At 66.1% G+C, this 55,591-nt stretch carries 50 protein-coding genes, 3 tRNA genes and 2 pseudogenes (2 of these 55 only partly in view); 33 read left to right on the top strand and 22 right to left on the bottom strand.

All coding sequences use genetic code 11. The features are described 5' to 3' along the window. From ACA097_RS24610 to ACA097_RS24625, 4 genes are all read left to right on the top strand, one after another. Nucleotides 1-561, top strand: the 3' portion of a protein-coding gene (locus ACA097_RS24610; RefSeq protein ID WP_371366569.1) for a LysR substrate-binding domain-containing protein. Its footprint begins 348 nt before the window's first position; 561 of the gene's 909 nt are visible here — the last part of the coding sequence; its start codon lies off the left edge, out of view; it ends in the stop codon at nt 559-561. A gap of 98 nt (nt 562-659) precedes the next feature. After that, the gene (locus tag ACA097_RS24615; RefSeq protein ID WP_371366572.1) at nt 660-1,847 is read left to right on the top strand and encodes a M20 aminoacylase family protein; all 1,188 of its coding nucleotides are present in this window, start codon (nt 660-662) and stop codon (nt 1,845-1,847) included. Between the two features lie 21 nt (nt 1,848-1,868). Beyond that, the gene (locus ACA097_RS24620; RefSeq protein ID WP_371366574.1) at nt 1,869-3,140 is read left to right on the top strand and encodes an MFS transporter; all 1,272 of its coding nucleotides are present in this window, start codon (nt 1,869-1,871) and stop codon (nt 3,138-3,140) included. Between the two features lie 77 nt (nt 3,141-3,217). Further along, entirely contained in the window at nt 3,218-4,306 is a 1,089-nt protein-coding gene (locus ACA097_RS24625; RefSeq protein WP_371366576.1) for a M14 family metallopeptidase, read from the top strand. Between the two features lie 16 nt (nt 4,307-4,322). On the opposite strand, the gene ACA097_RS24630 is transcribed toward ACA097_RS24625, so the two are convergent. After that, nucleotides 4,323-4,697 (bottom strand): NUDIX hydrolase, encoded by a 375-nt coding sequence (locus tag ACA097_RS24630; RefSeq protein WP_160287500.1) that lies wholly within the window; start codon nt 4,695-4,697, stop codon nt 4,323-4,325. A gap of 321 nt (nt 4,698-5,018) precedes the next feature. Here ACA097_RS24630 and ACA097_RS24635 point away from each other — a divergent pair, with 321 nt between their 5' ends. From ACA097_RS24635 to ACA097_RS24700, 14 genes are all read left to right on the top strand, one after another. Further along, a complete protein-coding gene (locus tag ACA097_RS24635; protein WP_160287499.1) occupies nt 5,019-6,368 on the top strand; it encodes an outer membrane beta-barrel protein in 1,350 nt (449 codons plus the stop codon). Between the two features lie 17 nt (nt 6,369-6,385). After that, nucleotides 6,386-7,690, top strand: a complete 1,305-nt coding sequence (locus ACA097_RS24640) for an ABC transporter substrate-binding protein (RefSeq protein ID WP_371366579.1) — start codon at nt 6,386-6,388, stop codon at nt 7,688-7,690. A gap of 4 nt (nt 7,691-7,694) precedes the next feature. Beyond that, nucleotides 7,695-8,426, top strand: coding sequence for an ABC transporter ATP-binding protein (locus ACA097_RS24645; protein ID WP_043253156.1), 732 nt, complete (start codon nt 7,695-7,697; stop codon nt 8,424-8,426). Next, the gene (locus ACA097_RS24650; RefSeq protein ID WP_043253154.1) at nt 8,420-9,112 is read left to right on the top strand and encodes an ABC transporter ATP-binding protein; all 693 of its coding nucleotides are present in this window, start codon (nt 8,420-8,422) and stop codon (nt 9,110-9,112) included. Before ACA097_RS24645 ends, ACA097_RS24650 begins: the two co-directional genes overlap by 7 nt. Nucleotides 9,113-9,114: 2 nt before the next feature. Continuing rightward, complete coding sequence (locus tag ACA097_RS24655; protein ID WP_371366581.1) at nt 9,115-9,978, top strand: branched-chain amino acid ABC transporter permease; 864 nt, start codon at nt 9,115-9,117, stop codon at nt 9,976-9,978. Further along, nucleotides 9,978-11,003, top strand: a complete 1,026-nt coding sequence (locus ACA097_RS24660; protein WP_371366583.1) for a branched-chain amino acid ABC transporter permease — start codon at nt 9,978-9,980, stop codon at nt 11,001-11,003. Before ACA097_RS24655 ends, ACA097_RS24660 begins: the two co-directional genes overlap by 1 nt. 521 nt (nt 11,004-11,524) lie before the next feature. After that, nucleotides 11,525-12,454: a LysR family transcriptional regulator gene (locus tag ACA097_RS24665; RefSeq protein WP_043253151.1), complete on the top strand. Its 930-nt coding sequence runs from the start codon at nt 11,525-11,527 to the stop codon at nt 12,452-12,454. 150 nt (nt 12,455-12,604) lie between these two features. Next, on the top strand, nt 12,605-13,096 hold the full coding sequence (locus ACA097_RS24670) for a hydroxyquinol 1,2-dioxygenase (protein ID WP_371366585.1): 492 nt from the start codon (nt 12,605-12,607) through the stop codon (nt 13,094-13,096). 31 nt (nt 13,097-13,127) lie between these two features. Further along, complete coding sequence (locus ACA097_RS24675) at nt 13,128-14,147, top strand: hydroxyquinol 1,2-dioxygenase (protein ID WP_043253148.1); 1,020 nt, start codon at nt 13,128-13,130, stop codon at nt 14,145-14,147. 82 nt (nt 14,148-14,229) lie between these two features. Continuing rightward, nucleotides 14,230-15,693, top strand: coding sequence for an aldehyde dehydrogenase family protein (locus ACA097_RS24680; protein WP_371366587.1), 1,464 nt, complete (start codon nt 14,230-14,232; stop codon nt 15,691-15,693). Between the two features lie 8 nt (nt 15,694-15,701). Continuing rightward, nucleotides 15,702-16,769, top strand: a complete 1,068-nt coding sequence (locus tag ACA097_RS24685; RefSeq protein WP_371366589.1) for a maleylacetate reductase — start codon at nt 15,702-15,704, stop codon at nt 16,767-16,769. Between the two features lie 74 nt (nt 16,770-16,843). After that, nucleotides 16,844-17,710 carry an intradiol ring-cleavage dioxygenase gene (locus ACA097_RS24690; RefSeq protein WP_043253145.1) on the top strand — a complete coding sequence of 289 codons (867 nt, stop codon included), beginning with the start codon at nt 16,844-16,846 and terminating at the stop codon, nt 17,708-17,710. Nucleotides 17,711-17,712: 2 nt separating this feature from the next. Beyond that, nucleotides 17,713-18,024: a YciI family protein gene (locus tag ACA097_RS24695; RefSeq protein ID WP_043253144.1), complete on the top strand. Its 312-nt coding sequence runs from the start codon at nt 17,713-17,715 to the stop codon at nt 18,022-18,024. Then, a complete protein-coding gene (locus ACA097_RS24700) occupies nt 18,024-18,383 on the top strand; it encodes a Rieske (2Fe-2S) protein (protein ID WP_371366591.1) in 360 nt (119 codons plus the stop codon). The genes ACA097_RS24695 and ACA097_RS24700 overlap by 1 nt, the downstream gene beginning before the upstream one ends. On the opposite strand, the gene ACA097_RS24705 is transcribed toward ACA097_RS24700, so the two are convergent. After that, a complete protein-coding gene (locus ACA097_RS24705) occupies nt 18,380-19,300 on the bottom strand; it encodes a pyridoxal-phosphate dependent enzyme (RefSeq protein ID WP_371366593.1) in 921 nt (306 codons plus the stop codon). The genes ACA097_RS24700 and ACA097_RS24705 overlap by 4 nt on opposite strands. Nucleotides 19,301-19,642: 342 nt before the next feature. Here ACA097_RS24705 and uvrY point away from each other — a divergent pair, with 342 nt between their 5' ends. From uvrY to ACA097_RS24740, 7 genes are all read left to right on the top strand, one after another. Next, nucleotides 19,643-20,287, top strand: a complete 645-nt coding sequence (uvrY, locus tag ACA097_RS24710; protein WP_043253142.1) for a UvrY/SirA/GacA family response regulator transcription factor — start codon at nt 19,643-19,645, stop codon at nt 20,285-20,287. Beyond that, nucleotides 20,288-22,114 (top strand): excinuclease ABC subunit UvrC, encoded by a 1,827-nt coding sequence (gene uvrC / locus ACA097_RS24715; protein WP_160287492.1) that lies wholly within the window; start codon nt 20,288-20,290, stop codon nt 22,112-22,114. A gap of 34 nt (nt 22,115-22,148) precedes the next feature. Continuing rightward, a complete protein-coding gene (pgsA, locus tag ACA097_RS24720; protein WP_371366597.1) occupies nt 22,149-22,709 on the top strand; it encodes a CDP-diacylglycerol--glycerol-3-phosphate 3-phosphatidyltransferase in 561 nt (186 codons plus the stop codon). Nucleotides 22,710-22,775: 66 nt separating this feature from the next. Next, nucleotides 22,776-22,851 (top strand) — tRNA-Gly (locus tag ACA097_RS24725). A 70-nt stretch (nt 22,852-22,921) separates the two neighbouring features. Beyond that, a tRNA-Cys gene (locus ACA097_RS24730) sits at nt 22,922-22,995 on the top strand. A 202-nt stretch (nt 22,996-23,197) separates the two neighbouring features. Beyond that, nucleotides 23,198-23,332, top strand: coding sequence for a hypothetical protein (locus ACA097_RS24735; protein ID WP_269090585.1), 135 nt, complete (start codon nt 23,198-23,200; stop codon nt 23,330-23,332). Nucleotides 23,333-23,453: 121 nt separating this feature from the next. Further along, nucleotides 23,454-23,696, top strand: a complete 243-nt coding sequence (locus ACA097_RS24740; protein ID WP_371366599.1) for a hypothetical protein — start codon at nt 23,454-23,456, stop codon at nt 23,694-23,696. Nucleotides 23,697-24,277: 581 nt separating this feature from the next. Here ACA097_RS24740 and ACA097_RS24745 read toward each other — a convergent pair. Further along, nucleotides 24,278-26,470, bottom strand: a complete 2,193-nt coding sequence (locus ACA097_RS24745) for a putative bifunctional diguanylate cyclase/phosphodiesterase (RefSeq protein WP_371366601.1) — start codon at nt 26,468-26,470, stop codon at nt 24,278-24,280. A 598-nt stretch (nt 26,471-27,068) separates the two neighbouring features. Here ACA097_RS24745 and ACA097_RS24750 point away from each other — a divergent pair. After that, nucleotides 27,069-27,290: a hypothetical protein gene (locus tag ACA097_RS24750; RefSeq protein ID WP_043253115.1), complete on the top strand. Its 222-nt coding sequence runs from the start codon at nt 27,069-27,071 to the stop codon at nt 27,288-27,290. 499 nt (nt 27,291-27,789) lie between these two features. Here the strand turns inward: ACA097_RS24750 and ACA097_RS24755 are convergent, their stop codons facing one another. The 3 genes from ACA097_RS24755 to ACA097_RS24765 form a co-directional block, all read right to left on the bottom strand. After that, the gene (locus ACA097_RS24755) at nt 27,790-28,143 is read right to left on the bottom strand and encodes a hypothetical protein (protein WP_043253113.1); all 354 of its coding nucleotides are present in this window, start codon (nt 28,141-28,143) and stop codon (nt 27,790-27,792) included. Nucleotides 28,144-28,327: 184 nt separating this feature from the next. Further along, the gene (locus ACA097_RS24760; RefSeq protein ID WP_371366603.1) at nt 28,328-28,738 is read right to left on the bottom strand and encodes a LytR/AlgR family response regulator transcription factor; all 411 of its coding nucleotides are present in this window, start codon (nt 28,736-28,738) and stop codon (nt 28,328-28,330) included. Between the two features lie 258 nt (nt 28,739-28,996). Continuing rightward, nucleotides 28,997-29,083: transfer RNA gene (locus ACA097_RS24765), tRNA-Leu, on the bottom strand. Nucleotides 29,084-29,326: 243 nt separating this feature from the next. Here ACA097_RS24765 and ACA097_RS24770 point away from each other — a divergent pair. Continuing rightward, a complete protein-coding gene (locus ACA097_RS24770; RefSeq protein WP_043253112.1) occupies nt 29,327-29,542 on the top strand; it encodes a hypothetical protein in 216 nt (71 codons plus the stop codon). Between the two features lie 118 nt (nt 29,543-29,660). On the opposite strand, the gene ACA097_RS24775 is transcribed toward ACA097_RS24770, so the two are convergent. Next, nucleotides 29,661-29,894 carry a hypothetical protein gene (locus ACA097_RS24775; protein ID WP_371366605.1) on the bottom strand — a complete coding sequence of 78 codons (234 nt, stop codon included), beginning with the start codon at nt 29,892-29,894 and terminating at the stop codon, nt 29,661-29,663. Nucleotides 29,895-30,076: 182 nt separating this feature from the next. On the opposite strand from ACA097_RS24775, the gene ACA097_RS24780 reads away from it, so the two are divergent. Further along, the gene (locus tag ACA097_RS24780) at nt 30,077-30,418 is read left to right on the top strand and encodes a LexA family transcriptional regulator (RefSeq protein ID WP_160287487.1); all 342 of its coding nucleotides are present in this window, start codon (nt 30,077-30,079) and stop codon (nt 30,416-30,418) included. A gap of 99 nt (nt 30,419-30,517) precedes the next feature. Here ACA097_RS24780 and ACA097_RS24785 read toward each other — a convergent pair whose 3' ends face one another. Then, nucleotides 30,518-31,144 carry a class I SAM-dependent methyltransferase gene (locus ACA097_RS24785; RefSeq protein WP_160287486.1) on the bottom strand — a complete coding sequence of 209 codons (627 nt, stop codon included), beginning with the start codon at nt 31,142-31,144 and terminating at the stop codon, nt 30,518-30,520. Nucleotides 31,145-31,268: 124 nt separating this feature from the next. On the opposite strand from ACA097_RS24785, the gene ACA097_RS24790 reads away from it, so the two are divergent. After that, nucleotides 31,269-31,994 (top strand): 2OG-Fe(II) oxygenase, encoded by a 726-nt coding sequence (locus ACA097_RS24790; protein WP_043253106.1) that lies wholly within the window; start codon nt 31,269-31,271, stop codon nt 31,992-31,994. 90 nt (nt 31,995-32,084) lie between these two features. Here ACA097_RS24790 and ACA097_RS24795 read toward each other — a convergent pair whose 3' ends face one another. From ACA097_RS24795 to pbpG, 8 genes are all read right to left on the bottom strand, one after another. Further along, entirely contained in the window at nt 32,085-32,831 is a 747-nt protein-coding gene (locus tag ACA097_RS24795; RefSeq protein WP_371366607.1) for a class I SAM-dependent methyltransferase, read from the bottom strand. Nucleotides 32,832-32,894: 63 nt separating this feature from the next. Next, nucleotides 32,895-34,349, bottom strand: a complete 1,455-nt coding sequence (locus ACA097_RS24800) for a mechanosensitive ion channel domain-containing protein (RefSeq protein WP_371366609.1) — start codon at nt 34,347-34,349, stop codon at nt 32,895-32,897. 214 nt (nt 34,350-34,563) lie between these two features. Further along, nucleotides 34,564-35,955, bottom strand: a complete 1,392-nt coding sequence (locus ACA097_RS24805; protein ID WP_371366611.1) for an efflux transporter outer membrane subunit — start codon at nt 35,953-35,955, stop codon at nt 34,564-34,566. Further along, complete coding sequence (locus ACA097_RS24810) at nt 35,952-39,143, bottom strand: efflux RND transporter permease subunit (RefSeq protein ID WP_371366613.1); 3,192 nt, start codon at nt 39,141-39,143, stop codon at nt 35,952-35,954. Before ACA097_RS24810 ends, ACA097_RS24805 begins: the two co-directional genes overlap by 4 nt. 117 nt (nt 39,144-39,260) lie before the next feature. Further along, complete coding sequence (gene mexE / locus ACA097_RS24815; RefSeq protein WP_371366616.1) at nt 39,261-40,493, bottom strand: multidrug efflux RND transporter periplasmic adaptor subunit MexE; 1,233 nt, start codon at nt 40,491-40,493, stop codon at nt 39,261-39,263. Between the two features lie 367 nt (nt 40,494-40,860). Next, on the bottom strand, nt 40,861-41,997 hold the full coding sequence (locus ACA097_RS24820; RefSeq protein ID WP_371366618.1) for an acetyl-CoA C-acyltransferase: 1,137 nt from the start codon (nt 41,995-41,997) through the stop codon (nt 40,861-40,863). A gap of 27 nt (nt 41,998-42,024) precedes the next feature. Beyond that, nucleotides 42,025-42,558 carry a PaaI family thioesterase gene (locus ACA097_RS24825; RefSeq protein ID WP_371366620.1) on the bottom strand — a complete coding sequence of 178 codons (534 nt, stop codon included), beginning with the start codon at nt 42,556-42,558 and terminating at the stop codon, nt 42,025-42,027. Nucleotides 42,559-42,770: 212 nt separating this feature from the next. After that, entirely contained in the window at nt 42,771-43,682 is a 912-nt protein-coding gene (pbpG, locus tag ACA097_RS24830; RefSeq protein WP_043253094.1) for a D-alanyl-D-alanine endopeptidase, read from the bottom strand. A 478-nt stretch (nt 43,683-44,160) separates the two neighbouring features. On the opposite strand from pbpG, the gene ACA097_RS24835 reads away from it, so the two are divergent. From ACA097_RS24835 to ACA097_RS24850, 4 genes and pseudogenes are all read left to right on the top strand, one after another. Further along, entirely contained in the window at nt 44,161-45,843 is a 1,683-nt protein-coding gene (locus ACA097_RS24835) for an AMP-binding protein (protein WP_371366622.1), read from the top strand. A 12-nt stretch (nt 45,844-45,855) separates the two neighbouring features. Next, nucleotides 45,856-46,911 (top strand): AraC family transcriptional regulator, encoded by a 1,056-nt coding sequence (locus ACA097_RS24840; protein WP_160287475.1) that lies wholly within the window; start codon nt 45,856-45,858, stop codon nt 46,909-46,911. A gap of 183 nt (nt 46,912-47,094) precedes the next feature. Continuing rightward, nucleotides 47,095-48,231, top strand: a pseudogene (locus tag ACA097_RS24845) (HAMP domain-containing protein); the annotation flags it as partial. A 342-nt stretch (nt 48,232-48,573) separates the two neighbouring features. After that, nucleotides 48,574-49,089 (top strand): annotated as a pseudogene (locus tag ACA097_RS24850) (methyl-accepting chemotaxis protein); the annotation flags it as partial. 145 nt (nt 49,090-49,234) lie between these two features. Here the strand turns inward: ACA097_RS24850 and ACA097_RS24855 are convergent. From ACA097_RS24855 to ACA097_RS24880, 6 genes are all read right to left on the bottom strand, one after another. Continuing rightward, nucleotides 49,235-49,588, bottom strand: coding sequence for a YajD family HNH nuclease (locus ACA097_RS24855; protein WP_043253088.1), 354 nt, complete (start codon nt 49,586-49,588; stop codon nt 49,235-49,237). 71 nt (nt 49,589-49,659) lie between these two features. After that, on the bottom strand, nt 49,660-50,073 hold the full coding sequence (locus tag ACA097_RS24860; protein ID WP_043253087.1) for a YbaN family protein: 414 nt from the start codon (nt 50,071-50,073) through the stop codon (nt 49,660-49,662). A 73-nt stretch (nt 50,074-50,146) separates the two neighbouring features. After that, nucleotides 50,147-50,743 carry a biliverdin-producing heme oxygenase gene (locus tag ACA097_RS24865; protein WP_371366625.1) on the bottom strand — a complete coding sequence of 199 codons (597 nt, stop codon included), beginning with the start codon at nt 50,741-50,743 and terminating at the stop codon, nt 50,147-50,149. Between the two features lie 113 nt (nt 50,744-50,856). Continuing rightward, nucleotides 50,857-53,457, bottom strand: coding sequence for a TonB-dependent receptor (locus ACA097_RS24870; protein WP_371366627.1), 2,601 nt, complete (start codon nt 53,455-53,457; stop codon nt 50,857-50,859). Between the two features lie 107 nt (nt 53,458-53,564). Then, a complete protein-coding gene (locus tag ACA097_RS24875) occupies nt 53,565-54,086 on the bottom strand; it encodes an RNA polymerase sigma factor (protein ID WP_371366629.1) in 522 nt (173 codons plus the stop codon). 168 nt (nt 54,087-54,254) lie between these two features. After that, a protein-coding gene (locus tag ACA097_RS24880; RefSeq protein ID WP_371366632.1) for an MFS transporter crosses the window boundary here: on the bottom strand, nt 54,255-55,591 show its 3' portion. The gene runs 28 nt beyond the window's last position; the window shows 1,337 of its 1,365 coding nt (coding positions 29-1,365); its start codon lies beyond the right edge, outside the window; its stop codon occupies nt 54,255-54,257.

Below are 55,591 nucleotides of genomic sequence, written 5' to 3' on the forward strand. Positions count from 1 at the left end.
TACTCGAAGGTGCAGCTGCAGATCAACGAGCTGCGTCCGGCCAAGCTGCTGGAAGGCCTGCGCGAGGGCCAGCTGGACCTGGTGCTGACCTCGCAACCCGCCTCGCGCAACATCGACGGTTTCCAGTGGCAGGAGCTGTATGCCCAGCCGACCACCCTGGCAGTGCGCAAGGGCCATCCGCTGCGCGCGGTGCGTTCGCTGCGCGAGCTGCTCGACCAGGAGTGGCTGATCCCCGATTCCCTTGAAGTCTCCCTGGCCGGCGAGATGTTCCGCGAACAGGGCGTGGAGCCGCCGCAACGCATCGTCGAATGTGCCTCGGTGGTGCTCTACGCGGAGCTCGCGGCCCATACCGATGCGGTGAGCTTCTGGTCGCGGCGGGTGTTCGACCTGCCGATCGTCTCCAGCACCCTGGATGCGCTGAACATCGCCGAGCGCGTGCCGGGTACCGACATTTCCCTGGTCTCGCGGCCGGCGGAACTGATGACCCGCGAGGCGCAGATGCTGGTCGACGAACTGGTCTACGCCTTCAAGGGACCGCACCTGCAGAAGCCCGGCGCCTGACGATAACCAGCCTGGATAAGCATGTGCGAAGGTCATTATCCAGCCGCTCCGGGGCTAAGGCATGCTGCGCGCCGTCATCACAAGAACAAGGACGCGGCATGAGCCAGGCACTCTTCGCACCCATTGCGCGAATCGTCGAACTGCAGGATGAGTTCACCCGCATTCGTCGGCAGATCCACCAACATCCCGAGCTCGGTTTCGAGGAGCACCGCACCAGCGCGCTGGTCGCCGGCCTGCTGCGCGAGTGGGGCTACGAGGTGCACGAAGGCGTCGGCGGCACCGGCGTCGTCGGCGTGTTGCGCCTGGGCAACGGCGCGCGCAGCCTGGGCATCCGCGCCGACATGGACGCGCTGCCGATCCAGGAAGCCAGCGGCGTGCCGCACTGCAGCCAGCACGCCGGCAAGATGCACGCCTGCGGTCACGACGGTCACACCGCCATCCTGCTCTGCGCGGCACGCTACCTGGCCGAGACGAAAGCCTTCGACGGCACCCTCAACCTGATCTTCCAGCCGGCCGAAGAACAACTCGGCGGCGCCGTGGCGATGATGGACGACGGCCTCTTCGAGCGCTTCCCGTGCGATGCCGTGTACGCCCTGCACAACGCGCCGGGGCTGCCGGTGGGCTGCTTCCTGACCCGCGAAGGGCCGCTGTCGGCTTCCAGCGACCGGGTCAGCATCCGCCTGCTCGGCGTCGGTGGCCACGGTGCAATGCCACACACCGCGAAGGACCCGGTGGTGGCCGCCGCCGAACTGGTGCTGGCGCTGCAGACCATCGTTTCGCGCAACGTACCTTCCACCGAAACCGCAGTGGTCACTGTCGGTTCGATCCACGCGGGCGACGCGCCCAACGTGATTCCCGACCAGGCCGTGCTGCAACTGAGCGTGCGTGCCACCATCCCGGAAGTGCGTGAGCTGCTGAAGAAGCGTATCGCCGAAGTGGCCCACGGCGTTGCCGCGGTGCACGGGATCGAGGTGGACTATCGCTACGAGGAACTGATGCCTGTGCTGGTCAACACGCCGGAAGAAACCCGCCTGCTGCGCGAGGTGGCGAGCGAACTGGTGGGGCCGCAGCGCTTGCTGTCCAACCCGCCGGCGGGCTTCCTCGGCAGCGAGGACTTCGCCTGGATGCTGCAGCGCCGGCCGGGCTGCTACATCGCCCTGGGCAACGGCCAGAGCGGGCCGAGCGGCTGCATGGTGCACAACCCCGGCTATGACTTCAACGACGCGGCCATTCCGTTCGGTGCCAGCCTCTGGGCACGCCTGGCCGAAAAATACCTGGTCGCCTGAGGCGGGAAGGAGATTCGATACATGGGCAATTCCCGTCGCACCCTGGTGCTGGTCCTGCTGATGCTGGTGATGGTCATCAGCGTGATGGACAAGACCATCTTCGCCTTCGCCGGTCCGAAGATCATCGACGAGCTGAAACTCAGCCCCAGTGAGTTCGGCTTCATCGGCAGCGCCTTCTTCTTCCTCTATTCGATCTCCGGGGTGCTGGTGGGCTTTCTCGCCAACCGCTTCCCGACCCGCTGGATCCTCGCCGGCATGTCGCTGGTGTGGATGGCCTCGCAACTGCTGGTGGCGCTCTCCAGCGGCTTCCTCGGGCTGGTCGCCGGGCGCCTGCTGCTGGGCGCCGGCACCGGGCCGGGCACGGCGGTGACCCAGCACGCCTGCTTCAAGTGGTTCGGCCCGCGCGAACGTGTGCTGCCGTCGTCGATGATCCAGGTCTCGATCATGCTCGGCGCGGTCCTCGGCGCGGTCAGCTTGCCGCTGGCGATCCAGCACCTGGGCTGGCGAGCAGCCTATGTCGCGTTGGCCGGTATCGGGCTGGCCTGGCTGCTGGTCTGGCTGCTGTTCGGCCGTGAAGGCAATCAGACCGAACAGGCCGGGCAGGGCACCACAAGCGAGCGCCAGCCCTACCGACGCCTGCTGCTCAACCGCACCTTCCTCTGGGTGACCCTGGTCGGCTTCGTCGGCTACCTGCCCAATGCCCTGGTCTACAGCTGGGTGCCGGTTTACCTGCAGAAAGGGCAGGGCATGACGCCCATGCAGTCGGGCTACCTGGTGATGGGCGTGACCCTCGGGGTGATGGCCTTCAACCTGGCGATCTCGGCGCTTTCGCAGCGTGCGCTCCAGCGCGGAGCGTCGGTGCAGCGCGCCCTGGTGGCACCGCCGATGGTCTGCGCGGCGCTGGCGGGCCTTGCGTTCTGCGGACTGCTGCTGTTCCACGGCGACCTGCCGCTGGTGCTGGGCCTGTACTGCGTGGGCGCGGTGCTGATCAACGCGCTGCCGACCTTCTGCAACACCATCGTTGCGCACATCGCACCGACGGCGCAGCGCGGCTCCATGCTGGCGATCCACATCGGCGGCATGACCAGCGCCGGGATGCTCGCCCCCTGGCTGGTGGGCCGTCTGGTCGAGGCCTGCGGCGGCGACATCGCCCGCGGCTTCGAGACCGGCCTTGCGCTGTTCGGCCTGGGTGCGCTGGTCTGCGGGCTGCTCGGCCTGCGCATCGTCGACCCGGAGCGTACCCGCCGGGCGCAGCAGCCCGACGCCGCGCTGGGTGCTGCCGTCAGCAGCTGACCGCGCACTTCCTCCTTTTCCCATCGCCCCGGTGCTGCCGGGGCTCTCCTGAAAACTGCCTGATCATCGGAGCGGTGATGCTTCCTTCTGCGTGTTTTTCCCAGAGCTACGCCGAGGCGCGTGGCAAATTCCTGGCCGCCTGCCTGGACGCCGGCCTGACGGTGCAGTCGCACCGCCATCCACTGGCGGGCCGCGAAGGTGAACTTCTGTCCCTGGACGTGGCGCGCATGGGCCCGGCCGACGCCGAGCGCCTGCTGATCATCAGCAGCGGCTGCCATGGCGTCGAAGGTTTCTGCGGTTCGGCGGTGCAGATCGCGCTGCTCAGCGACCCGGAGTGGCTGCGTGAGTGCGAGAAGGCCAATTGCGCGGTGCTCTACCTGCATGCGGCGAACCCCTACGGCTTCTCCTGGTGGCGACGCTGGACCCACGAGAACGTCGACCTGAACCGCAACTTCATCGACTTCTCCAAGCCGCGCCAGCGCAACGAGAACTACGCCAAGCTCGACCCCATCCTGCTGCCGCGCCAGTGGCCGCCGGGCCTGTTGAGCCGCGCGCGACTCATCGGCTTCCTCCTCAAGCACGGGCGCAAGAGCGTACACAGCGCCGTCGCCGGTGGCCAGAACAGCCACCCGCAAGGGCTGTTCTTCATCGGCCAGGAAGCCACCTGGAGCAACCAGACGGTGCGCGAGGTGCTGCGCGAGCATGGCCGCCAGTGCCGGCGCCTGGGCTGGATCGACCTGCACACCGGGCTTGGCCCCAAGGGCCACGGCGAGCGCATCTTCGTCGGCGCCAACGATCCGCAGGCGCTGGAGCGCACGCGCCGTTGGTGGGGCAGGGAAGTGACCAGTTCCTACGACGGCGACTCGATCTCGGTGCCGCTGCAGGGCCAGATGATTCGAGCCGCCAGCGAGGAGTGCCCGCAGGCCGAGCTGACCGCCATCACCCTGGAATACGGCACCCTGCCAGGCACCAAGGTGCTGAGTGCGCTTTGCGCCGAACAGTGGCTGAGCAACACGAAGGAAGCGTCGCCGCAGAAGGCACAACGCATCCGCCGTCGGCTGCGCGACGCCTTCTACGTCGATGAGGATGGCTGGAAACGCCGCGTCCTGGAACAGGCCGCGGAAGCCTCGCGGCAGGGCCTGGCCGGGCTCTGCGCACCGGCCTGAAGCACGGCGCCCCGGCTCATTCGGGGCGCTGGCAGTCCTTGAGCAGGCGGCGGATGGACTTGTTCACGCTGCGCTGCTCAAGTTCTTCGAGGGAGAACCAGCGGCAGTCGGCGATCTCGTTGAGCGGTTGCGGTCGCTGCGGTTCCAGCAAAGCCGTTTCGAAGACGTAGTGCAGTGTCTGGTACAGCTCTAGAGGCGCGAGATACGCCAGGCCGTCGACCTGCAAGCCGGTCTCCTCGGCCAGTTCGCGCAGCGCCGCCTGCTGAGGCGCCTCGTCGGCCTCGATGCGCCCGCCAGGAAGATTCCATTTGCGCCGCGCCTTGCGCACGAAAAGGATCTTGTCGTCCTGCCGGCAAATTACAGTTGCCCGTTCCTTCGTCACGCTTCCCATGGGCACCCCCCGAATACGACCTGGCCCTACTCTTCTTGATAGCAGACAACCGTTGTCATGAAGTTGTCACATTTATCAAGCAAGAACGGCGCCAGCCGCCCGGCGCGCCTGTTCGCCGTCTTACGGCACCCGGGGGCCTGGGCTGACACGGAAGGTCGGCCCGGCGCCGCGTCGCACTGTTCTGATTTTGCGAACACTGCAGTCATTGAATGCCTAATTGTTGAGCAGTCGGCCGGCTTGTAGCTTCCCCTCACCGGACAACGTCGGGCTCCCGCCCGGCACGGTCTCCGGCATAGGCCCGATAAAAATAAGGAAGCTGCCATGCCCGCCTTCAAGCCTTCGCTTGCCAGGCGCCTGCTCGTCCCCGTGGCGATGGGCGCAACGCTTTGCTCCTCCCTGGCCCTCGCCGACGGCGAGGACCCCAATGGTTCCCTGTTCCGCCATTTGTTCGGCGACAGCCTCGAACGCGACTACGGCATCAAGGTGCACGGGTGGGCGCAAGCCGGCTGGATCTACAACAACAACGGCAGCGACGACGTCAGCAAACAGGCGTTCTTCAACGACGACGAGGGCTTCAACCTCAACCAGCTGGCGGTCGCGGTGGAGAAGGCGCCCAAGAGCAACGTGATCGGCCGCGTCGGTCCCTTCCCCGGACCCATGCCGCAGGAAGCGGACTGGGGCTTCAACGTCACCGCGCTCTACGGCAAGGACGCGCGCTACTTCAAGACCTACGGCTGGGACGAGGACCTGGGCGTGAACCGCTCGGCAGGTCCCGAGGACGAGAATTTCACCATCGCCCAGGCGTACATGGACCTCTACTTCCCGGTGCTCGGCGGTTCCGACCTGATGGTCGGGATCTTCCATACGCCGCTGGAGAACGAGATCGGCTTCGCCCTCGGTAGCCCGGCGCCGGCGGACTTCTATACGCACACCTATTCGTTCATGCACGGCCCGGCCAAGCACGCCGGCGCGCTCTATTCATTCAAGCTGCCGCAGCAGGAAGGCGGCAGCATGCTCGGCTTCGAGCTGGGCCTGGTGCAGGGCTGGAACAACCTGCAGGACCCCAACCACGATCCGGACGTGATCGCCAACATGCGCTGGCGCTCGGCGGACTTCCGCACCTGGGTCGACTGGGAAAACATCTATGGCAACGGTGCCGGCGACAGCTTTGCCGACTGCGCGTGTGGCTCGCCGATTCCCGCCGGCGACAAGCACCAGGACCTGACCCGCTACGACTCCTTCCTCACCGTCAGCCACGTGCTGGACGAACGCAACCGCGTGGCCGTCGAGTTCAACTACGGCTACCAGGAGGACGCCGCCTTCGCGACCTTCGCCAACGAGCGCGACGGCCGCTGGTATGGCACCGACCTCAACTGGTACCACCAACTGGCGCCGAAACTGATGTGGAACAGCCGCGCCGAGTGGTTCCACACCACCGCGCCGGTGCATGTGCTGATGGCCAACATCGACCCGGACACCGGCATCCCCGACCCGAGCTGGGGCAACTTCTACGGCTTCACCACCAACCTGGCCTGGACCCCGGTTTCCAACGTCCGCCTGCGCCCCGAGCTGCGCTATGACATCCACAACGGCAGTGGCCGCGATGCCTTCGGCGACGGCCGCAAGGACAGCCAGCTGATCGGCTCCTTCGACGTCACCTTCTTCTTCTGAGCCCCGCGAGGTCTCCCATGAACGACAAGAAACTGCCCGGTGGCTTCAGCCGCCGCGACTTCCTGCGCGCCAGCGGCGTGGTCGCCGGCGGGGCAATGCTGGCCGGCCTGCCGGGTGTACCGGCGCTGGCCGGCGAAAAGGTCATCCGCATCGGCTACGTCAGCCCGCAGACCGGCCCGCTGGCCCCCTTCGCCGCCGCCGACCGGTTCATCCTCGATGGCGTGGCGCAGCTGCTGAAGAACCGCATCGACATCGCCGGCAAGGCCTATTGCCTGGAGGTGCTGGTCCGCGACAGCCAGTCCAACCCGAACCGCGCAGCCGAGGTGGCGAGCGAACTGATCCTCTCCGACGGCGTGGATCTGATGCTGGTGTCCTCCACCCCGGAAACCACCAACCCGGTGTCCGACCAGTGCGAGATCAACGAGGTGCCGTGCATCTCCACCGTGGCCCCCTGGCAGCCCTGGTTCTTCACCCGCGGCGGCAAGCCCGACCAGGGCTTCGAGTGGACCTACCACTTCTTCTGGGGTCTGGAGGACGTGATCGGCGCCTACACCGCGATGTGGGAAGGACTGCCCGGCGACAAGGTGGTCGGCGGCCTGTTCCCCAACGACGGCGACGGCAACGCCTGGGGCGACAGCCAGCTGGGCTTCCCACCGGTGCTGGCGCAGAAGGGTTTCCAGCTGGTCGATCCGGGGCGCTTCCAGAGCCTGACCGACGACTTCTCCGCGCAGATCGCCGCATTCCGCAAGGGCGAGGCGGAGATCGTCACCGGCGTGGTCATCCCGCCGGACCTAGCCACCTTCTGGACCCAGGCGCGCCAGCAGGGTTTCCGGCCCAAGGTGGTGTCGGTGGGCAAGGCGTTGCTGTTCCCCTCGGCGGTGCAGGCGCTCGGCCCGGCCGGGCAAAACCTGTCGACGGAAATCTGGTGGAGCCCGCAGCACCCGTTCAGTTCGTCCCTCGACGGGCGCACCTCGGCGCAACTGGCCACGGCCTACACCCAGGCCACCGGCAAGCAGTGGACCCAGCCGCTGGGGTTCGTCCACGCGCTGTTCGAACTGGCCGTGGATATCCTCCGCCGCACCGCCCAGGTGGGCGATCCGCACGCCGTGCGCGAGGCGCTGCTGGCAACCGAACTGAACACCGTGGTCGGTCCGGTCAGCTGGAAGCACGGCCCGGTGAAGAACGTCGCCAAGACCCCGCTGGTGGCCGGGCAATGGCGCCAGGGCGGGGCCTTCGGCTACGACCTGGTGATCACCGCCAACCGCACGGCACCGAACATCCCGCTGGGCGGCGAGATGCAGCCCATCACTTATGGAGGCTGAAGCCATGCAGCCATTGCTGGCCGTCGACGGCCTTCGCAAGCGCTACGGCTCGGTCACCGTGACCGATGACCTGAGCCTGCAGCTCGCACCGGGCGAGGCGCTTGGCGTCATCGGCCCGAACGGGGCGGGCAAGAGCACCCTGTTCAACCTGATCGCCGGCGGCGTGCGCGCCGACGCCGGGCGCATCCACTTCGCCGGAGTCGAGGTGACCGGCGAGCCGGTGCACCGGCGCTGCCGGCTGGGCATCGGCCGCTCGCACCAGATCCCGCATCCGTTCGTGAAGATGACGGTGTTCGAGAACCTGCTGGTGGGTGCGGCCTTCGGTGGCGGCAAGGACGAGCGCGGCGCAAACGAGTGGTGCGCGCAGGTGCTTGAGATGACCGGCCTGATGCGCAAGGCCAACGTGCTGGCCGGCTCGCTGACGCTGCTCGAACGCAAGCGGCTGGAAATGGCCCGTGCCCTGGCCACGCGCCCAAGCCTGCTGCTGCTCGACGAGATCGCTGGCGGACTGACCGAGGCCGAATGCCATGAGCTGGTGGAAACCATCCAGGGCATCCACCGCGGCGGCACCGCGATCATCTGGATCGAGCACATCGTCCACGCATTGCTGGCGGTGGTCGGCCGCCTGCTGGTGATCAACTTCGGCAGCAAGCTGGACGAAGGCGAACCGCAGGCGGTGATGGCCAACCCCAGGGTGCAGGAAATCTACCTGGGCATGGGAGGTGCGGCATGCTGACCGTGAACGGGCTGCGCGCCGGCTATGGCGACTTCCAGGCGCTGTTCGACCTCGACCTGGAACTGGAGGAGGGCGAGACCCTGGCGATCATCGGCGCCAACGGCGCCGGCAAGTCGACCTTCCTGCGCTCGCTGGCGGGGCTGATCCGCAACGAGCCCGAAGCCATCCGTTTTCGCGGCGAAGCCATAGGCGCGCTGCCGGCGAACCAGGTGCTGCGCCGTGGCATCGCGCTGGTGCCGGAGGGCCGGCGGCTGTTCCCCTCGCTGTCGGTGGAGGAGAACCTGCAGATCGGCGCCTGGGGCAAACGCCGCGGCGCCTGGGACCTGCAGCGCATCTACCGGCTGTTCCCGGTGCTCGGCGAGTTGCGCCGGCGGCCCGGCACGGCGCTGTCCGGCGGGCAGCAGCAGATGGTCGCCATCGGCCGCGGGCTGATGTCCAACCCGGCGCTGCTGCTGTGCGACGAGATCAGCCTGGGGCTGGCGCCTACGGTCATCAAGGACATCTACGCGGCACTGCCGACGATCAAGGAAGGCGGCACCTCGCTGATCCTCGTCGAGCAGGACATCAACCAGGCGCTTGGCGTCGCCGACCGCTTCTACTGCTTCCAGGAGGGACGCGTGTCCCTCAGTGGCCGCCCGCACCAGGCGAGCCGCGAGCAGATCCGCGCGGCCTACTTCGGAATCTAGATATGGACTGGCTCAATACCCTCATCCAGGGCGTCCTGCTGGGCGGCCTGTACGCCATGTTCGCGGTCGGCCTGTCGCTGATGTTCGGCATCATGCGCCTGGTCAATATCGCCCACGGCGACTTCATCGTGCTGGCCGCCTACCTGGCGCTGGTGCTGTGCAACGGTCTCGGCCTGTCGCCGCTGGCCAGCCTGGTGCTGGTGGTGCCGGCGATGTTCGGCCTGGGCTACCTGCTGCAGCGCCTGCTGCTCAACCGCACCCTCGGCGGCGACATCCTGCCGCCGCTGCTGGTCACCTTCGGCCTCTCGGTGATCGTGCAGAACGCGCTGCTCGCCGGCTTCAGCGCCGACAGCCACAAGCTGTCCCAGGGCGCGCTGGAAGTCGCCAGCGTCAGCGTCGGCGAAATCAGCGTCGGAGTCATGCCCCTGCTGGTGTTCGGTTGCGCGCTGCTGGTGATCGGCGGCCTGCAGCTGCTGTTCTACCGCACCGCACTCGGCCGCGCCCTGCGCGCCACCTCGGACGATCCGCAGACCGCGCGCCTGATGGGCATCGATAACAGCCAGCTGTTCGGCCTGGCCATGGGCCTGGCGATGGCGGTGGTGTCCATCGCCGGGGTGTTCCTCGCCATCCGCACCAGCTTCGACCCGGCGATAGGGCCGGGGCGCCTGCTGTACGGCTTCGAGGCGGTGATCATCGGCGGCCTCGGCAGCCTCTGGGGCACCCTGGCCGGTGGCGTGATCCTTGGCGTGGCGCAGGCGGTGGGCGCGCGCATCGATCCCGGCTGGCAGATCCTCGCCGGCCACCTGATGTTCCTGCTGATCCTGCTGGTCCGCCCGCGCGGCCTGTTCCCCCGGAGTGTCGACTGATGAATGCCATGAATCCCGTCTGGCGAGTGCAACGCGCCACCCGCAGCAGCCGCGTCGGCCTGGGCCTGCTCGGCGGCCTGCTGTGCCTGCTGCTGTCGCTGCCGGCCTGGGCGTCCCCGGCGCTGCAGCACGCGGTGATCGAGTTCGCCTACTACCTGGCGCTGGCGCAACTGTGGAACCTGCTGGCCGGCTACGGCGGCATGGTTTCGGTGGGCCAGCAGGCCTTCGTCGGCCTCGGCGGCTACCTGCTGTTCCTGCTCGCCGGCAAGCTGGGCCTGCCGCCGCTGTTCGCCCTGCTGGCGGCGGGGCTGCTTACCGCCGCGCTGGCGGTCCCCTCGGCGCTGCTGCTGTTCCGTTTGCGCGGCGCCTATTTCGCCATTGGCACCTGGGTCCTGGCCGAAGTCTTCCGCCTCGGCCTGGCGCAGGTCGGCAGCCTGGGCGGCGGCTCCGGGCAGAGCCTGCCGGCGACGGTGATCCGCAGCCTGGGTGCCAGCCGCGACGCTCGCGAGGCGCTGCTGTACTTCAGCGCCCTGGGCATCGCCGTGGCGCTGATGGCGGCCATGTTCCTCCTGCTGCGTTCGCGGCAGGGCCTGGCGCTGACCGCGATCCGCGACTCCGAGGCGGCCTCCGGCAGCCTGGGCGTGAACACCCGGCGCACGCGCCTGCTGGTCTACGTGCTGGCCGCCGGCGGCACCGGGCTGGTCGGCGCGCTGATCTTCCTGCAGAAACTGCGCATCTCCCCGGACGCCGCCTTCAGCGTGCAGGACTGGACCGCCGCGGTGATCTTCATCGTCATCATCGGCGGCATCGGCAGCCTGGAAGGGCCGCTGATCGGCACCCTGGTGTACTTCGCCCTGCGCGCCTGCTTCGCCGACTACGGGCCGCTGTACATGATCATTCTCGGCAGCGTCGCGGTGCTGATGATGCTCAAGGCCCCGCAGGGCATCTGGGGGCTGCTCGCCGAACGCCATGGCTGGCAACTGCTGCCGATGCGCCGGACGCTCAGCGAACATCGGCGGTTGTAGGAGCGGGCTTGCTCGTGATCGCGGGCAAGGTCCGCTTGTACAGCCAACTACCGTGCCTCACTTTCACGTCTTCCCCGCGAACGCGGGGACCCGATGTTCTGTTTGGGTGGGGCGCGCCGCATCGGTGTCTTCGGATGTTTTTTGTTTCGCCCCCTCGGGCGACCTACTTTGTCAAACGACACAAAGTAGGCAAAAGTCTTGCCCCGACATACGGGCCCGATGGAGCCGGGCTACCCTCGCGAACTCCCCCGCACCGGAGGCCCGCCCCGAGGGTACGTCCCTGTAGCCCATCGGGGCTCTCGCGACATCCATGTCGCATGACCTCCTCAGCGTGGGTTTCGCTCGGCCTTCTGTAAGGGGCGGTCTGGCGCGTGCGGATGGTGCTCTGGAAGTCCAAGAGCAAGAGCTGTAAGGGGCTGCTGCCCTTCGTAGGAGTGCCCGTCGTACCCGGACCACGCGCCGGCTAGACTCCGTTCTGGCCGGCGTTGCCGCATTCATAAGAACAAGAACCGGAGGTACCCATGGACCGCCTGCTCAGCATCGAGGCGTTCGTCCGCGTCGCCGAGACCGGCAACTTCGCCCGCGCCGCCCAGCAGTTGGGCGTGACCCGCTCGGTGATCACCCATCGCATCCAGCAGCTGGAGCAGTTCATCAACGCGCCGCTGTTCCACCGCAGCACCCGCCACGTGCGCCTGTCCGAAGTGGGCGAGACCTACTACAAGGAATGCGCCGACATGGTCGCCGGCTTCAACGCCCTCACCGAGCAGATGCGCGACCTGCGCGCCAAGCCCACCGGCAAGCTACGCGTGCAGATGCTGCCGGGCTTCGCGATTCACCACTTTGGCGCGTTGCTCGCCGAGTTCACCGAGCTGTATCCGGACATCGAGGTCGATGTGATCGTCAACGACCGCGTCGTCGACCCCATCGAGGAGGGCTTCGACGTCGCCTTCCAGATGTTCCCGCCGCAGGCCGAGACGCTCATCGAGCGCAAGCTGTTCAGCGTGCGCCGGCTGTTCCTCGCCAGCCCCGAATACCTGCAGCGGCACCCGGCGCCGCTGCACCCGGAAGACTTGCTGCAGCACCGCATCGCTCTTTACGAAGGCTACCCGACGCGCAACCGCTGGCACTTCCACCACGGCGACGAGGTGATCGAACTGAGCCTGCCGGGGCAGATCCGCTCCAACTCCGTGCACCTGCTGCGCGACTATGCGCTGACCGGTTCCGCGCTGGTCTGCCTGCCGACCCTGGTGGCCGGCGGCGACCTGCAGAGCGGCCGGCTGGTGCCGCTGCTGATCGACTATCCGCTGTCGTCGTTCAATTTTTCCGCGGTATTCCCCGCCACCCAGCGGCGCGCACTCAAGGTGCGCAGCCTGATCGATTTCCTGGTCGAGCGGATCAGCGACGAACCCGCCTGGGACCGGCCTCTGCTGGAAAAGGGCTGGGTGCGCTGAGACTCGCCCGGCGAAGGCTTTCGCGGCGCCCTGGTGGCGCCGTTTTTGTTTGCGATTTGCGAACACTCCTGTCGGACCGCCTGTGATTGTTGGCGGGGCCGAGGGCTCGTACCTTGTTTGCAACGACTACAACAACAAACGGTGAACGACATGAGTGCCGCATTCCGTACTGTCTTCGGATCCCTCGACGACTATCGCAAGGGCTCCATCGAACTGGTCAAGGGCGACGCCCGCCACTATGCCTTCTCCAACGTCTTCGAAGTCGCCAGCCAGTCCGCCGCCTACGAGAAGGTGGTGGTCGGCCTGAACCTCGGCTACGTCATCGAGGTACTGCGCGCCGAAGGCCGCTCCCCCTGGTTCCACTGCGCCCACGACGAGTTCGCCATCTGCATGGACGGCGAAGTGCGCATCGATTTCCTCAAGCTCGACGCGCCGCTGCGCGAAGGCGAGGGCACCGAGCTGGCCGGCGAGCAGCCGCTGGGCAAGCCGATGGGCTACGTCCTGCTCAAGCGCGGCCACCAGGCGATGCTGCCGGCCGGCTGCGCCTACCGCTTCGAGAGCCCGCGTCCCGGCGTGCTGCTGCAGCAGACCATCAAGGGCCCGCTCTCGGTCGAGAAGTGGGCGGACATCTGCCTCAAGTAAGCCCGCCCGCGAACAATAAAAGGAGCCCACCATGGCCATGCTCGAAACCCCCGAACCGACCCGCACCTTCGCCCTCGACGAGGTGGAGGCCAGCCAGCCCGATTCCGTCACCGGCTACCGCAGTTTCCGTCTCGGCGCCTTCACCCTGTCCCGCGATGAGTACTTCGCCCGCGTCGAGTGGCCGGCCAAGGGCCAGCTGCGCTCGCACCTGATCCCCGCCGACGCCTTCCTCCGCGCGATGATGCGCGACGTGGCCTGGGGCTTCTTCTACGGCTGGGTGAACTTCGATGCGGTGATCGGCACCCGCAACCACTACGGCAAGGTCGACCTCTACGCCGGCACCTTCAATGGCGTGCTCAAGGAGGCCGGTGTCGACTACATCGAGCAGTTCGAGACGCCGAAGATCATGGCCACCTTCAAGGCCATCCTGCGCGACTGGACCAACGCCGGCTTCGATCCCTTCGCCGCGCCGGAGGAAACCGGCAGCGCCTTCGGCCGCAAGCATGGCGACAACATCGAGGCCATCGAGCGCTTCCGCATCGCCACCCGGCGCATGCCGGGGCTGCCGGACGACTCGCCGCTGCGCGACGACCTGCCGGTGAACCGCCAGTTCGCCGACGTGCCCCAGGACGAGCCGGAAGTGCACGCCGCCGAAGGTTTCGAGGGCGAGCTGCACGCGATCAACCTGTTCAAGTACCTGTCGCGCTCGGACGTGACCTGGAACCCCTCGGTCAGCTCGGTGTGCAAGGCGAGCCTGTTCTGCCCGACCACCGAGGAATTCATCCTCCCGGTGTTCCACGGCAACGACCGCATCGAGTGGTTCCTGCAGCTGTCCGACGAAATCATCTGGGATGTTGGCGACAAGGACGATGGCACCCCTCGTGCGCGCCTGACCATGCGCGCCGGCGACATCGCCGCAATGCCCGCCGATATCCGCCACCAGGGCTACTCCACCAAGCGCTCGATGCTGCTGGTGTGGGAGAACGCCACGCCGAACCTGCCGCAGCGCTACGAGAGCGGCGAGCTCAAACCGTACCCGGTGGATTTCTGAAGTCCCGCCCCCGACCGGGGGCTTCGCTGATCGTTCAACCCAACGCCGCCAGCCTGGCCGGTGGCGCATGGAGAGTTTCCGCATGCAGAACCAACTGTTCATCGACGGCCGCTTCGTGCCCGCTATCAACGGCGGGCAGATCGACGTGCTGTGCCCGGCCGACGGCTCGCTGATCACCCGCATCGCCGCGGCCGAAGCCGAGGACATCGACCTGGCCGTAACCGCGGCGCAGCGCGCCTTCCCAGCCTGGGCGGCGCTGCCTGCCGCCGAGCGCGGCCGCCTGCTGCTCAGGCTGGCCGATGCCATCGAGGCCAACGCCGAGGAACTGGCGCAGCTGGAGTCGCTGGACACCGGGCACCCGATCCGCGATTCGCGCAACCTCGACGTGCCGCGCACCGCGGCCTGCTTCCGCTACTTCGGCGGCATGGCCGACAAGATCGAAGGCGCGGTGATCCCGGTTGACGCGGGCTTCCTCAACTATGTGCAGCGCAAGCCCATCGGCGTAATCGGCCAGATCGTGCCGTGGAACTTCCCGCTGATGTTCACCAGCTGGAAGATGGGCCCGGCACTGGCGGCGGGCAACACCGTGGTGATCAAACCTTCGGAGATCACCCCGCTGTCGACCCTGCGCATCGCCGAGCTGATGCACGAAGTCGGTTTCCCGGCCGGCGTGGTCAACGTGGTGCCGGGCTACGGCCACACCGCCGGCCAGCGCCTGGCCGAGCACCCGGACGTGGGCAAGATCGCCTTCACCGGCTCGACCGCCACTGGCCGGCGCATCGTCGAAGCCTCCCAGGGCAATCTCAAGCGCGTGCAGCTGGAGCTGGGCGGCAAGGGGGCGAACATCGTCTTCGACGACGCCGACCTCAACGCGGCGATCAACGGCGCGGCCTGGGCGATCTTCCACAACCAGGGCCAGGCGTGCATCGCCGGCTCGCGGCTGATCCTCCACGAGCGCATCGCCGACGACTTCCTCGGCCGCTTCGTCGAACTGGCGCGGTCGATCCGCCTGGGCAACCCGCTGGACCCGGACACCGAGATGGGCCCGCTGACCTCGGCGCTGCACCGCGATCGCGTGCTGTCCTATGTGGAGGTGGCGAAGGAGCAGGGCGGGCGGATTCTCACCGGCGGCAAGGCGCCCAGCGATCCGGCGCTGGCCGGCGGTTACTACGTCGAGCCGACCGTGGTCGAGGCACGCCCGGGCGACCGCGTGGCCCAGGAAGAGGTGTTCGGTCCGTTCGTCACCGTGTTGCGCTTCTCCACCGACGAGGAGGCGCTGGCCATCGCCAACGGGACCGCGTACGGCCTGGGCAGCGGCCTCTGGACCCGCGACCTGCAGCGCGCCCACCGGATGGCCGAACGCATCCACGCCGGCATGTGCTGGATAAACTGCTACAAGCGCGTCAGCCCCGGCAGCCCCTTCGGCGGCGTCGGCCAGTCCGGCTACGGCCGCGAGATGGGCTTCGAGGCGATCCACGACTACACCGAGGCACGCTCGGTCTGGGTCAACGTGGACGCGCAGATTCCGCCGCATTTCAAACGCTGAGGTCCGCCATGCAGTCATTCATCTATCAGGGCATGCCGAGCCGCGTGGTGTTCGGCGCCGGTTCGCTGGCCAGCCTGGGCGAGGAGATCCAGCGCCTGGGCGCCGGGCGCGCGCTCATCCTCACAACACCGGAGCAGCGCGCCCAGGGCGAGCGTGTCGCCGAACTGCTCGGTGCGCGCAGCGCCGGCGTCTATCCGCAGGCGGTGATGCACGTGCCGCTGGAAGTGGCCCAGGCCGCCCGCGCCGAGGCGGCGCGCCTGGGGGCCGATTGCTGCGTGGCCGTCGGCGGCGGTTCGACCATCGGCCTGGGCAAAGCCATCGCGCTGGATTCGGGATTGCCGATCCTGGCCATCCCGACCACCTACGCCGGCTCGGAGATGACACCCATCTGGGGGCTCACCGAGAACCGCCTGAAGAAGACCGGGCGCGACCTGCGGGTGCTGCCGAAGACGGTGATCTACGACCCGCAGCTGACCCTGACGCTGCCGCCGGCGATTTCCGCCTGCTCGGGCATGAACGCCATGGCTCATGCGGTGGAGGCGCTGTATGCCCAGGACGCCAACCCCATCGTCAGCCTGATGGCCGAGGAGTCGATCCGCGCCCTGGCCGAAGCCCTGCCGGAGGTGGTCGCCGATCCGCTGAACGAAGATGCGCGTGGCCGCGCGCTCTACGGCGCCTGGCTGGCGGGCATCTGCCTGGGCTCGGTGGGCATGGCCATCCACCACAAGCTCTGCCACACCCTTGGCGGCACCTTCAACCTGCCGCACGCCCAGGCCCACGCCATCGTCCTGCCGCACGCCGCGCACTACAACCGCGAAGCCGCAGCCGGCCCATTGACCCGCGCGGCACGAGCGCTGGGTGGCGAGCGGGCGGAGGAGGTAGGGGCGCTGCTGTTCGCCCTCAACCGCAAGCTCGGCATCCCGCTGGCACTGGAGACCATCGGTCTGCCGCCGGAAGGCCCCGCGGAAACCGCGCGCATCGCCTGCGCCAGCCCTTACTACAACCCGCGGCCGTTCGAGCAGGCGGCCATCGAGGCGCTGCTCGAGCGCGCCCGCCTGGGCCTGCCACCGGCCTGATCGTCGCCGGCGCCCCGGCTGCCGGCCGTGGCTGGCAGGCGGGGCGCCGCCGTCCGTCGAGAGCGAGAACAACAATGACAACCCTCAGCCCCGAATCCCGAATCACTGCCCAGGCGGTCGCCAGCTTCGCCGGCACCGCCGACCCGCGCCTGCGCCAGCTCGTGCAGAGCCTGGTGCGCCATCTGCACGCCTTCGCCAGCGAAGTGGAGCTGACCGAGGCCGAATGGTTCGAAGGCATCCGCTTTCTCACCGCCACCGGACAGAAGTGCGACGGCCTGGTGCGCCAGGAATTCATCCTGCTGTCGGATGTGATCGGCCTGTCGATGCTGGTCGATGCGATCAACCACCGCGCCGCCGAGCACGTCACCGAAAGCACCGTTTTCGGTCCCTTCTACATTGCCGGCATGCCGGAGCGCGGCCATGGCGAGAACATGGCCTTCAGCCCCGGCGTACCGGCGCTGGTCACCGGCCGTGTGCTCGATGCCGATGGCCGGCCGGTCGTCGGGGCGCTGCTGGACGTCTGGCAGACCGCCGAGAACGGCATGTATTCCGGCCAGGACGAGGCACAGCCGCAGGGCAACCTGCGCGGACGCTACCGCACCGACGCGGAAGGGCGTTACGCCATCCGCACGATAGTCCCGGTCAGCTACCCGATTCCCACCGACGGCCCGGTCGGCCAGTTGCTCGCGGCCACCGGCCGCCATCCGTGGCGTCCGGCGCATCTGCATTTCATGATCGAGGCCGCCGGCCAGCGCACCCTGGTGACCCACCTGTTCAACCACGACGATCCGTACCTGGATTCCGACGCGGTATTTGGCGTCAAGGATTCCCTGCGGGTGGTCTACGAGCCTTGCGGGACCGATCACGCGCTGGCCGCCGAGTTCGACTTCGCCGGGGAGTTCCGCCTGGCGCGCTACGACTTCGTGCTGGAGCGAGGCTGACGATGCACCAGTACTTCGCCGTGTTCGCCACCGACAAGCCGGAGCAGTTGGCCCTGCGCCAGCGCATACGTTCGGCGCACCGGGAGCACTTGCGTGATCCATCGCCCCATCGGGTCGTCGTGCGCCTTGGCGGGCCGACGCTGGATGCCGCCGATGGCTGCATGAACGGCACCTTGCTGGTGGTGCAGGCCGCTTCACTGGATGAAGTGCGCGCCTTCCTCGACGACGACCCCTATGTGCGCGCGGGCATCTTCGAGCGCATCGAGATCCGCCCGTGGAACTGGGGCCTGGGCAACCCGGAACTGAGGAGCTGATGGTGGACGCCACTGAGCTCTGCGCCCTGGAGGAGATCCCCGACGGCGGCGCCAAGTCCCTGGAGCTGGCCTTGGATGGCGAGCGCCTGGCGCTGGTGGCGGTGCGGCGCGGCAGCGAGGCCTGGCTGTATCGCAATCGCTGTCCGCATTTCTCGGTGCCGCTGGATTTTCGTCCCGGGGAGTTCTGCACCTACGGCCGGCAATGGCTGATGTGCGCCCATCACAGCGCTATGTTCCGCTTCGAGGACGGCCTGTGTGTCGACGGTCCCTGTACCGGCGCCCACCTGCAGGCGCAGCCGTTTCGCCTGGAGGAGGGCCGCCTGTGGTTGCTGACGGCCGCCGCGAATGCGGATTTCTAGGCGCAGACCCGTGCCCATTCGCGCAGGTTGTCGACCGTCGCGGTGACGCCGCCGCATACCACGATCAGCACCTTGTCGAAGTCTTCCAGCACCTTGGCGCCTTCATAGGCCATCGCCAGGCTGGCGCCGCAGGCTGGTTCGACCAGCAGGCGGTGGTCGTCGAGGAAGCGCTCGCAGGCATTTACCGCAGCGCGATCGGACACCAGGACACTGCGCACGTCATGGCTTCGGGCGAGGTCGAAGGCGCGCTCGCACACCTGCTTGGCGCCCAGCGAGGTGGCGATACTGGTGATGGCTTCCAGCGTGATGCGGGTGCCGGCGCGCAGCGCCTGGTTGAGCGAGTCGGCGCCGCGGGTCTCCACGGCGATCACTGGCAGCTCGCCCCAGCCGTTGCGTTCCAGCCCCTCGATGACACCGGAGAGCAGGCCGCCGCCGCCGACGGATAGGACGACGGCATTCGGCCGGAAGCCGCTGCGCGCAACCTCGTCGACGAGGCTGGCATGGCCTCGCCAGAGCAGGCGGTGGTCGAAGGGATGGAGAAAAGCGCTCTCATCGTCGAGCAGCGACTGTGCCAGGGTATTGGCTTCGGCCCAGCTGGCGCCGTGCACGATCAGCTCGGCGTTCAGCTCGCGCAGCAGGTTCCGCGCGCGCTCGGTGGTGGATTCCGGCACCACCACGGTGACCGGCACGCCCAGACGTTGGCCCGCGTAGGCCACTGCGACGCCGGCATTGCCACCGGAGGACGACACGAAACGTCGCTTGCCCTGCTGCGCATAGGTTTCGCAGGCCAGCCCGATGCCGCGCAGCTTGAAGGAACCGCTGGGCTGCAATGCCTCCAGCTTCAGCCAGATGCCGCGCCCGGCCTGGCGGCTGAGCGGCAGGGATTCGATCAGAGGGGTTTCGATGTGCAGGGACATGGTCGACGGTCCTCATGGGCAGGGGACGGGCGGTGACGCAGCTCGTCGAATCATGCCTCCAGCATGGCACCTGGCGCGCTGCGGTGCGTTCTCGACGTGCGGGTCAACCGACGACTTGCGCGTTCCCGAGCGAAAGGCTCGAAATGCCCGTCCTTGACAGCTTGCCGACTTCCAGGCGAAGTGTGCGCCCCGCGGCTCGGGACGCATGATATTTTCCTGGCGTTTGCTTTTTGGCACCCATGTTCCAAGCTAGGTCAGAGCATTGCTTTCTGTTAAGGTTCGCGGATTCCACGGTGCTCCGACGAGCGACCGAATTCCCAATTCTGTGCAATGAGGTGCTGCGTGATTAAGGTGCTGGTGGTCGACGATCACGATCTGGTGCGCACCGGTATTTCTCGCATGCTTGCCGACATCGACGGCCTGCAGGTGGTAGGGCAGGCCGATTCCGGCGAGAACGCCCTGAAGCTGGCCCGCGAGCTCAAGCCCGACGTGGTCCTGATGGACGTGAAGATGCCGGGCATCGGCGGCCTGGAAGCCACCCGCAAGCTGCTGCGCAGCCAGCCGGACGTGCGCGTGCTGGCCGTGACCGTGTGCGAGGACGATCCTTTCCCGACGCGCCTGATGCAGGCCGGCGCCTCCGGCTACCTGACCAAGGGTGCGGCTCTGGAGGAAATGGTCCAGGCCATTCGCCAGGTGTTCGCCGGGCATCGCTACATCAGCCCGCAGATCGCCCAGACCCTCGCGCTGAAGTCCTTCGAGCCGGAGAAGAACGGCTCGCCGTTCGACGCGCTGTCCGAACGCGAAATCCAGATCGCCCTGATGATCGCCAACTGCCACAAGGTGCAGAGCATCTCCGACAAGCTTTGCCTGTCGCCGAAGACGGTGAACACCTACCGCTACCGCATCTTCGAGAAGCTCTCCATCACCAGCGACGTCGAACTGGCCCTGCTGGCGGTGCGCCACGGCATGGTGGATGCCAGCAACTAGATGAGCGCGGTGTTCGATTCGGCGGCCTTCCTCGCCACCTGCAGCGGCCGCCCCGGCGTCTACCGCATGTTCGATGTGGACGCCAAGCTGCTCTATGTCGGCAAGGCGAAGAACCTGAAGAAGCGCCTGGCCAGCTACTTCCGCAAGACCGGCCTTGCGCCCAAGACCGCCGCCCTGGTGGCGCGCATCGCCCAGGTCGAAACCACCATCACCGCCAACGAGACCGAGGCGCTGCTGCTCGAGCAGACGCTGATCAAGGAATGGCGGCCGCCCTACAACATTCTCCTGCGTGACGATAAATCGTACCCATACGTGTTCCTCTCCAGCGAGGACGAGTACCCGCGGCTGTCGATCCATCGCGGGGCGAAGAAGCAGAAGGGCCGCTACTTCGGCCCGTATCCCAGCGCCGGGGCGATCCGCGAGAGCCTGGCGTTGCTGCAGAAGGCGTTCCTGGTGCGCCAGTGCGAGGACAGCTACTTCCGCAACCGTACCCGGCCGTGCCTGCAATACCAGATCAAGCGCTGCAAGGGGCCTTGTGTCGGCCTGGTCAGCCCGGAGGAATACGCCGAGGATGTGCGTCACTCGGTGATGTTCCTCGAAGGCCGCAGCAACCAGCTGGCCGATGAGCTGAACAGCGGCATGGAGCAGGCGGCGATGCGCCTGGACTTCGAGAAAGCCGCCGAACTGCGCGACCAGGTGGCGATCCTGCGCCGTGTGCAGGACCAGCAGAGCATGGAAGGCGGTAGCGGCGACGTCGACGTGATCGCCGCCATCGTCAACCCGGGCGGCGCCTGCGTGCACCTGATCAGCGTGCGTGGCGGGCGCGTATTGGGCAGCAAGAACTTCTTCCCGCAGGTCGGTATCGAGGAAGAACTCGACGAAGTGCTGCTGGCCTTCCTCGGTCAGTACTACCTGAGCCACCACGAGCGCGACTTGCCGGCCGAGCTGATCGTCAATGCGGTCCACGAGGACTTCCCGGTACTGATCGAAGCCATCGCCACCGCGCGCGGCCGCGAACTGGAGATCAGCCACCGCGTGCGCGGCACGCGGGCGCGCTGGCAGCAACTGGCGGTGACCAATGCCGAACAGGCCCTGGCCGCGCGCCTGGCCAACCGGCAGCACGTGGCCGCGCGTTTCGAGGCGCTGGCCGAAGCGCTGGACCTGGACGAACCACCGCAGCGCCTGGAGTGCTTCGACATCAGCCATTCCAGCGGTGAGGCGACCGTGGCCTCCTGTGTGGTGTTCGGCCCCGAGGGCCCGCTGAAGTCCGACTACCGTCGCTTCAATATCGAAGGCATCACCCCCGGCGACGACTACGCCGCCATGCACCAGGCACTGACGCGACGCTTCAGTCGGCTAAAGGAAGGCGAGGGCAAGATGCCCGACATCCTCCTGGTGGACGGCGGCAAGGGGCAACTGGCCATGGCCCAGGAAGTGCTCCAGGAGCTTTCGGTGGTGGGCCTCATCCTGCTGGGCGTGGCCAAGGGCGTGACGCGCAAGCCGGGCCTGGAAACCCTCTACCTGAACGACGCCGAGCATGAGTTCACCCTGCCGGGCAATTCCCCGGCGTTGCACCTGATCCAGCAGATCCGCGACGAATCGCACCGTTTCGCCATCACCGGCCACCGCGCGCGCCGGGGCAAGGCGCGACGTACGTCGAGCCTGGAAGAGGTGCCGGGCGTGGGGCCGAAGCGGCGCCGCGACTTGCTCAAGCATTTCGGCGGGTTGCAGGAACTCGGGCGCGCCAGTATCGATGAAATCGCCAAAGCCCCGGGGATCAGCAAAAAGCTGGCCGAGCAGATTTATGCTGCTTTGCACAGCGAGTAGAATGCCGGGCTCAACTCACCGGCCAGTGGTCCCGATGAATATTCCGAACCTGTTAACCCTGCTCCGTGTCTTCCTGATTCCGTTCTTCATCCTGCTGTTCTATCTCCCGTTCCCGGCCAGTCACTTGGCGGCGAGCGCAGTGTTCGCCCTGGCGGCGGCTACCGACTGGCTGGATGGATACCTCGCGCGGAAGCTGGGGCAGAGCACGCCGTTCGGTGCTTTCCTCGACCCGGTGGCAGACAAGCTGATGGTCGCGGTGGCCCTGGTGCTGCTGGTGGAAGAGCACGCCAACCTCTGGCTGACCCTGCCGGCGGTTATCATCATCGGCCGCGAGATCGTGGTTTCGGCCCTGCGCGAATGGATGGCCGAACTCGGCGCCCGCGCGCATGTAGCGGTATCCAGCCTCGGCAAATGGAAGACCGCCGCGCAAATGGCGGCGTTGGTCATCCTGCTGGCAAACACGCCAGTAATCTCGTTCTGGGTAGTGACCGGCTATGCGCTGCTTATTATCGCCGCCGCACTTACCCTGTGGTCGATGCTGCATTATCTGCTGGCCGCCTGGCCGCACCTGAGCACCACCCCGAAAGAGAAATAAACTTTTTTTGAATCAAAGGGTTGACGAGGCATCAGAAAAAGTTAGAATGGCGCCCGTCAACGCGACGCGGGAATAGCTCAGTTGGTAGAGCACGACCTTGCCAAGGTCGGGGTCGCGAGTTCGAGTCTCGTTTCCCGCTCCAAATTAAGATCCTTCGCCAGCAACTGAGGCGAAAGATCAAAAGAACAAAGGTGGTTCTCCACCCAGTTCATGGCTGAGTTGCAGAGTGGTTATGCACCGGATTGCAAATCCGTGAACGCCGGTTCGATTCCGACCTCAGCCTCCAACAGAAAAGCCCCGTAGATTAAGTTCTACGGGGCTTTTTCTTTGCCTGCCAGAAAGCCGGCGGTTTCCGCTAATTTCAGATCGTTTCCACTATTCCGGCTTCAGCAGGTAGGGTGTGAAACCTTGACACTTGTCAGGTGGGCACCGAGGACGCCAGGAGAGAATTCAAGGGCATCGAAGATTAATGTCTGAGGAGCCTGATCATGAAAGTTCTGTCCGCGTTCGCCGATCTGGTCGACAGCAAAGAAGCAGTGGTTGCACTGGGCGTGCTTTCGGCCGCCAGCGCATGCGTTTTCGTTTCCGCGTTGCTGTTCATGAGCCTCAGTCCACACTTCTAACCGCGACCAAGTTAGCGGGGTTGTGGCGGCCTGGTGCGCTGGAGGCGCAACTGTGGCTGAGCTGGCGAAGCAGCCAGCCGCGTGCCTAACTTAGTCTCCCCAGATCCAGGAGGCTCAAGTCATGGCAAGCGAAAACTACTGGCAAAAGGCCGGGCATCTTTCGAAGGATGCCGAATTGGCATTCCGCGCGATCGTAGACTTCCTGGAGTCCGGCCCTGACCTGGATGAAGAGGACGTCCGGATCGACTTCTGGGAGCTGCAATGCAAGGCCCTGATGGCGGCCGAGGCATTGAAGGCGCACTACGAGGAGTCCTTGATCGGCGGCGGTGGCTACGATCACGGCAACGGAATCAAATCGGGCTGATTCTGCGACAGTGCGCACTTTGCTTTGCTGAACTCCCTTGCTTATGGCTTCAGCCATTTGGGTTAGCGCTTTTTCATCCAGCGCCGCACCCGGCAAAACGCAATCGGTCTAAAAACACCCGCCCGCGGGCGAAGCGCTTTGCTACGCTGAATCTCAGTAGGCGAGAACGCAGACTGATGCGCAAACGGATAGCAAGGAAACGTGGGGCACGTTCCGAAGGGTACACGGTTAGCAAGACACGATCCGCCCCTTATGCCGTGTGAAGTGGAAAGGATGACTACCTTTCCGCGGGAAGCCTGAGAAACCTTGTAAGCCGGAGACCAGCACCGGCCGCCTACTTGAATCCCAAGGCCCAGCCATTGTGCTGGGCTTTTTCATTTCCTGCCGCTTACAGGGTGGGCGGGGCTGAAAGCGCAATTGCGTCCAGGCGAAATTCATCGCAGAAGTGGCTGCACGAAATTGGACAGCCTGCAGCGCGACTTTCTTCCGCAGCTCGGCGTTAGCCCGAACAAGTACCGCACGCGTTTGCCGAGTGACTTCTGCTCGGTTTCGGCTCTCTCGCACGATATGCAGGCATCAAGTCAGGCGCCCCGCAAGCCTTCGTGCCTGGCAAGGATCGTCGGGATTTCGCTGGCCGGGACCGGGCGAGCGAAGAAATAGCCTTGCGCCAGCTGGCAACCCAGCTGCTGCAGCTGGCTAGCGGTGGCTTGGTCTTCGACGCCTTCGGCGAGGGTGTCCAGGCCGAGAGAGCGCGCCATCTGGATGATTGCTTCGACTATGGCCGTGCCATCGGTGCTCGTAGCCATGGCTCGGACGAAGGACTGGTCGATCTTCAGGGTGTCCACCGGCAGGCGACGCAAGTAGCCCAGTGATGAGTAGCCGGTGCCGAAATCGTCGATGGAGAGTTTGATTCCCAGGCGCTTGAGGCTTTCCAAGGTATGCAGGACTTGCGCGGTATCGGCTATCAGGCTCGATTCGGTCAGTTCCAGTTCGAGCGCCGAGGCTGGCAGGCTGGCGTCTTGCAGGGCACGCCGAACTGCGTCTTCCAGCGAATGATGATGCAACTGCAGGGGTGACAGGTTTACCGCCACGCGAGGTACTCCGATGCCCGCCGTGCGCCATTGGGCGGCTTGCCGGCAGGCTTGGCGCAGTGTCCATTCGCCAAGCGGCACTATAAGTCCGCTTTCCTCGGCGATCGGGATGAAGCGAGCCGGCGAAATTGCTCCGAGCTCGGGATGTTGCCAGCGCAGTAGGGCCTCTGCGGCGACGACTTCTCCGCTCGCCAGCTCGAATTGCAGCTGATAGTGAAGTTGCAGTTCGCTACGCTCGATTGCCTGTCGCAGGCTGTTGAGCAGGTGCAGGCGCTCGCTCACTTCGCTGTCAATTGCCGCGTCGTAGTATCGCCAGGTCCGGTGGCCGGCCTGCTTGGCCTTGTACATGGCGCTCTCGGCGTTGCGCAGCAGGCTGTTCGGTTCGTGTCCGTCGTTAGGGGCCAGCGCTACGCCGATGGAGACCGAGCAGGGAATGAGTTGCCCATCGATCTCGAACGGAGTGGCCATCAGGTCGAGAATGCGCTGGGGCACTTCCGCCATCGCCTCGGGGCCGTTCAGTCCGGGCAACAGCACGGCGAATTCGTCGCTGCCATAGCGGCACAGGGTTGCGCTTTCCGGCAGGCCGTGGAGCAGGCGTTGGCCGATGGCGCGTAGCAGTCGGTCACCCGGCTCGAGGCCCAGGGAGTCGTTGATCAGCTTGAAGGCATCGACATCGAGAAACAGCAGGCCGACGCAGGTGTCGTCTCGACGCATGGCGGCCAGCGCCTGCAGGGTACGGTCCTGCAGCAGGGCCAGGTTAGGCAGACCGGTAATGCTGTCGTGGAACGCCATCACTTCGATGCGCTGCTCTGCTGCCTGGCGGTCGGCGATGGCCACCGCGAGGCGCTCGTAAGGCTCACGTACGCTGGCGACGAACACCGCCTGGTAGATCAGGCAATAGGAAGCCACCTTGTACAGGTGGCCGAGCAGGCTGTAGATGTCGTGGACGTTGTTGTAGGCGGTGAAGCAGAGCTCGGCGAGGATCGAAATCAGCGCAGCCGCCATCAGGTTGCCGGCAGCGTATGGCAGGCCGTGTCGCCAGGCGCTGAGAAAGCGTAGGGCGGCAACGGCAAGCAGGAAAATGATGATCCACTCGGCCGTGATCTTGAAAGGCGTCAGATGGCTGTTGACGAAGGTATGCGGCCAGACATCCGGAAAGCCCAGGCCGAGTACCCAGACCAGTGCGACCACCAGGAGGGTGGCGAGCAGCATCGGCAGGCGCGACCGGTGACTGCGCAGGGGGCGCCACGGACGCAGCGACATCAGCAGAAGTGTCAGCGCCAACAACAGGCGCGATACCAGCCAGAAGTTGATCGCCTTTTCCGGGGATGCCGGCGTGACCATGTCCGGCATGCCGCGATAGGAGAGAGCGTGGGCCAGGTCCAACAGCGCGATGGCGAGGAATGCGCAGCCCAGGAGCAGCAGGTTGGTCGGCTGCGCCGGACGATAGCTATGCCAGGTGACGGCAAACACCAGCACGGCGACGGTGACGGCGAATATCTCACAGATCGCGTGGAGGGCCGCCGGGAGCCAGTAGGCGCCGTCGTGCAGCTGTGGTTGGGCGAATTGGACGCCAGCCAGCACCAGACCCAGCAGCAGCGACAGGAACAGGCCGATACGGTGGTCGCGGTCGGTGCGGGAGGTTTGTGCGGTAGTCGGGGCCAGGTCGCTTGTCGGCTTCATCGTTCCAGATATGGGCAGGACAACGGGGCCTCGTCCGTGACCGACAAGGATTGGCTAATGTACAGCTCGCTCTCGGTAAAGACCATGGCGCAGGCGAGCCTTTTGCTGAATTTGCCCGAATGCTGGCAGCACTGCGATTCCCCTTGGGTTTTGTGTGACATTGGGCATGCGACGAGTTGGTGCTGAAATCAGTGTCGAAGCTGACCGCATAGGGACGGGATCAAGGGGAGAAGGACCGCGCCGCGGGGGCGCGCGATCCTACACTTGGAGCATCCTTTCTGCACTGTGCGGGTGCATCCTATCAATGGCTGATTGCCGAATTTTGACCCGCGTCAATCCAGTCGCTACGGCACGGGCTTTTCGTGCGGATGACCATTGCGGATACGCGTTGCCGCTCGGGTGGGTAACCAGCGGCTGGAGGGGGCGGGCGTGCTGGCAACCCTGCTGTTGCTTGGGGTGTGTCCAATTGCCAAGTAGTTGAAGGTGCGCAGCTCGCATTGCACGCACGATGGGGCGGGAAGATCGATTTCAGCGCAGGGCGTGGAGCCTGGCTCCGGCAACTATGCTGAGATTTTCGACCGCATCAGGAGGGTTCGCGATGGGCCTGAACAGTTCGAGCCAGCAGTTACGGCGCGAGTTGCTGAACATGGCTTTCCGGCACGAGGGGCTGGCGGTCGACCTGGAGCGAGCCGCCGCGCAGTTGCCGAAATCTCAGGCCGAGCATTTGCTGAGGATGGCCAACTTTCTGCAAGAGGATGCCGAGCGCCTGATCGGCATTGCCGAACAGGTCCGTACCGGGGTGATTTCAGTGGGGCTCTAAGTGCCTGCCGCGCGAGATGATCGGCTGAAAGCCGGCCTGTGCATCCTTGCGTTGGCCGGCAGTGTCCTCAGCAAGAGGGCGGGGCATATTGCCACTATTCGACTTGCGAAATAAATATACATGCGCGAATGTTTGTGGTCGGGCGGCGCTTCTGGACGCCGCGGTCCAGCAAGCCATCGCTGGGGTATCCGTATCGACGACGATACTCGAAAGCAAGGGACAGCCAGGGAGTCGGTCAGTATGCTCTGCGCGCATGCAGAGCTCAGGGAGGAGTCCGTGTCGAAAGTGAAGTTGTGGTGTGCCGTCGCGATTGCTGCGGCGGTGGTAGGAGGGTACCTATTCAGCTACCTGGCGATTTCGGCACAGCACAAGGTACCGGGATGGTAGTTGCGCGGGATGATCCAGCCGCGATTCAGGTGACCAGCAAAAAGCCCCTTGGAGAACATCCAAGGGGCTTTTTCGTGGGACACGCTACCGCCCGCAGGCGTCGAGTGCGTCCTTAGTTCTTCGCGCCGATGGCGCCGCCGGCTGCGCCGCCCAGGCCAGCACCGATGGCCGCGCCGGTGCTGCCGCCCAGCTTGTTGCCGAGGATCGAGCCGCCGGCCGCGCCGAGGCCGCCACCGATGGCTGCCTGGGTTTTCTTGCCTTTCTTCGCGGTGGCCGCGCCACCTACTGCGCCGCCCAGGCCAGCGCCGAGGGCTGCGCCGGTGCTGCCGCCGAGCTGTTGGCCGACGACGTTGCCCAGGGCACCGCCCAGACCGCCACCGACTGCTGCCTGGGTGCCGCTGCCGGCCATGGCACCTTGGGCGGCGGCGAGCAGGCTGAAGGCGAGGACGGGAAGTACTTTACGCATGTTGCGAACCTCTGAAAGGGGAGTATCGATTGTGGTGTTAGAGCAGCGCAGGGCTAGTGGGCCGAATGGTCGAGCGAGGCGCGTGCTGGGGAATCCGGCGAACTCAGACCGGCAATTCTGCAGGGGGTTCCCTGCCGCCAGCTACTTGTTGTTAGCCGGGGAGTGAAACCCTTCACATCCGAATTCAATGAGCGGCGTGTTGCTGTGCGGAAGTCGCTGAGGGTTCGGCGATGTGCGAGACCATGCCGATGGATTCCGCATTCGCAGGGGCGGCATTCAGCAACTCCCTGATGAAGCTTGCTCGGTTGCGGCTGAGCGGCAGGCGAATGCTGGTGCCGGCAAGTCCGATGCTGACGGCATAGGCTTTCCAGCGCAGTCCGGTGATCAGGCTGCGACGCACCAGGTGGCTGCGATGGATGCGCACGAATTCCTCGGCGAACTCCACTTCCAGGTCCTTCAGCGTGGCCTCGAAGTGAATCTGCCCCTTGCTGGTGAAGGCGGTTACGTATTTCTCTTCGGCGCTGAAGTGAGTGATGTCCTTGGTTTCGACTACCACCAGGGAACGACCTACGCGCGTGGCGATGCGTTGTCTCATTCAGGCTACTCCTTTTTGTCGGCAATCATCGCCGCCGGCACGTGAAGAAATCGTTGCCGAGGAGTCGGAAAATTGGGGGGGTGAAAGAGGGAAATGAAAAAGGCCGCCGTGCGGGAGGCAGCCTTGCGCCGGGTCCGCATCCTTTCAGCCAGGCGTGGAGCCATGGTAGTCAGGGGGTGATGATGGCGAATAGCCTCTAATTACGACTAATTCTGAGGGCCGGAGCGAGGCGGGCGATCACGCCAGGGATGCGTGACATGGTGCTCGGAGCGGGACTCGAACCCGCAAGACCGTTGGGCCGGCGCATTTTAAGTGCGCTGTGTCTACCAATTTCACCATCCGAGCCGGGGAGGGTGCGTCAAGGGGCGTGACTATACCGAGTCGGCGAAAGCCGGTAAAGCCAAGGCATCTCGAGCCAAGGGATTGATCGTGCAGGGAATTCCTCTGTGACGGCTGTCCACTCCGGACCGCATCCGTACGTGCCATCCGGGATCCTCTGCACTGCCGTTCGTCAGATCGCAACTGACTGAAATTTCTGAGAAATATTGATGTCCTAGGGTTCCCGCAGTTTTTCAAGGGTCCCAAGACATGCAACGTCCTCCCCGGAACATCCGCAAACTGCTGGACGCGGTAGCCAGCCACAATGAAACCACTGCGCTCGAGGTCATGCGTGCAGTCGACCAGGTTCGCGACGAACTCCTGCGTCAACGCTTGCTCAACGCGATTCATGACCTGCACCAGGACGCTGCCGAGTTGCGCTCGCTTCGTGACGAGGTTTCCGGCGCAGCCATTCGACTGGCCTGATAGCCACGGCGACGAGTCGGGCACATGCGATATCGGCGCGAACAGGTCGCGCCGATTGCTGAAATTCAAGCAGGGATGGAAGAGGGACGGCTGCGCCGCCAGTTCCTGCATGCGCCGCTCAGCGGCTCCAGAGCGGTTTGCCGAAATGGCGTTTGCGCGCGACCACGCCCTGCGGACTGGCGTCGGTTACCGACAAGGATTCGCTGGGTGTGGCTCGCTGCTGTTCCTGTTCGCCATGCAGGCGGTGCAACCGAGCCCTGCGCATAGGCACGCGCAGCAGCGCCCATAAGGTCACTCCTGCCAGCATCAGCCAGCTAAAGATCAGGAGTGTGACAAACGTGCCAGGATTCATATCGAACGTCCTCGCCCCCAACGGCAAGGATAGATCACCCGCCGTGGAATGCCTGTCGCTGTAGTGTGCAGAGGCCTTGCCGAGCTGCATGCATTCTGATATCTGTATGTATATACAGTATCAGGAGGCGACCAGCCATGCCACATGCCGCTGCTACAACACCACTTGCCAATGATCCTGCCATGCTCCAGCAGAATCGCCTGCAATCACTGGACGACCTGCTCGGCCTGCAGGGCACACATACCTACATAGTGCGCGCACATGGCGATGGTATGACCGGGGCCGGAATCCACGACAGCGACCTGCTGGTAGTGGATCGCTCGCTGCTGGCGAATGCCGGCGAGGTGGTGGTGGCTGCAGTGAATGGCGAGCCTCTAATCCGCCGTCTGGACATCATCGATGGCGGCTTCGCCCTGCTGCCGGCCAATGACCGCTATCCGCCCATCCACATTGCAGAAGGCGACGAGATGTCGATCTGGGGCGTTGTGCGCTGGAACCTGCACCGCCTGGCGCAGCCGCATTAACCTGTGGTGGTTGAATGGGTGTCTGCGCTCATTCGGGGGTTGCCGTCTGATCGATCAATTGCACCAGCGGCCGCTCTGCCGTCGAGTACCCGCCGGCAATCAGGCGCGACGCCAGACGCTGGCCAGCCAGGGTTGCTGTTCGCGAGGTAATCCGGCGGGGCGGTAAAAATGCTCCAACTCCTTGAAGCCCGCGGATTCGAGCAGGCTCTTCCAGTGTTCCCAGTCGTGATAGGAGCCATAGCGCGGTCCATTCCAGCCTTCGGAGTTGTTGCCTCGCGGGTTGGAGGAGAACAGCACGCCGTTCGGTTTCAGTGCCGCGTGCAACTGGCCGAGCACCCGAGGCAACTCCTGCAAGGGAATGTGGAAAAGGCTGGCGTTGGCGTAGATGCCATCGAAGCGCGCCGGCGGCAGGTCCAGCGCCAGGAAGTCTTGCAGCCATACTTCGCAGTGGCTCTCAGAGCGGGCCATCTCGACGAAGTCCGGGCAGCCATCGAGCCCTACCGGTTCGTGGCCCAGTGCCTTGAAGGTCCGCAGATCGCGCCCCGGGCCGCAGCCAATATCGAGAATCGCGAAGGGTGCTTCGCCGTGGATATGCCGAAGCAGAGCGGCGATGTTCTGGCTGACGTCATGGTCGCGGGTGCCTTCGCGGAAGGCTTCCGCGGTGGACTGGTAGTGCTCCAGGGTCAGTCGGCTGATGTTCTGCAGGGTCTGGCGGTCGAGGCTCATGGCAGTGCGTGCTGGCGGAGTAGAGGCTCATTCTACCCGTGCCGTTTTGAAAGCCGGTAACGGGGCGCGGTTGTGATGGGGGCCTGCTTAGACTTTCAGCCTGACCGCCAGGAGCTCTTCTTCGATGACCGAAACTGCCCAAGTGGCGTGGACTGCGCGCATCGCCGCGCTGGACTGGAACGAGCTGGCACGACAGCTCGATGAGCGCGGGTATGCGCAGATTCCTTCATTGCTGGATGCGAGTCAGTGTGCCGCGCTGAGTGGGTCGTACGTACGCGATGAGGTCTTCCGGAGCCGTGTAGTCATGGCCCGGCACAACTTCGGCCAGGGGGAGTACAAGTACTTCGACTATCCCTTGCCAGGGCTGGTGCAGGCACTACGCGAGACGTTGTATGTGCCTCTTTCCGCAATTGCCAATAGCTGGCAGGAGCAGCTCGGCGATTCGCCTGGCTATCCGCCCCGGCATGCCGAGTTCGTCGAGCGTTGCCATGCGGCCGGGCAACTGCGACCCACTCCCTTGCTGCTGCGCTACGGTGCCGGTGACTACAACTGCTTGCACCAGGACATCTACGGCGAGTGCGCATTTCCCTTGCAGGTGGCGGTGTTGTTGTCGCAACCAGGAGAGGACTTCGGCGGAGGGGAGTTCGTACTTACCGAGCAGCGTCCGCGCATGCAGTCACGAGCGGAAGTGGTGCCGCTGCAGCGCGGCGATGCGGTGGTGTTTGCCGTGGCGCAGCGGCCGGTGCGTGGGGCTCGGGGAGACTACCGGGTGAACATGCGCCACGGGGTGAGCCGCCTGCTCTGGGGTGAGCGCTTCACGCTCGGGGTGATCTTTCACGATGCCTTGTAGGGGCGGGTCTCATCCGCGAAGGAATGCAGGGCCGGCCTGCTGGCTGGATCGCGAAAAAGGGTCAGCTCCTACGCGGAGGTCATGCGCAGTTCAGGCCACTTTGCCCAGCTTGATAGTCAGCGGCCAGCTGACCTTGCGGGTGAGTTCGTTGCCCCAGGCAGCCTGCAACTTTGCGCGCAGCTCCTGTACCGGGTCATGCCCGGTGGCCTGGCGGTAGCTGGCTACCGCCGACCAGCTGTAGAGGTAATCGATCAGGCGCTGGAAGTCCCACTCGGCTTCGAGTGCGAACGGTGGCGTAGCGACCTGCTCGAAGGGGAAGGGAATGCTCGCGTAGCCCGTCTCGACGTGCTTGCGCTCCGGCGCCCAATAGGGGCCGACGATCTCGTGGTAGAGGTGGCGGATCAGCGTATCCAGCTGCGGTTCGATGTTCAGCAGGTTGTAGGAGACCACCGCCAGCAATGCGCCTGGGCGCGAGACGCGGCGCACCTCGGCATAGAAACGTTCGATGTCAAACCAGTGCAGCGCCTGGGCTACCAGGGTGAGGTCCACGCTCGCCGGTTGCAGCGAGGTGCTTTCCGCCGGTTCGCAGCGGTAGTCGATGTTGGGTTCGCGCGGCGCCTGTTCCAGCTGCTTCGTGTTGATGTCGGTAGCCACCACGCGCCGGAAGTGCCGGGCCAGGTCGAGGCTGGCCTGGCCGGAGCCGCAGCCGCAATCCCAGGCCAGGCCGGTACCCGGCGCCACCTGGGCGAGCCAGGCGAAGAATGCCGGGTCGTAGGTCGGGCGGCCGTTGCGGTAGGCGTCGGCCTGCTGGGTGAACAGGTGGCGGGTGTCGGTCATGTCGCGGCTCCTGGAGGGCAGGGCAGGGCGGGGCGATCATCTTGCCGCTGCCGGACCGCAGCCTCAAGCGTGGTGACGAAGGCCCGATAGCCATTGCAGCAAGCCGCGGCGACGCGGGCGGACGGGGGCCTCGACCAGCAGCGCGGCGGTGGCCTGCTGGCGATAGTCGAGCAGCCGGGCCATGGCCTCGGCGATCTCCTGGCGGGCCTCCAGGCAGGGCTGCAGGGCGTCGCCGGGGATGCGGTACAGGCGCCCGTCGCTCAGTGCGCTGAAGCGCGCCTGCCAGCCGCTGCGCGAGAGCACTCCGGCCTCGCCGATGATCTCGCCGGGGCCCATGCGCCCCGCTTCGATGCTGCCGTCGCTGCGCGGCAGGGTGACGCTGACCACCCCGGACTCGATGATCAGCAGGTCCTCGCTGACCTCGCCGATCTCCAGCAATACCTGGCCGGCCTTGAAGGGCTGCGCGTGCATGTGCGAGCTCAGGACGTCTTTCTCCTCGTCGGTCAGCGCGGCGAACAGCGGCGACTCGCCGAGCAGGCTTCGCGCCCGCGGCAATTCAGTGCGGGTGGCGAGCGCTTCGGCGTTGCTCAGCAGGACGATGCCGGCTGCTTGCAGGTGGCGGAAGGCGAGGTCGTAAAGCTGGTTGCGCACCTCGCGCTTCTCGCCCATGGAGGCGACGTAGCCGCTCATCTCGTACTCCACGCCGCTGCCAGCGGACTTGCGGATGCCCACGCTCGGCGCCGGTTCCGGCAGCAGCGCGCGGCAACCGCCCAGGGCGCGTTGCAGGGCATCCAGCACAGTGCGCGGGCGCACCAGCGGGCTGATCTCGACCGTCACACTGACGCCATAGAGGTTGGCCGGTCGACTGAGGTTGAGCAGCTTGGCCTTGCCGGCCAGGGAGTTGGGGATCACCGCCAGACTGCCCTGCGCGGTCTGCAGGTAGGTAGAGCGCCAGTCGATCTCCACCACCTTGCCCTCGGTGCCGTCGATGCTGATCCAGTCATCCAGTTGGTAGGGCTTGGTGGTGTTGAGGATGATCCCGGAGAACACGTCGCTCAGCGTGCTCTGCAGGGCCAGGCCGAGGACGATGGCGACCACGCCGGAGGTCGCCAGCAGGCCCTTCACTGGCAGGTCTAGAACGTAGCCAGCCGCCGCGATCACCGCGACGAGGAAGATCAGCGCGCCTATTACTTCCTGCAGCAAGCGCCCGGCATGACCGACCCGTTGCAGCAGGAAGGCGCCGATCAGCACCGTCAGGCAGCGCGCACCGAACAACCACCACATGATCTGCAGGAAGGTCGCCACCAGGTGACTGGGCAGGTCTTCCGGCCAGGGCGCCTGTTGCAGCGGGCTGATCCCGGCATTGAACAGCAGCAGGCTGTAGAGCAGGAAGAAACCCAGGCGCAGCGCCACCCGCCACCACGGCCGCTGTGCGTCGAGCAGGCGCCAGAGCAGCAGGTCGAGGAGCAACAGGAAAGGAGCGACGAACAGCGGGTGCGCGGTGAGCAGGGCTTGCATCGGGTGGGTCCTTGGGTGTGGGTCCCAAGAAGATGGCACAGGTTGCGGGAGGTTTCGCGGGGTAAATCGGCGGGACTCCGGTTCGCGAGCAAGCTCGCTCCTGCAGAGGAACATCCACGCGGGCGGTATCGACGCGCGGCGGAAATAAAAAGGCCCCGCGGTCGGCAGCGACTAACCGCAGGGCCAATGGCCGGAGAGTGGCCGGAAAAACCAATCAGGCCTGGGGCTGCCAGCCGCCGCCCAGCGCCTTGTAGATCGCGACAATGCCGCGGTAGACGTCGACTTCGGCGAGCGCCTGGGCGTCTTCGGCGGCCAGTTGCTCACGCTCGGCGTCGAGCAGATTGAGGAAGTCCAGGGTCCCTTCGCGGTACTGCACGCCGGCCAGCTCCGCCGCCTTGCGGCTGGCTTCGGACTGGCGCACCAGGACCAGCATGCGCTGCTGGCGCTTGCCGTAGTCGCTGAAGGCGTTGGAGGACTCTTCCAGGGCCAGCAGCACCTGCTGTTCGTAGGTCGCAAGCGCGGCGTCGGCGTCGGCCTTGGAGGCGCGAAGGCGCGCCCGCACGCTGCCCAGGTCGAACGCGGCCCAGGTGATGCTCGGGGCCACGCCCCAGGCGCTGGCCGCCGAGGAGCCGATCTGCGAACCGCGTCCGGCGGTGTAGCCGAGGAAGCCGCCGAGGCTGACTTTCGGGAACAGGTCCGCCGTGGCCACGCCGACATCGGCGGTGGCGGCGGCCAGGCGGCGTTCGGCGGCGCTGACGTCAGGGCGACGGCGCAGCAGCTCGCTCGGGTCGCCGATCGGCAGGGCCTTGGCGATGGCCGGCAGCTGCTTCGGCGAGAGGTCCACCGAGAGCTGGTCCGGGCGCTGGCCGAGGAGGGTGGCGATGCGGTTGCGCTGGCGCACTTCCTCGGCCTGCAGTTGCGGCAGCGTGGCTTCGGTGGCGGCCAGGCGGGCTTCGGCGCGCTGTACGTCCAGTTCGTTGCCGACGCCGTTGTCGCGCAGCTGAATGGTCAGGTCGCGCGACTCGCGCTGGTTCTTCAGGTTGTCGCGGGCGATGCCATCGCGCAGCTGAGCGCCACGCAGTTGGCCGTAAGCGTCGGCCAGCTCGGCGATCAGGCTGACCTGCAACTGCTGCAGGTCGGCCTGGATCGCCTGACTGGTGGCGTCGGCCGATTGCAGCTCGCGGCGCACGCGGCCGAACAGGTCGACTTCCCAGATCATGTCGAGGCCCAGGTCGTAGCGCTCCTGGTTGACCCGGTCTTCGGTCTCGCCGGGCACCTGGCCCTTGCCGATCTGCGAGGAGGCGCGGCTGGTCACGGTCGGGTAGCGATCGTTGGCGACGTCGTCGCGGATCGCCCGCGATGCCAGCACGCGGTCGTAGGCCACGCGCAGCTCGCGGTTGTCCTTCATGGCCTGCTCGACCAGTTGCGACAGCACCGGGTCGTCGAACTGCTTCCACCAGGCGTCCTCGAAGCGGCCGCGGTCGAGGTTGGCGCCGCTGGTGTCGAGTTGCGCCGGCGCGGTGTCCGGCTGCTTGTAGTCGGGGCCGACCATGCAGGCGCTGAGGCTCAGGGCCAGCAGCGCCGGGGCGAAGACTTTCAATTTCATGCGTGGCTAGCCTCGTGGTTCAGGGTGGCGCGTTGCTGTTTCTTCGCTTCGCGGGCTTCCATGAAGCGACGGATGAGCACGTAGAACACCGGCGTCAGCAGCAGGCCGAAGAAGGTCACGCCGAGCATCCCGGAGAACACCGCGACACCCATGGCATGGCGCATTTCGGCACCGGCGCCGGAGGACAGGACCAGCGGCACCACGCCCATGATGAAGGCGATGGAGGTCATCAGGATCGGCCGCAGGCGCAGGCGGCAGGCTTCCAGTACGGCGCTGACGCGGTCCATGCCTTCTTCCTGTTTGTCTTTGGCGAACTCGACGATGAGGATCGCGTTCTTGCACGCCAGGCCCACCAGTACGATCAGGCCGATCTGGGTGAAGATGTTGTTGTCGCCGCCGGAGAGGATCACCCCGCCGATGGCCGACAGCAGCGTCATGGGCACGATCAGGATCACCGCCAGCGGCAGCCCCCAGCTCTCGTACAGCGCGGCCAGCACCAGGAAGGCGAGCAGCACGCAGAGCGGGAACACGTAGATCGCGGAGTTGCCGGCGAGGATCTGCTGGTAGGTCAGGTCGGTCCACTCGTAGGTCATGCCGTTGGGCAGTTCCTGCTTCAGCAGTTTCTCCATCGCCGCCTCGGCCTGGCCGGAGCTGTAGCCGGGGGCTGCCGCGCCGTTGATCTCGGCGGTGATGAAGCCGTTGTAGTGCATCACCCGATCCGGGCCGGAGGTGTCGCTGACCTTGATGAAGGTCGCCAGCGGAACCATCTCGCCACGGTTGTTGCGCACCTTCAGCTGGCCGATCTGCTCGGGCTCCAGGCGGAATTGCTGGTCGGCCTGGACGTTGACCTGGTAGGTGCGGCCGAAGCGGTTGAAGTCGTTGGCGTACAGCGAACCCAGGTACACCTGCAGGGTGTCGAAGATGTCGCTGATGGCCACGCCGTGGGTCTTGGCCTTTTCACGGTCGATGGCGGCATCCACCTGCGGCACGTTCACCTGGTAGCTGGTGAACACCGACATGGGGTTCAGCTCGGGCGTCGCACGGGCCTTGGCGAGGACGTTCTGCACCTGCTTGTACAGCTCCTCGTAGCCCAGCCCGCCACGGTCCTCGACCTGCACGCGGAAGCCGCCGATGGTCCCCAGCCCCTGTACCGGCGGCGGCGGGAAGATGGCGATGTAGGCGTCCTGGATGTCGGCGAACTGCTTGTTCAGTTCGGCGGCGATCTCGTTGGCCGACATGCCCGGGCCCTTGCGCTGGTCGAAGTCCTTCAGCGGGGTGAAGACGATGCCGCTGTTCGGGCTGTTGGTGAAGCCGTTGATCGACAGGCCGGGGAAGGACACGGTGTGCTCGATGCCCGGGTGCTTGCCGGCGATGTCCGACATGCGCTTCATCACTTCCTCGGTGCGATCGAGGGTGGCGGCGTCGGGCAGTTGGGCGAAGGCGACCAGGTACTGCTTGTCCTGCTGCGGCACGAAGCCGGTCGGGGTGCTGGAGAAGCCCAGCCAGGTCAGCGCGATCAGGCCGCCATAGATCAGCAAGGCGATGGAGCTGCCGCGCAGCACGCGGGTGACGGTGCCGACGTAGCCATGGCTGGCGCGGTCGAAGAAGCGGTTGAACGGGCGGAACAGCCAGCTGCCGAGCAGCTTGTCGAGCAAGACCGAGAAGCGGTCCTTCGGCTCGTGGTGCCCTTTCAGCAGCACGGCCGAGAGCGCCGGCGACAGGGTCAGGGAGTTGAACGCCGAGATCACCGTGGAGATCGCGATGGTCAGCGCGAACTGGCGGTAGAACTGCCCGGTGAGGCCGGAGATGAAAGCGGTCGGTACGAACACGGCGCAGAGCACGAGCGCGGTGGCGATGATCGGCCCGGTCACTTCCTTCATGGCGCGCTTGGTCGCTTCGACCGGCGTGAGGCCGAGGCTGATGTTCCGCTCGACGTTCTCCACCACCACGATGGCGTCGTCCACCACGATGCCGATCGCCAGCACCAGGCCGAACAGCGACAGCGCGTTGAGCGAGAAGCCGAAGGCGTGCATCACTGCGAAGGTGCCGATCAGCGACACCGGCACGGCGGCCAGCGGGATGATCGAGGCGCGCCAGGTCTGCAGGAACAGCACGACCACCAGCACCACCAGGATCAGCGCTTCGAACAGGGTGTGCACCACCGCCTCGATGGAGCCGCGGACGAAGATAGTCGGGTCATAGACGATGGAGTAGTCCACGCCCTGCGGGAAGGTCTTCTTCAGTTCGGCCATCTTCGCGCGCACCTCGTTGGAGATGGCGATGGCGTTGGAGCCGGGACGTTGGAAGATCGGGATGGCCACGGCCGGCTGGTTGTCCAGCATGGAACGCAGGGCGTACTGGCTGGAGCCGAGTTCGACGCGGGCGATGTCCTTCAGGCGGGTGATCTCGCCGTTGGGGCCGCTGCGGATGATGATGTTCTCGAACTCTTCCTCGGTGACCAGGCGACCCTGGGTGTTGATCGACAGCTGGAAGCTGGTCGCGCTCGGGGAGGGCGGTGCGCCCAGGGCACCGGCGGCCACCTGCCGGTTCTGCTCGCGGATGGCATTGACCACGTCGGTGGCGGTCAGGTTGCGCACGGCCACCTTGTTCGGGTCGAGCCACACGCGCAGCGAGTAGTCGCCCATGCCGAACAGCTGCACGTCGCCCACGCCGTCCAGGCGCGCCAGCTCGTCCTTGATGTTGAGGATGGCGTAGTTGGACAGGTAGAGCATGTCGTAGCGCTTATCCGGCGAGGTCAGGTGCACGACCATGGTCAGGTCGGGCGAAGCCTTGTCGACGGTAATGCCGATGTGCGTGACCTCTTCCGGCAGCTTGGGCTCGGTGCGCGTTACGCGGTTCTGCACCTGCACCTGGGCGTTGTCCAGGTTGGTGCCCAGGGCGAAGGTGATGGTCAGGGTCAGCTTGCCGTCGGCGGTGGACTGCGAGGACATGTAGAGCATGTTCTCGACGCCGGTGATGGCCTGCTCCAGCGGCGCGGCGACGGTTTCGCCAATCACCTTGGGGTTGGCGCCGGGGAAGTTGGCGCGCACCACCACGGTGGGCGGTACCACTTCCGGGTATTCGCTGATCGGCAGCTGGAACAGCGAGATGGCCCCGCCGATCAGGATGATCAGCGAGAGCACGGCGGCGAAGATCGGCCGCTGCACGAAGAATTGCGAGAAGTTCATGGTTCGTTCCTGATGCGCTTGCGGCGCGAAACCCTGGACAAAGGTCACCCGTGGCCCTGGATGGGGCCAGGGCCGGGTACTGCGTTCTCGTGGAGCCCCGTCAGGGGCGCATTGCCGTCAGATACGGCTGGGCTTGCTCGGCGACTGCTCGGCAACCTTCTGCGGGTTGGCGGCTTCCACCGCCTGCAGTTGGCTGGCCAGGGCGGCTAGCGTATCGGGGCTGGCCATGGGCACGCCCTGGGCTTCCACCTGGGCGCCGGGGCGTACGCGTTGCAGGCCGTTGACGACGATGCGGTCGCCCTTGGCCAGGCCGCTGCGGACGATGCGCAGGCCTTCCAGTTTCGGCCCGAGCTCGATGCTGCGGTAGGCGACCTTGCTGTCGGCGCCGACCACCAGGACGAACTTCTTGCCCAGGTCCGTGCCGACCGCTTCGTCCTTGATCAGCGCCGCCGGGTAGGTGCCGGAGCCGACCAGTTTCAGCCGTGCATAGAGGCCGGGGGTGTACAGGCCTTCCTTGTTGTCGAACACCGCGCGGCCGCGGATGGTGCCGGTCGCCGGGTTGACCTGGTTGTCCAGGAAGTCCAGCTGGCCCAGGTGCGGGAAGCCGTCCTCGCCGGTCAGGCCGAGGTACACCGGGCTCGCGCCGCGGGCGTTGGGGCCGCCGGAGCGGGCCAGCTTCATGTACTTCAGGTAGACACGTTCGTCGGCGTCGAAGTAGGCGTACACCTTGTCGGTGGAGACCAGGGTGGTGAGCAGGGTTTCGCCGGTGTTGACCAGGTTGCCGGCGGTGACGTCGGCGCGCGAGACGCGGCCGTCGATGGGCGCGGTGATCTGGGTGAACGACAGGTTCAGGCGGGCGTTGTCCAGCTCGGCCTGGGTCGCTGCGACCTGCGCGCGGGCTTCGGTGGCAGCGGCGCTGCGGGCGTCGGCCAGTTCGGCGGAAATCGCGTTGGTGGCGCGCAGGCGGTCACCGCGCGAGGCTTCGTTGGCGGTGCGAACCTGGTTGGCCTTGGCCTGTTGCAGCTGGGCCTCAAGGCGATGCACTTCGGCCTGGAAGGGGCGCGGGTCGATCTGGAACAGCAGGTCGCCTTTCTTCACCAGGGCACCTTCGCGGAAGGTCACCTTGTCGATGTAGCCGGAAACGCGCGGACGCAGTTCGACGGACTCCGGAGCCTCCAGGCGGCCGGTGAACTCATCCCATTCGTTGATCGGTTGTTCGATGACTTCGGCCACGCTGACTTTCGGCGCGGGCATCGACTGGGCGGTGTCCTGCGCCTTGCCGCAGGCGCTGAGCACCAGCACGGCGGCCAGCGCGAGGGGGATACGCAAGGTGTTGAGTGGACGCTCCATGGGAAGGCTCCGGCAATTTTGGTTTTAATGGGCGGAGTCTGCTGGCGAGGGCTCTAAGTCGCTAATCGAACGAGAGAATTTTGATTATCACGGGAAGTGATAGGTGCTTTTGCGTCATACGCACAAATCGATGGCGGAATAATTGCAATAGGGGGAGGCGCGGCATTCGACTGTAGGAGCGAGCTTTCTCGCGAACTGAATGGCACGGTGTCTCCCTGTAGGAGCGGCCCATGGCCGCGAATCGCGCGGATGGCGCGCTCCTACAGGTGGACATCGGCGTGGTTTTTTCGCGGATAAGATCCGCTCCTACCGGGCACAAAAAAGGGGGCCGCTAGGGCCCCCGAAACAGCTGTGACAGGCCGTCAGATCAGTTGCGTACCGCTTCGAGCAGGGTCGCCACGCCCTGGCCGCCGCCGATGCATTGGGTGGCGATGGCGTAGCGGCCGCCGGTTTCCTTCAGCAGCGCCGCTGCCTTGCCGGTGATGCGTGCGCCGGTGGCGCCCAGCGGGTGACCGATGGCCATGGCGCCGCCGTGCAGGTTGACCCGGTCCTCGTCCAGATCCAGTTCGCGCAGGCAGGCCAGGGCCTGGCTGGCGAAGGCTTCGTTGATTTCCACCAGGTCGATGTCGGCCATGCTCAGGCCGGCACGGTCGAGCAGCTTGCGCGTGGCGTAGAGCGGGCCCATGCCCATGATTTCCGGCGGGCAGCCGACCACCGAGATGGCCTTGATGCGCGCCAGGATGTCGAGGCCGTGGCTGCGGGCGAAATCCTCGCTGCACACCAGCACTGCAGCCGCGCCATCGGTGAGCGGCGAGGCGGTGCCGGCGGTGACGCTGCCGCCGAAGGCTGGCTTCAGTTGTGCCAGTGCTTCCGCGTTGGTGCCGGGGCGGATGCAGCCGTCTTCCTCGATGCGGCCATTGGGGGTGTCGATGGCGACGATCTCGGGTGCGAGCAGGCCCAGTTCGCGGGCACGGGCAGCTTTTGCATGCGAGCGCACAGCCATGGCTTCCTGGTCTTCGCGGGAGATGCCGTAGCGTTGGGCGACGATCTCCGCGGTTTGCCCCATCGGCATGTAGGCCTGCGGGAACTCGTTCAGCAGGCGCGGGTTGGGCGAGATGTTGAAGCCGCCCATGGGCACGCGGGTCATGGACTCCACGCCCGCGCACAGAAATGCCTCGCCGGCGCCGAGCTGGATTTGCCCGGCGGCGAAGTGCACCGAGGTCATGGACGAGCCGCAGAAGCGGTTCACCGTGGCGCCGGCGACGCTTTCCGGCAGGCCGGCGAGGAAGCCGACGATGCGCCCGAGGTTCATGCCCTGTTCGGCCTCGGGATAGGCGCAGCCGATGATCAGGTCCTCGATGCGCGCCGGGTCCAGGTCCAGGCGCTGCACCAGCCCCTTGACCGTCTGCGCGGCGAGGTCGTCCGGGCGGACGTCGATCAGGCCGCCTTTCTTGGCGAAGTGGAAGGGCGAGCGGGCATAGCCAGCGATGACGACGGAAGTCATGGAGTTCTCCAGTAAAGGCGGGCCTGTTTAGCGGCCGAGGATCAGGCAGGTGGTGGAGCCGGTGGCGTAGAGCTTGCCGTCGACGTCGTAGAGCCGGCCTTCGGCCAGGGCCGTGCTGCGGCCGATGTGGATCACCGTGCCCTCGGCACGGATCGGCCCGGTGTCCTGCGTCATCGGGCGGATGTAGCTGATGCGCAGGTCGGTGGTGGTGTAGCCCAGGCCGGGTTCCAGCCGGGTATGGATGGCGCAGCCCATGCACGAGTCGAGCAGGGTCGCCGAGTAGCCGCCGTGCACCGTGCCCATGGGGTTGTAGTGCTTGCGCTCGGGCGTGCCCTGGAAGACGAAGCGGCCCGGCGCCCATTCCACCGCGAGGAAGCCGATCAGCTCGTTCATCGGCGGGGGCGGCAGCTCGCCGTCATTGATGCCCTGGAAGAAGGCTTCCGGGGTCCGGGCGCGCAGATCGGTAGTGGGGATTACACCCGACGGCGCCAGGCGTGCGCGAATGGCCGCGGCCTGGGCGTTCCAGGCGGCGATCTTGTCGTCGCGGGTCAGGTCTTGCATGGGGAAGCCTCCGATTGGGCAGCGCGAAAGCGGCGCTGCCGGAGGTTTCAAGTTAAATTACGCATGTAATTTAAACAAGGCATGATGTGCGTAATTTAAATGGCGAATCCGTCAAGACGGGCGGCAGATACGGCAGGTTTTCGAGCGGGGAATGAAGCGGGAGTCGGAGGAGAGGCGCGAACGGCGGGCCCAGGCCCGCCGTTCGCCGGGGATCATTCGGCGGCTTGCATGCCCTGACCCTTGGAGCTCTTGTAGTGCAGGGCGACGGCAGGCACCGGCGAGGCCTGGCCGGTTTCCACCCAGCGGCGGATACGCGCGGCGTCCGCAACGTGGGTGCGCTTGCCGAAGGCATCGAGCAGCGCCAGGGCGACCGGACGGCCGTTCATCACGGTGACCATCACCAGGCAATGGCCGGCGTCGTTGGTGAAGCCGGTCTTGGTCAGGCGGATATCCCATTTGCCGGCGCGCACCAGCGGGTTGGTGTTGAAGAAGCTCAGCGAATAGCCCGGATGGCTGAAGCGCGCGTCCTTGGTGGCAGTGGTGCTCAGTTCGCGGATGGCTGGGTACTGGTACGCGGCCTTGACCAGGCGGATCAGGTCATGGGCGTTGGAGACGTTCTGCGGCGACAGGCCGGTCGGCTCGACGTAGTGGGTGTGCAACATGCCCAGCGACTTGGCCTTGGCGTTCATCGCCTTGACGAAGGCCACGCTGCCACCTGGGTAGTGGTGCGCCAGGCTCGCGGCGGCGCGGTTCTCGGAGGACATCAGGGCCAGCTGCAGCATCTGCTTGCGGTCGATGATGCTGCCGATGTGGACGCGCGAGAACACGCCCTTCATTTCAGCGGTTTCCGAGATGTTGACGTCGATCGGCTCGCTCATCGGCAGCTTGGCGTCGAGCACCACCATGGCGGTCATCAGCTTGGTCACCGAGGCGATCGGACGGACCACGTCGGGCTTGCTGGAATAGATCACCTTGTCCGAGTCCAGGTCGACCACCAGGGCGCTGCCGGAGGCCAGCACCAGGGTGCCGGGGGTGGCTTCGTGTTTGCTGGCGGCGAGGGCAGGCAGGGAGAGGGCAGCGGAACAGGTGAGGATCAGGCCGAGTATCGATCGACGTGTGTTCATGGCGTGGATTTCACGTAAGGAAAAGGGGCTACGTCCGTGTAGGTAATTTCCTGGAAATTCTAATCCATGGCCGACACCTTCGCACCTGTATGCGACACGCCGGCCGATGGAATTTCAACGGCTTACGTACGCTACTGCGTGTATCACTTTGAGACGGGCTGCGACGCTGCCAGGCGCCCGGCGGCGCGCCGCTGTCGGCAAGCGTGGAAACCGCGTCCGCTTGTCGCGAACTGTGACAGGCGGACCGTTCGTCGGCAGCACGAATGCAATTATAAGTATATGAAATAAAAAGGATTTCTAATTCATGGCGCGAAACTTGAAGGTCTATGCTGGATGAAACGGAGGCAGAAGGTCAGGGTTGCGTTTACCTTTACGTTAACGTAAACATCACCGAAAGCCGCCGACCGGCCGGTCACGCCCATCGCCGTGGGCCCGGCCCCGAGCACTGTCCCAGAACAAGCACAACCAAGGGATCGCTATGAACCACCCCAGCTACACCCGTGGCCGCCAGGACAAACCGCTGCTGGCCATGACCATAGGCGCTGCCTTCGACGCCACGGTCAGCCGCTTCGCCAATCGCGAGGCCCTGGTCGTGCGGCACCAGAACCTGCGCTACACCTGGGCCCAGCTGGCCGATACGGTGAACGCCATCGCCCGTGCCTTCCTCGCCCTCGGCCTGCGCCAGGGTGACCGCGTGGGCATCTGGGCGCCGAACTGCGCGCAGTGGTGCATCACCCAGTTCGCCAGCGCCAAGGTCGGCGCCGTGCTGGTCAACATCAACCCGGCGTACCGCACCAACGAGCTGGAATACGCGCTCAAGCAGTCCGGCTGCAGCTGGCTGATCTGCGCCGACGCCTTCAAGACCTCCGACTACCACGGCATGCTCGCTGAGCTGCTGCCGGAAATGGCCGACTGCCGCCCTGGCGAGCTATCCAGCGCGCGCCTGCCGGAACTGCGCGGCGTGGTCAGCCTGGCCAGTCAGGCGCCGGCCGGCTTCCTGCGCTGGGACCAGCTGGAAGCCATAGGCGCCGGCGTAAGCACTGAGGAGCTGGCCGAGCGCGAGGCGCTGCTGCAGTTCGACGAGCCGATCAACATCCAGTACACCTCCGGCACCACCGGCTTCCCCAAGGGCGTGACCCTCAGTCACTACAACATCCTCAACAACGGTTTCATGGTCGGCGAGAGCATCGGCCTCACCGAGCACGACCGCCTGGTGATCCCGGTGCCGCTGTACCACTGCTTCGGCATGGTCATGGGCAACCTCGGCTGCCTGACCCACGGCTCGACCATGATCTACCCGTCGCCCAACTTCGAACCCGAGGCGACCCTGCAGGCCGTGGCCGAGGAGCGCGCCACGGCGCTCTACGGCGTGCCGACCATGTTCATCGCCGAGCTTGACCACCCGCGCCGCGACGAATTCGACCTGTCCAGCCTGCGCACCGGCATCATGGCCGGCGCCACCTGCCCGATCGAAGTGATGCGCCGGGTGATCGGCGAGATGCACATGGCCGAGGTGCAGATCGCCTACGGCATGACCGAGACCAGCCCGGTATCGCTGCAGACCGGCCCGGAAGACGAGCTGGAGATCCGCGTCACCACCGTGGGTCGCACCCAGCCGCACCTGGAGAGCAAGATCATCGACGGCGACGGCCGCATCGTCCCGCGTGGCACCATCGGCGAGCTGTGCACCCGCGGTTACAGCGTGATGCTGGGCTACTGGAACAACCCGCAGGCGACCATGGAAGCGGTCAGCCCGGCGCGCTGGATGCTCACCGGCGACCTGGCGGTGATGGACGACGCCGGCAACGTGCGCATCGTCGGGCGCAACAAGGACATGATCATTCGCGGCGGCGAGAACATCTATCCGCGCGAGATCGAGGAATTCCTCTATACCCACCACGCGGTGGCCGACGCCCAGGTGATCGGCATCCCCGACGAGAAGTACGGCGAGGAGCTGGTGGCCTGGGTCAAGTTCCACCCCGGCCATAGCGTGGTCGAAGAAGAGCTGCGGGCGTTCTGCAAGGCGCGCATCGCGCACTTCAAGGTGCCGCGCTACTTCCGCTTCTGCGACGACTTCCCGATGACGGTGACCGGCAAGGTGCAGAAGTTCCGCATGCGCGAGATCAGCATCGAGGAGTTGCGCGCTGGCAAGACAGGCTGACGGCGAGGCGCCATGCCGATAGAAAAGGGCACCATCTCCATCCGTCTGGTCCGTGAGGCCCTGGCCGACTCCGTGCGCCAGGGCCTCGACGCGTCCGCGCTGCTGGCCCAGGCGGGGATCGCCGCCGAGCTGTTCGACAAGCCCTACGCGCGCGTTTCGATCCAGTCCTACTCGCGGCTCTGGTTGCGCCTGGCGCGGCAGCTGGACGACGAGTTCTTCGCCATGAACCGCCGGCGCATGAAGTCCGGCAGCTTCAACTTCATGGCGCGCACGGCGATCCACGAAGGCGCCCTGGAAGCGGCGCTGCAGCGGGCCCTTGAATTCGTCGGCCTGATCTTCGACGACCTGACCCCGCGCCTGCTGACCCAGGAGGGCGTGGCGGCGATCCAGATCGACGAAGGCGAGGGCGAGCCGCAGCGCGCATTCTGCTATTTCACCCTGTTCCTCATGCTGCACGGCCTGGCCTGCTGGCTGGTGGGGCAACGCATTCCGATCCTCGCCATCGACCTGCGCTGCGCGCAGCCGGAGTACATCGAGGACTACCGGGTGATGTTCAGCGACAACCTGCGCTTCGGCCGCCGGCAGACGCGCCTGCTGTTCAACGCCGAGGCTTTGCAGCTCTCGGTGCGCCGCGACGAGCGCGAACTGCGGCGCTTCCTGGCCGGCGCGCCGGCGAACATCCTGGTGCGCTATCGCGATCCGCAAAGCCTTACCGCGCGGGTCAAGGCGTACCTGCGCAGCATCCGCTGCGAGCGCTGGCCCGACCTTGACGCCCTGGCCGGGCACTTCTTCATGGCGCCCTCGACGCTGCGCCGCAAGCTGGCCGGGGAAGGGCATTCGTACCAGGCGCTGAAGGACCAGCTGCGCCGCGACCTGGCCATCGCCCGGCTCGACCGCGGCGAGGGCAATTTCGCCGAGCTGGCCGAGGAACTCGGTTTCGCCGACACAAGCGCCTTCTACAAGGCGTTCCGCAAGTGGACCGGCTCCACGCCGGGCCAGTATCGCCAGTTGATGCAGCCGGAAAATGCCTGGCAACAGGCCTCCAGAAAACCGCCGTCGGGCCGATAACCCACGCATGCCGCCGTTTTGTCTCAAGGACCCTCGACAATGCTTCTGACACGCCTCTCCATCCAGTGGAAGATCACCTTGCTGGCCGGGCTCTGCCTGTTGTGCACCGTGGCGCTGCTGGTCGGCAGTTCGCTGCTGCGGATGAACCACAACCTGGAACTGGTGAAGTCGGCCAACGTGGGCATGCTCGAGGACGCCGCGCAGGCACGCCTGCAGGCGCGCGCCGAACAGCAGGCGGAAACCATCCAGCGCTTCTTCACCGACGTCTACCACTTCGGCGACCAGTTCACCCGCCAGGTCGGCCAGCTGCGCACGCAGAGCGCGAAGCATGGCGTAGACCCCCAGGTGCTGCGCCAGGAACTGGTGCAACTGGTGCACGACGGGCTGAAGTCGAACCCGACGCTGCTCAGCCTTTACGTGGTCTTCGAGCCTGACGCACTGGACGCCCAGGACGCGCGCTTCGCCGGCCAGGAAGCCCTGGGCAGCAACGAGAAGGGCCGTTTCGGTGCCTACTGGGCGCAGAAGGCCAGTGGCGACAGCAGCCTGGCGGTGACCGAGGCGATGATCGCCGACACCACCCCGATGCTCGACGGCACGCCCTTCAATACCTGGTACCAGTGCCCCAAGCAGAGCCAGAAGCCCTGCGTACTCAACCCCTATTTCGACGACGCCTCCGGCCAGCGCGTGCTGATGACCACCCTGGTGTTCCCGCTGATCCAGGACGGCAAGCTACTGGGCGTGGTCGGTGCCGACATCAGCCTCAGCCGCCTGCAGCAGCTCAGCCAGGATGGCAGCCGCCAGCTGTACGACGGCCAGGGTTCGGTGCGCATCGTCAGCCCGGCCGGCCTGCTCGCCGGTGACAGCCACGACGCCAAGCTGCTCGGCCTGCCGCTGGAGAAATCCCTCTCCGGCGCCAGCGAGATCCTCGCCCTGCAAGCTTCCGGCGAAACCAAGGCGCTGATGGGCGACGAGCAGCTGCGCATGGTCGAGCCGCTGCAGGCGATCCCGGATTCGAAGAACTGGGGCGTGATCCTCGAAGTGCCGCGCCAGGTGCTGCTGGCGCCGTCGCTGAAACTGCAGGGCGAGCTGGACGAACGCAACACCAGCGGCGCGCTCTGGGAAACCGCTTTCGGTATCGGCCTGGCGTTGGTAGCCCTGCTGGTGCTGTGGCTGACCGCCCGTGGTGTGACCCGCCCGATCCTCGGCGTGGCCGGCATGCTGCGCAATATCGCCAGCGGCGAGGGCGACCTGACCCAGCGCCTGAAGTACCAGGGCCAGGACGAACTCGGCGAGCTGGCCGGCTGGTTCAACCGCTTCCTCGACAAGCTGCAACCGATCATCCGCGACGTGAAGGCCTCGGTGCAGGATGCCCGCGCCACTGCCGACCAGTCCGCCGCACTGTCGACCCAGACCAGCGCTGGCATGCAGCAGCAGTTCCGCGAGATCGAGCAGGTCGCCACCGCGTCCCAGGAAATGAGCGCCACCGCCCACGACGTGGCCAACAGCGCAGCCATGGCCGCCGATGCTGCACGCGGCGCTGACGGTGCCACTCGCGATGGCCTGTCGGTGATCCAGCAGACCACCCAGGTGATCGACAGCCTGGCCGCCGACATGACCCAGGCGATGAGCCAGGTCCAGGGGCTCGCGTCGAGCAGCGAGCAGATCGGTTCGGTGCTGGAAGTGATCCGTGCGATCGCCGAGCAGACCAACCTGCTGGCGCTCAACGCGGCCATCGAAGCGGCCCGTGCTGGCGAGGCCGGTCGCGGTTTCGCGGTGGTCGCCGACGAGGTCCGCAACCTCGCCAAGCGCACCCAGGATTCGGTGGAAGAAATCCGCCAGGTCATCGAAGGCCTGCAGAATGGCACCCGCGAAGTGGTCGGCGCGATGCACAGCAGCCACCAGCTGGCGCAGGGCAGCGTCAGCCAGGTCGAGCAGGCGGTCGCCGCGCTGCAACGCATCGGCGATGCGGTGGGCGTGATCAACGACATGAACCTGCAGATCGCCAGCGCCGCCGAGGAACAGAGCGCGGTGGCCGAGGAGATCAACCGCAACGTGGCGGGCATCCGCGATGTGACTGAATCGCTGTCCGGCCAGGCGCAGGAATCGGCGCAGATCAGCCAGTCGCTGAACGAATTGGCCAACCATCAGCAGGGGTTGATGGGGCAGTTCCGCGTGTAACGAAAAGGCCCGCTGATCGGGCCTTGTTCTTTCTGGTCTTTGTTCGCGAATCGCGGGCATGGCCCGCTCCTACAGGATGCGTAAGGTGCAACACGTAGGGCTGTTCATTGGATTCCCGCGTACACGGGAACGACGGAGGGGGCGATCATTCTTTTTTCGCCAGCAACTCCGCCAACCCTGCCAACCCCTTGTGCGTGACCTTCGGCCCCTTGTCGCGGCCGGCGTCGTTGCCCTGGTAGTGCGCATCGACCTGACGCTGGTGCTCGTTGTCGTGGCAGTACAGGCACAGCAGCTCCCAGTTCGAGCCGTCTTCGGGATTGTTGTCGTGGTTGTGGTCGCGGTGGTGCACGGTCAGTTCGCTCAGGCGCTTGCCGGAGAACTCGCGGCCGCAGCGGCCGCAGATCCACGGGTACATCTTCAGCGCTTTTTCCCGGTAGCTGCTCTCGCGGCGCTTCTGTGCCTCGGCGAGGAGCTGGTCGACCTTGCTGGTGGTAGTCATGGCGGAAACCTGAAAGGGGGATACAGGTTTCCAGCATAAGCCCGGAGGGCACGTGGCGTAACCGTTCGCGGTTATGCGTCGTCGGCGTCGCGGCTGTTCTCTGCTGTCAGGGTGCTATCCGGCCGCGACCAGATCCACAGGTTGCCGATCGCCATGCCCAGTACGACCGCGTACAGCCAGTAACCGTGGGGCAGGGTGGCGAGCATGATCGCCAGCGCCACGAGCATCGCCACGCTGGCGCTGATCTTGGCGCGGCGGTTGATCGAGCGGCCGTTGCGCCAGTTGGCGAGCATCGGGCCGAACAGCCGGTGGTTGTCCAGCCAGGCGCTCAGGCGCGGCGAACTCTTGGCCGCGGCCCAGGCGGCGAGCAGGACGAATTCGGTGGTCGGCAGACCGGGCACCACCAGGCCAACCAGACCGACGCCGAGGCTGGTATAGGCGAGCGCTGCATAGAGCAGGCGGACGGTGCGCGAACGGGACGGCATGGGCGCTTCGGCGATGGCGGGAAAAACGACAGGCGCATCCTGGCTTCTGCCGGGATGCGCGTCAATCGCGACCTTAGGCGCGAGCCGCGATGGCATAGCTGTGCTGCAGCAGCGTGGCAAAGCGCTCGAAGGCGGCCAACGCACCGGCTTCGGCGGCGGCCTCTTCTTCGGCGCTCAGCGACAGGGTGTCGAGGGTGCGGGTGAAGTGCTTCCAGCCCTCGGCGCGCCCGCCGGCCGGTTCACCGAGATGGCGGGCGCCGAAGCTTTCGCTCAGCCCCAGGACGGCGACGCGCTTGATCAGGAAGGCGGCGCCGAGCTTGGAGCCTTCGGAGACGAACAGCCAGCCCAGGGCCTCGCCGAGACTCGGTTGCTGCACCGCGCCTGGCACCGGCGCCGGGACGGGCGCCCCCAGGTCGGCGAGGTCGGCCAGCGCCTGGCGGGCGCGGCAGCGTTCGGCGAGGTCAGGGAAGATCGCCGCCAGTTCGGCGTCCTGGTAGAGCGCCTGCAGTTCCGACTGGAACAGGTACTGGGCGACCACGAAGGGCGTGAAGTGCTCGCGGCTGGCAAACGGGTCGTGGGCCTTCACGGCCCGGTCGAGGCGTTCGTGGGGCGCGTGGGTGGCCTGGTTCAGGCGCTGCGAGCGCAGGGCGGGGGTGTTCAGGTTGGTCATGGAGTCGATTCCTCAGGTGTCAGGTAATTCGTAGGAGCGGACCTTGTCCGCGAAACATCCGCGCAGGGATGCATCGCGGATGAGATCCGCTCCTCTAGGGCGTGGATTGGCGGTCAGATGTCCCACACGAGGTTCACCGCGAAGTTGCGGCCCGGCTGGGTCAGGCGGTCGAGGTTGGCCGGGGCGAGCACGGCGGCTTCGCCGACGCTGTCGTAGCCGCGCACGTCATCCCACAGCCAGTACTTCTTGTCGGTCAGGTTGTAGACGCCGGCGTTCAGGGTCAGGTCGTCGGTCAGCTTGTAGTAGCCGGTCAGCTCGAGGATGCCGAATCCCGGTGTCTTGAACTGGCTGCTGGTGCCGTCGGGGGCGTAGAAGTTGCTGTCGTCGACGCGGTCCTTGCGCTTGACCAGGGTCCAGTTCAGCAGGCCGCCGTAGAGTTGGCTGGGCGCGTCGTAGCCGAGGCCGAACACGCCGGTCAGCGGGTTGACGCTGTTGATCGGCTCGCCGGTGTCGTTGTTGCGGCCGTAGGCATAAGCCACCGAGCCCTTGGTGTAGAGGCCGTTTGGCGCGCCGAACGGGGCGAGTTCCAGGCGGCCCTTGAGCTCCACGCCCTTGATGGTCGCGTGCTTGATGTTGTTGCTCTGGAAGGTCAGCTCGTCGTAGCCGGCGGTGATGGCGTCTTCGTTAATGAAGTCGCGGTACTTGTTGTAGAACACCGAGACGTCGAAGTTGCCCACGTCGAAGTTGCCGCGCAGGCCGGTCTCGTAGCTCTGGCTGCGCTCGGGGTCGAGGTTCGGGTTGGGCTCCACGCGGTAGCCGGTGGTGCTGTTCTCGAAGCGGCCATACAGCGCCTTGGCGGTCGGCGTGCGGAAGCCCTCGGCGTACTGCCCGTACCACAGGTAGTTGTCGTCGATTGCGTAGGTCACGCCGAGCTTGGGCGAGAGCTGGTGCCAGGTCTTGTCTTCGCTGCTGACGGCGCCGTCGCCGCTCTGGTCGGCGGTGTTGAGGAACTCCTGGGTGACGTGCGGCTTCAGGCGGGTGTAGTCGTAGCGCAGGCCCGGCAGGAAGGTCCAGGCGTTCCAGTGGATCTCGTCCTGGGCGAAGAGGCCGTAGGTATCGATAGTCGGGTCGGGGAAGTCGCTGCTGCGCGCCAAGGTGTCGCTGGCGCTCGGCGCGCCGATGGCGGTGCAGCCGCGACCGACCGCGAGGCAGGTGCCGCTGCCTTCGCGGAAGCCGGTGACCTTCTGCCGCTTGAGGGTGCTGCCATAGGTCAGCAGGTGGTCGGTGTCGCCGACCTCGAAGGCCTTGTCGAGCTGCAGGTCGAAGACCCACTGGCGCTCCTTGTACAGGGTGTCGCGGGTGCGCAGGACCTTGCGGGTGACCGGGTAGTAGAACTCCTCGGTGCTCTGGTCGGTCTTCGCCGTCTGGTAGTTGAAGCTCCACTTGGCGTGGTCGGCCAGGGCGCTGTCGACGAGGAACTGGTGGTCCAGGCCGAAGCGCTCGCGGGTGATGGTGTCGTTGCCGGTGCGCCACTGGTACATGCCGCCGGGCAGCACGCTGGCCGGCATCACCGGCTGGCCGTTGCTGTAGGGGCCGCCGTAGGCGCTCTTCTGGTCGGTGTCGGCATCGTCCTTGTAGTGCTCGTAGGTCAGGCCGAAGCGCGCGCCGGCGTCGTAGTTCCAGCCGAGCTTGGCCAGGACGTTGGTGGTGCGCACGTCTTCGGGGTTGGCTTCGGTGCGGCTCAGGCCGGTGCCGCCGGTGCTGCCGTAGGACTCGGTCTCGTGGCCATTGCGCTGGCTGAGGTGCAGCAGGCCGTCGAAGTCGTCGTGGCGGCCGGCGACGGTGGCGGAGGTCAGCCAGCTGTCGTCGGCGGAGCTGTAGCCGGTCTTCAGGCGCGCGCCGACGTCCTTGCCTTCCTTGATGATGTCGTCCGGGTCGAGGGTGAAGTAGCTCACCGCGCCGCCGATGGCGTTGCTGCCGTAGAGCGCCGAGGCCGGGCCGCGAAGGATTTCCACGCGCTTGACGATTTCCGGGTCGACGTAGTTGCGCTCGGTCTGCGCGTAAGGGCCGTTGAAGAAGGAGCCGGGAATCTCCACGCCGTCGATCTGCGTCAGCACGCGGTCGCCGTCGATGCCGCGGATGTTGTAGCCGGTGATGCCGGCGCGCTGGCCGGTGCCGCCCACCGAGACGCCCGGCTCGTCGCGGACCAGGTCCTTGATGCTGTTGACGTTGTTGCGGTCGAGCTGGGTGCGGCCGTAGACGCTGACAGTGCTTGGCACGTCGCCGACGTCCTGCGCCTGGCGCGTGGCGGTGACGGTCTGCGGTTGCAGTTCGACGACGCGTGCGTCGGGCGCCTTGAACAGCATCACGTTGCGTTCGTCGACCTGGCGGTAATCCAGGCCGCTGCCGGCGAGCAGGCGCCTGAGCGCCTGGTCGGCGGAGAGGCGGCCGCTCACGCCGGGGGAGTTCGCACCGGCGGCCAGTTCCGCCGGCAGGCCGACCTGCCAGCCGGTCACCGCGCTGAAGGCATTGAGCGCGTCGGTCAGCGGCTGGCGCTCGATGGCGAAGCGGTAGCCGGCCTGGGCCTGGCTGCTGGGTTCGGCGGCTTGCGCAGTCGCGGCGGGGAGGGCGGCGAAGGCGATGGACAGGGCCAGCAGCGACAACCCCGTGGGCGTGCGCAGGCGTTGCAGGGCGGAAGGGCGGAAGTGGGACATCGTGGCTCTCTTTCCAGTCGGCATTAAATGCGAATCATTTGTATTGGCTTCTGACGGAACGAACGAGCCCGGGCGAAGGCGTAAAAAATGCGAATGACGGATGCGCGTTAGGCCTGCTTGTCGAGGCGGTCCAGCACGTCGATGCAGATGGCCATGATCAGCTTCAGCTCCTTCTGCACGGTGCTCGGCGAGACGCCCAGCTCCTCGGCGATCTCCGCGTAGCCGCAGCCGTGCAGCCGGCTGAGGACGAAGATGCGCTGCTGGCGAGGGCTCAGGCGCTGCAAAGCGGAGCCGAGGCGTTCCAGCAGCTGCCCGGCGTGCAGGCCATCCTCGGCGGAGGGCTCGCCCGAAGGCACCGCTTGCAGTACGTCCACCGGCACGTCGTCGAGCAGGGTGCGCGCCTGCATGCGCAGGTGGCGCAGGTGGTCGAGGGCGAGGTTGCGGCCGGTCTGGAAGAGGAAGGGCTCGAGGTGCTCGATCGGGCGCTGGCCCAGGGTACGGGCGACGCGCAGGTAGGTTTCCTGGACCAGTTCTTCGGCAATGCTGGGGTTGTTGACCATCCTTGCCAGGGTGCGCAGAAGCGGGGTGCGCTGGGCGAGGAAGACCGTATCGAGGTGGGACGAACTCACGCGGCATCCTTATCGAACGAAATCAAATGCGACGCATTATCATTTGAGCGATTCGGCGAAACAACCGCGAATCCGACAAAAAAGGAGCGAGGCAGCCTTGCAGCAGCCTCGCCCATCCCTCAGCCGGCAGGTGAGGGCAAGCGGATGGGCGCGTCCCTGCGCCGGGATTCAGGAGCGCAACGGTTTGCCCTGCAGCGGTGCGTTCATGCGCGGTGCGTTCTGCTGCAGGCTGCCTTGCGGGCGGCTGTTCCAGAAGGGCAGCAGCACGGCGGCGGCGATCATCGCGGTGACGGTGAAGCCGATGAACACGCTGTAGGTGTCGAAATAGCCGGGCAGCAGGCCGCCGAGGATGGCGCCCACCGAGCCGCAGCCGTTGACGAAGCCCGCCGCGGTGGCGGCAGCCTTGTCGGTGCCGAAGTCGATGGCGGCGGCGCCGCTGATCATCGAGTCCGGCCCGTAGAGGGTCAGGCCCATCATGAACAGCAGGGCCAGCACCATCAGGCTGCTGCCGGTCTGCATCGCCGGGACGAACAGCGCGAGGCATACGGTCAGGCCGAGCAGGCTGAACACGCAGGCGGGCATGCGCCGGGCGCCGAACAGCTTGTCCGAGGCGATGCCGATGAGGATCGGGCCGAGCAGCCCGGCGACCTCGAAGGCGCTCGGCAGGATGGAGGCGCCCACCTTGCCCAGGCCGGGCATTTTTTCGTAGACGATCACAGGGCCCCACAGCAGGATCGCGTAGCGCGCGGGCTTGAGCAGGAAGTACGCGAGGCCCAGGGTCAGCACGGTGCGGTTGCGCAGGATCATCTTCAGGGTGTGCCAGGAACTGGGGTTCTGGCCTTCGGGATGGAAGCCCGCGTAGCGCACCGCCTCGGGTGCCTGTTCCGGCGCATTGACCGGCTCCAGTCCTACTTCCTCCGGGCTGTTGCGTTGCAGCAGGAGGAACAGCAGGGCGACCGCGCCGACCACCGCGGCAGTGGAGAAGAAGGCCGCATGCCAGGTGCCGAACACGCTGTAGGCCCACCAGCCGGCGAAGGGCGAGGCGACCAGCCCGCCGAAGGCATAGCAGGTGCTCCACAAGCCGAGCACACGGCCGCGTTCATGCTGGGCGAAGAAGCTGCCGACGTTCTTGCATAGCCCCGACCAGCCGGTGGACTGCGCCAGGCCCTGGACCACCATGCAGGTGGCGAACACCGGGAGCGTGGCGAAGCTGCCCATGACCAGGGCGGCGAGGGCGGAGATCAACAGGCCGCCGAACACCACCACGCGCGGGCCGTAGCGGTCGGCAAAGACACCCCAGGTGAACTGGCCCACGGCGTAGGCGGCGAGGTAGATGGCGTCGAGGTCGGCCATCACCGCCTTGTCCAGCTCGAAGCTGCTGTCGTCGGCGATGCCGAGCTTGGCAACGGAGAAGGCCTTGCGGGTGAAGTAGAAGGCCGCATAGGCGAGCCAGGTGATCGCGAAAATCTGCACGCGCCAGCGTTGCAGGCTGGACTTCGGCCGCG

It is taken from the genome of Pseudomonas sp. QL9 (assembly GCF_041409665.1).
Taxonomy (GTDB): domain Bacteria; phylum Pseudomonadota; class Gammaproteobacteria; order Pseudomonadales; family Pseudomonadaceae; genus Pseudomonas; species Pseudomonas knackmussii.

What these genes read in the sequence shown, in the direction of transcription:
- ACA097_RS24705 (WP_371366593.1), bottom strand. Translation starts at nt 19,300, where the DNA reads ATGTCCCTGCACATCGAAACCCCTCTGATCGAATCCCTGCCGCTCAGC.
- ACA097_RS24805 (WP_371366611.1), bottom strand. Translation starts at nt 35,955, where the DNA reads ATGAAATTGAAAGTCTTCGCCCCGGCGCTGCTGGCCCTGAGCCTCAGC.
- mexE (WP_371366616.1), bottom strand. Translation starts at nt 40,493, where the DNA reads ATGGAGCGTCCACTCAACACCTTGCGTATCCCCCTCGCGCTGGCCGCC.
- ACA097_RS24790 (WP_043253106.1), top strand. Translation starts at nt 31,269, where the DNA reads ATGACCGAAACTGCCCAAGTGGCGTGGACTGCGCGCATCGCCGCGCTG.
- ACA097_RS24700 (WP_371366591.1), top strand. Translation starts at nt 18,024, where the DNA reads ATGGTGGACGCCACTGAGCTCTGCGCCCTGGAGGAGATCCCCGACGGC.
- ACA097_RS24645 (WP_043253156.1), top strand. Translation starts at nt 7,695, where the DNA reads ATGCAGCCATTGCTGGCCGTCGACGGCCTTCGCAAGCGCTACGGCTCG.
- ACA097_RS24835 (WP_371366622.1), top strand. Translation starts at nt 44,161, where the DNA reads ATGAACCACCCCAGCTACACCCGTGGCCGCCAGGACAAACCGCTGCTG.
- pbpG (WP_043253094.1), bottom strand. Translation starts at nt 43,682, where the DNA reads ATGAACACACGTCGATCGATACTCGGCCTGATCCTCACCTGTTCCGCT.
- ACA097_RS24620 (WP_371366574.1), top strand. Translation starts at nt 1,869, where the DNA reads ATGGGCAATTCCCGTCGCACCCTGGTGCTGGTCCTGCTGATGCTGGTG.
- ACA097_RS24615 (WP_371366572.1), top strand. Translation starts at nt 660, where the DNA reads ATGAGCCAGGCACTCTTCGCACCCATTGCGCGAATCGTCGAACTGCAG.
- ACA097_RS24770 (WP_043253112.1), top strand. Translation starts at nt 29,327, where the DNA reads ATGCAACGTCCTCCCCGGAACATCCGCAAACTGCTGGACGCGGTAGCC.
- ACA097_RS24665 (WP_043253151.1), top strand. Translation starts at nt 11,525, where the DNA reads ATGGACCGCCTGCTCAGCATCGAGGCGTTCGTCCGCGTCGCCGAGACC.
- ACA097_RS24865 (WP_371366625.1), bottom strand. Translation starts at nt 50,743, where the DNA reads ATGACCAACCTGAACACCCCCGCCCTGCGCTCGCAGCGCCTGAACCAG.
- ACA097_RS24775 (WP_371366605.1), bottom strand. Translation starts at nt 29,894, where the DNA reads ATGAATCCTGGCACGTTTGTCACACTCCTGATCTTTAGCTGGCTGATG.
- ACA097_RS24685 (WP_371366589.1), top strand. Translation starts at nt 15,702, where the DNA reads ATGCAGTCATTCATCTATCAGGGCATGCCGAGCCGCGTGGTGTTCGGC.
- ACA097_RS24635 (WP_160287499.1), top strand. Translation starts at nt 5,019, where the DNA reads ATGCCCGCCTTCAAGCCTTCGCTTGCCAGGCGCCTGCTCGTCCCCGTG.
- ACA097_RS24630 (WP_160287500.1), bottom strand. Translation starts at nt 4,697, where the DNA reads ATGGGAAGCGTGACGAAGGAACGGGCAACTGTAATTTGCCGGCAGGAC.
- uvrC (WP_160287492.1), top strand. Translation starts at nt 20,288, where the DNA reads ATGAGCGCGGTGTTCGATTCGGCGGCCTTCCTCGCCACCTGCAGCGGC.
- ACA097_RS24840 (WP_160287475.1), top strand. Translation starts at nt 45,856, where the DNA reads ATGCCGATAGAAAAGGGCACCATCTCCATCCGTCTGGTCCGTGAGGCC.
- ACA097_RS24800 (WP_371366609.1), bottom strand. Translation starts at nt 34,349, where the DNA reads ATGCAAGCCCTGCTCACCGCGCACCCGCTGTTCGTCGCTCCTTTCCTG.
- ACA097_RS24680 (WP_371366587.1), top strand. Translation starts at nt 14,230, where the DNA reads ATGCAGAACCAACTGTTCATCGACGGCCGCTTCGTGCCCGCTATCAAC.
- ACA097_RS24655 (WP_371366581.1), top strand. Translation starts at nt 9,115, where the DNA reads ATGGACTGGCTCAATACCCTCATCCAGGGCGTCCTGCTGGGCGGCCTG.
- ACA097_RS24780 (WP_160287487.1), top strand. Translation starts at nt 30,077, where the DNA reads ATGCTCCAGCAGAATCGCCTGCAATCACTGGACGACCTGCTCGGCCTG.
- ACA097_RS24625 (WP_371366576.1), top strand. Translation starts at nt 3,218, where the DNA reads ATGCTTCCTTCTGCGTGTTTTTCCCAGAGCTACGCCGAGGCGCGTGGC.
- ACA097_RS24735 (WP_269090585.1), top strand. Translation starts at nt 23,198, where the DNA reads ATGAAAGTTCTGTCCGCGTTCGCCGATCTGGTCGACAGCAAAGAAGCA.
- ACA097_RS24870 (WP_371366627.1), bottom strand. Translation starts at nt 53,457, where the DNA reads ATGTCCCACTTCCGCCCTTCCGCCCTGCAACGCCTGCGCACGCCCACG.
- ACA097_RS24660 (WP_371366583.1), top strand. Translation starts at nt 9,978, where the DNA reads ATGAATGCCATGAATCCCGTCTGGCGAGTGCAACGCGCCACCCGCAGC.
- ACA097_RS24795 (WP_371366607.1), bottom strand. Translation starts at nt 32,831, where the DNA reads ATGACCGACACCCGCCACCTGTTCACCCAGCAGGCCGACGCCTACCGC.
- ACA097_RS24760 (WP_371366603.1), bottom strand. Translation starts at nt 28,738, where the DNA reads ATGAGACAACGCATCGCCACGCGCGTAGGTCGTTCCCTGGTGGTAGTC.
- ACA097_RS24750 (WP_043253115.1), top strand. Translation starts at nt 27,069, where the DNA reads ATGGGCCTGAACAGTTCGAGCCAGCAGTTACGGCGCGAGTTGCTGAAC.
- ACA097_RS24670 (WP_371366585.1), top strand. Translation starts at nt 12,605, where the DNA reads ATGAGTGCCGCATTCCGTACTGTCTTCGGATCCCTCGACGACTATCGC.
- ACA097_RS24650 (WP_043253154.1), top strand. Translation starts at nt 8,420, where the DNA reads ATGCTGACCGTGAACGGGCTGCGCGCCGGCTATGGCGACTTCCAGGCG.
- pgsA (WP_371366597.1), top strand. Translation starts at nt 22,149, where the DNA reads ATGAATATTCCGAACCTGTTAACCCTGCTCCGTGTCTTCCTGATTCCG.
- ACA097_RS24640 (WP_371366579.1), top strand. Translation starts at nt 6,386, where the DNA reads ATGAACGACAAGAAACTGCCCGGTGGCTTCAGCCGCCGCGACTTCCTG.
- ACA097_RS24695 (WP_043253144.1), top strand. Translation starts at nt 17,713, where the DNA reads ATGCACCAGTACTTCGCCGTGTTCGCCACCGACAAGCCGGAGCAGTTG.
- ACA097_RS24755 (WP_043253113.1), bottom strand. Translation starts at nt 28,143, where the DNA reads ATGCGTAAAGTACTTCCCGTCCTCGCCTTCAGCCTGCTCGCCGCCGCC.
- ACA097_RS24675 (WP_043253148.1), top strand. Translation starts at nt 13,128, where the DNA reads ATGGCCATGCTCGAAACCCCCGAACCGACCCGCACCTTCGCCCTCGAC.
- ACA097_RS24740 (WP_371366599.1), top strand. Translation starts at nt 23,454, where the DNA reads ATGGCAAGCGAAAACTACTGGCAAAAGGCCGGGCATCTTTCGAAGGAT.
- ACA097_RS24820 (WP_371366618.1), bottom strand. Translation starts at nt 41,997, where the DNA reads ATGACTTCCGTCGTCATCGCTGGCTATGCCCGCTCGCCCTTCCACTTC.
- ACA097_RS24825 (WP_371366620.1), bottom strand. Translation starts at nt 42,558, where the DNA reads ATGCAAGACCTGACCCGCGACGACAAGATCGCCGCCTGGAACGCCCAG.
- ACA097_RS24690 (WP_043253145.1), top strand. Translation starts at nt 16,844, where the DNA reads ATGACAACCCTCAGCCCCGAATCCCGAATCACTGCCCAGGCGGTCGCC.
- ACA097_RS24810 (WP_371366613.1), bottom strand. Translation starts at nt 39,143, where the DNA reads ATGAACTTCTCGCAATTCTTCGTGCAGCGGCCGATCTTCGCCGCCGTG.
- ACA097_RS24745 (WP_371366601.1), bottom strand. Translation starts at nt 26,470, where the DNA reads ATGAAGCCGACAAGCGACCTGGCCCCGACTACCGCACAAACCTCCCGC.
- ACA097_RS24860 (WP_043253087.1), bottom strand. Translation starts at nt 50,073, where the DNA reads ATGCCGTCCCGTTCGCGCACCGTCCGCCTGCTCTATGCAGCGCTCGCC.
- ACA097_RS24855 (WP_043253088.1), bottom strand. Translation starts at nt 49,588, where the DNA reads ATGACTACCACCAGCAAGGTCGACCAGCTCCTCGCCGAGGCACAGAAG.
- ACA097_RS24785 (WP_160287486.1), bottom strand. Translation starts at nt 31,144, where the DNA reads ATGAGCCTCGACCGCCAGACCCTGCAGAACATCAGCCGACTGACCCTG.